Origin of the sequence: Haemophilus sp. HMSC061E01 (genome assembly GCF_001810345.1) — a bacterium.
In the GTDB taxonomy this organism is placed as follows: Bacteria; Pseudomonadota; Gammaproteobacteria; order Enterobacterales; family Pasteurellaceae; genus Haemophilus_D.
In genome coordinates, this window is record NZ_KV801016.1 from 1 (window position 1) to 54,529 (window position 54,529).

The following is a 54,529-nucleotide window of genomic DNA, read 5'->3' on the forward strand; positions in this document are numbered from 1 at the left end:
GCAAGATCTTTTTGTAAAAAAATGTAAATTTTTTATTGGTTGAAGATCTTTTCGCCTATTCGCACAAAAAATAGATCATTTTTGTTACTTAATTAATCGTTTTGCTATTCTTGGCAAATCTGCAATGGAGTCTAAAACATAATCTGCGAGATTCTCTCCCTCTTCTGTAATGGGTTTACCTGTTCGCACTAAAATATTTGTTTTCACTTTTGCGCCAATACCTGCTTTAAGATCTTCAATCTTATCGCCAACCATAATAGATTGTGCAGGATCGATTTTCAGCGCTTTAATCGCCTCTAATAACATACCTGATTTTGGTTTTCTACATGCACAGTCGTCTTTATATTCGCCTTTCCCTTCTGGATGATGAGGACAATAATAGATGCCATCTAAATCTACTCCACGATCAGCTAATGACCAATCCATCCATTCAGTAAGTTGCAAAAACTGATCTTCTGAAAAATACCCACGTGCGATACCCGATTGATTAGTCACTAAAACCAAAAGATATCCCATTTCTTTTAATGCTTTTAATGCATCAATACTGCCTTCTATAAATTGGAAATCATCAATTTTATGGACATAACCATGGTCGATATTTAAAGTGCCATCACGATCTAAAAAAACAGCTTTCTTCATATATTTTCTCATTTATCTTTTTCTTAAGACAAAATTATCCCTTTTATCCTTAATATAAGCAATAATAAGTCATAACCGATCTGTCTAAAAAAGATCCCCTAAGATATTGACACAGCATTCTAGACGTCTAGAATACAAATGAAATTCAAATATTAACTGAGAACAAGGGCTTATATGATTAAGCTAAATAACATTACGAAGATTTTTACACTTCCAGATAAAAAACTGACCGCACTTGATAATGTTTCATTACATGTGCCGAAGGGTCAGATTTGTGGTGTCATTGGTGCTTCTGGCGCTGGTAAAAGTACACTTATCCGTTGTGTAAACTTATTAGAAAGACCAACTCACGGTGCTGTAATCATCGATGATGTGGATCTGACTCAACTTTCTGACGCTGAATTAGTGAAAACACGCCGCCAAATCGGCATGATTTTCCAGCATTTTAATTTGTTGACCTCTCGAACCGTTTTCGAAAACGTAGCGTTACCACTTGAATTAGAAAATAAATCGAAAGCAGAAATTCAAGAGAAAACGACCGCACTTTTAGCGCTTGTTGGATTAAGTGATAAACATAATGTGTATCCTGCTAATCTCTCTGGCGGTCAAAAACAACGTGTAGCTATTGCGCGTGCACTTGCAAGCGATCCTAAAGTCTTACTTTGTGATGAAGCCACCAGCGCATTGGATCCCGCTACAACTCAATCCATTCTAAAATTATTAAAAGAAATCAACCGCACTTTAGGTATCACAATTCTTCTTATCACTCATGAAATGGAAGTGGTCAAACGCATCTGCGATCAAGTTGCGGTAATTGATAAAGGCCGCCTGATTGAACAAGGCACAGTTAGCGAAATTTTCTCTAATCCGAAAACAGAATTGGCTCAAGAGTTTATCAGCTCAACCTTCCACATTACCTTGCCGGAAGAATATTTAGAAAATTTATCTGATACGCCAAAACATGCCAAATCGTATCCAATCATCAAATTTGAATTTACTGGTCGCTCTGTCGATGCACCATTACTTTCTCAAGCATCGAAAAAATTTGGTGTAGAGCTCAGTATCTTAACCTCACAAATTGATTATGCCGGTGGCGTAAAATTTGGCTTTACCATTGCGGAGGTTGAAGGTGATGAAGATGCGATTACGCAAGCCAAAGTTTATTTAATGGAAAATAACGTTCGAGTAGAGGTGCTAGGCTATGTTCAATGATTTATGGGCAACATTTAGCCAACAATTCCCCGATAATTTTGCGAGTTTATTAACGGTATCGACCGTTGAAACAATTTATATGTCAGTATTATCGACATTAATTGCGGCTTTATTAGGCTTACCACTTGGTTTTTTAACTTTCTTAACCAATAAAGGGGCGATTTTAGAAAACAAAAAACTCAATGCGTTTTTAAACGTCATTATTAATATCGGGCGTTCAATTCCTTATATTATTTTATTACTCGCTTTAATTCCGCTAACGAGCTGGTTGCTTCCTGGCGGCAGTATTGGTTCTAATGCAGCGATTGTCTCATTAAGTGCAGCCGCAACGCCATTTTTTGCACGTCTTACGAGTAATGCGCTTTTTGAGATTCCAACCGGTTTGACTGAAACAGCAAAAGCCATGGGTGCAACCAATTGGCAAATTATTCGTAAATTCTATTTGCCTGAATCCCTACCTACGCTCATTAATGCTATTACGCTCACTTTCGTGACATTAATTGGCTATACCGCAATGGCGGGAACGCAAGGCGGTGGCGGCTTAGGAAGCCTCGCCATTAACTATGGCGTCTATCGTAATATGCCATCGGTAACTTGGGCTGCAACGATTGTTATCGTGATTATCGTGATGCTCAGTCAAAAATTGGGCGACACGCTCGCAAAACGAGTGGATCACCGTTAATTATTTTCTATACCATTTTATTCACAACAAGGAAAAAACATGAAATTAAAAAACTTATTTGCTATCACTGCTATCGCGTCAGCATTAGTATTAACAGGTTGTAAAGAAGAGAAAAAAGCAGATGCAGCATCAACTGCACCTGCAGCAACATCAATCAAAGTTGGTGTAATGGCGGGTCCTGAACACCAAGTAGCCGAAACCGCGGCAAAAGTAGCAAAAGACAAATACAACTTAAATGTTGAATTTGTTTTATTCAATGACTACGCATTACCAAATACTGCTGTATCTAAAGGCGATTTAGATGCTAACGCAATGCAACACAAACCTTACTTAGATGAAGATGTAAAAGCGAAGAACTTGAACAACTTAGTGATCGTTGGTAACACCTTTGTTTACCCGCTTGCTGGCTATTCTAAAACCATCAAAAATGTAAATGAATTAAAAGATGGCGCGAAAATTGTGGTGCCAAATGACCCATCAAACCGTGGTCGTGCATTAATCCTTCTTGAGAAACAAGGTTTAATCAAACTTAAAAATTCTAACGATCTTCTTTCAACTGTCGCAGATATCGTTGAAAATCCGAAAAACTTAAAAATTTCTGAAGTAGATACCTCTGTTGCAGCTCGTGCATTAGATGATGTTGATCTTGCTGTTGTAAATAACACTTATGCGGGTCAAGTTGGCTTAAATGCACAAGATAACGGCGTATTCGTAGAAGACAAAGATTCTCCATACGTAAACATCATCGTTGCACGTACTGATAACAAAGACAGCAAAGCGATCCAAGATTTCGTGAAAGCATACCAAACTGAAGAAGTTTACCAAGAAGCGAAAAAACACTTTAAAGATGGTGTTGTAAAAGGCTGGTAATCTTAGCTTAAACTCAATATTTTAAGGCCACCAACTAAGGTGGCCTTTTATTGATGAAAAGAAAGTGCGGTCAGTTTTTACAATACTTTTCCAAAAGAAAAATTCATTAAAAACTGACCGCACTTTCTTTATTGAGATAATAAAAAACCCGAGCCTAAACTCGGGTTTTATTTTATCGATTAGCGATTACTCTGCATCATCTGCCATATTAAGCATTTCTGCTAAGTTAGTTGTTGCATCATCTGCTGTCATCACGAATTCATCAGCAATTGCTGCTTCATCGTCTTCAGACAATTTAATCACAACATCGTCTACAATACGTTTTTTGTGACGACCTTGGTGATACGCAAAACCAGTACCAGCAGGGATTAAACGACCTACGATTACGTTCTCTTTCAGGCCTCGTAATTCATCACGTTTACCCGCCACTGCCGCCTCAGTAAGCACGCGAGTGGTTTCTTGGAACGATGCCGCAGAAATGAAGGATTCTGTCGCCAATGACGCTTTGGTAATACCAAGCAACTCACGTTCGAATTCAACTGGTGGTTTACCTTCCGCTTCACGTTTACGGTTCACAATTTTCACACGAGCTACTTCAACTTGTTCCCCTTCGAGGAATTCGCTGTCATAAGCTTTCGTAATAACTGCTTTACGTAACATTTGACGTACGATAACTTCGATGTGCTTATCGTTAATTTTTACCCCTTGTAAGCGGTAAACTTCTTGCACTTCGTTCACGATATATTCAGTTACAGCACGAACACCACGTAAACGTAAGATATCGTGTGGGGTCTCTGCACCATCAGAAATCACATCACCACGTTCAACCATCTCACCTTCAAATACGTTGAGTTGACGCCATTTTGGAATCATTTCTTCGTAGATTTCACCTTCAGTTGGGGTGATTAGCAAGCGACGTTTACCTTTGGTTTCTTTACCGAAGGACACGATACCTGAAATTTCTGCCAAGATTGCAGGCTCTTTCGGTTTACGTGCTTCGAATAAGTCAGCAACGCGTGGAAGACCACCAGTAATATCTTTAGTACCCACAGATTCTTGTGGAATACGTGCAAGTGGTTCACCCACTTTCACTTCCGCACCGTCATCTAAACTTACGATTGCTTTACCTGGTAAGAAGTATTGCGCAATAACGTCAGTTTCAGGTAAGAAGATATCGTTACCTTTTGCATCAACTAATTTGATGGTTGGACGTAAATCTTTACCTGCTGTTGCACGTTCACCCACATCTTGTACGACAATAGAAGAAAGACCAGTTAATTCATCCGTTTGACGAGTTACGGTTAAACCGTCCACGATATCAACGAATTTCACAAAACCAGATACCTCAGAAACAACTGGCATAGTATGTGGATCCCAGTTTGCCACTGTTTCACCAGCAGACACTTCTTGACCGTCAGCTTTGTTCAATACAGTACCGTAAGGCACTTTATAATGTTCTTTCGTACGACCAAATGCATCAGTTACGGTTAATTCAGTATTACGAGAAGTTAAAACTAATTTACCTTCGTCATTAACAACGAATTTTGCGTTAGCAAGGTGTAAAGTACCGTTGTTTTTGATTTGTACGCTAGACTCTTTGGCTGCTGCAGAAGCTGCACCACCGATGTGGAACGTACGCATGGTTAACTGTGTACCTGGCTCACCGATAGACTGAGCAGCGATAACACCGACTGCCTCACCTTGGTTGATGAGGTGACCACGCGCTAAGTCACGACCGTAACATTTCGCACATACGCCGAAGTCAGTATCACAAGTTACAACAGAGCGAACTTTTACGCTGTCCACTGAGTTTGCATCTAACACATCACAAAGTTTTTCATCTAATAAAGTGTTACGTGCAATTAAGACTTCTTCTGTACCTGGTTTATACACATCTTCAGCCAGAACACGACCTAACACTAATTCGCGAAGTGGAACTTTCTCATCGCCACCTTCGATTAATGGAGTCATGACTAAGCCTTCATGCGTACCACAGTCATCTTCAACGATCACTAAGTCTTGCGCTACGTCAACTAAACGACGGGTTAAGTAACCAGAGTTTGCTGTTTTTAATGCGGTATCCGCCAAACCTTTACGCGCACCGTGGGTTGAAATAAAGTACTGAAGTACGTTCAAACCTTCACGGAAGTTCGCTGTAATTGGGGTTTCGATGATCGAACCATCTGGACGCGCCATCAAACCACGCATACCTGCTAACTGACGAATCTGAGCTGCAGAACCACGCGCACCAGAGTCAGCCATCATAAAGATACTGTTGAAAGAAGCTTGTTTCTCAGGATTACCTTCACGGTTGATAACTTCTTCCTGAGATAAGTTTTCCATCATCGCTTTCGCTACACGCTCATTTGCTGCAGCCCAAATATCGATGACTTTGTTATAACGCTCACCTGCCGTTACAAGACCAGATTGGAACTGTTCTTGAATTTCAGCCACTTCAGCTTCCGCTGCAGAAATAATTTCGTATTTTTTCTCTGGGATAACCATATCGTCGATACCCACAGAAGAACCTGAACGAGCCGCATAAGCAAAACCGGTATACATAATATGGTCAGCAAACATTACCGCTTCTTTCAAACCTAAACGACGATAAGCTTCATTGATAAGTTTAGAAATTGCTTTTTTACCTAATGTTTGATTAAACAATGAATAAGGCATACCTTTTGGCGCGATCATCCATAAGATTGCACGACCGATAGTGGTATCGGTTAATGTGGTTTTCTCTTCGAATTCGCCAGCTTCATTTTTCACATATTCAGTAATACGTACTTTAACGCGAGAATGTAATTCTGCTTCACCTGTGCGATATGCTTTTTCAGCTTCACGCGGATCTTGCAATAACATGCCTTCACCTTTACCGTTCACTTTTTCACGGGTCATATAGTAAAGACCCAACACCACGTCTTGTGATGGAACGATAATAGGATCACCGTTTGCTGGTGAAAGTACGTTGTTGGTTGACATCATTAACGCACGCGCTTCTAACTGAGCTTCAAGTGTTAATGGTACGTGAACCGCCATTTGGTCACCATCGAAGTCCGCGTTGAACGCCGCACAAACAAGTGGGTGTAACTGGATTGCTTTACCTTCGATTAGAAGTGGTTCAAACGCTTGGATACCTAAACGGTGAAGTGTCGGTGCACGGTTCAATAGAATTGGGTGCTCACGAATAACTTCTGCCAAGATATCCCAAACGATCGCGTCTTCACGCTCAACCATTTTCTTAGCTGCTTTGATTGTAGTTGCATAACCACGGCTTTCTAATTTTGCGTAGATAAACGGACGGAATAATTCCAATGCCATTTTCTTCGGTAAACCACATTGGTGTAAGTGCAAGTATGGACCTACAGTGATTACAGAACGGCCTGAATAGTCAACACGTTTACCTAATAAGTTTTGACGGAAACGACCTTGTTTACCTTTGATCATATCCGCAAGTGATTTCAATGGACGACGGTTAGAACCCGTAATCGCACGACCACGACGACCATTATCTAATAACGCATCAACAGATTCTTGTAACATACGTTTTTCGTTACGCACGATAATATCTGGTGCGATTAAATCCAATAAACGTTTTAAACGGTTGTTACGGTTGATCACGCGACGATATAAATCGTTCAAGTCAGAAGTTGCAAAACGACCACCATCTAATGGTACTAACGGACGTAAATCTGGTGGAAGTACTGGTAATACAGTCATCACCATCCACTCTGGTTTGTTACCAGATTGTTGGAAAGCTTCTAATAATTTTAAGCGTTTAGTGATTTTCTTACGTTTTGTTTCAGAGTTAGTTTCTTGTAACTCTTCACGTAATTTTTCACATTCCACTTCAAGATCAATACCTTTAAGTAAATCTTGAATTGCTTCAGCACCCATTTTCGCTTCGAATTCATCTTGCCAACGGTCTTCTGCATCAAGGAATTGTTCTTCAGTTAATAACTGTCCACGTTCCAAATCGGTCATACCCGGTTCGGTTACGATATACATTTCAAAATAAAGCACACGCTCAATATCACGTAACGGCATATCAAGTAATAAACCGATACGGGACGGAAGTGATTTTAAGAACCAAATGTGCGCCACAGGACAAGCCAATTCAATGTGGCCCATACGTTCACGACGCACTTTAGTTTGTGTGACTTCAACACCACATTTTTCACAAATCACACCACGGTGTTTTAAGCGTTTATATTTACCGCATAAACATTCGTAATCTTTTACTGGCCCGAAAATACGTGCACAGAAAAGACCGTCACGCTCAGGTTTGAACGTACGATAGTTGATTGTTTCAGGTTTTTTAACTTCACCAAATGACCAAGAACGGATCATGTCTGGAGAAGCTAACCCAATTTTAATCACATCAAAATCTTCACTCGTTTTTGATTGTGCTTTTAAAAACTTAACTAAGTCTTTCACAAATAGTCTCCTGTCGGAGTTAAGGGTTTCAAAGTGCGGTCAAAAATATTTTGTTTTTTAACCGCACTTCGGCGATTTCTTCCTTTTGCTTCCCCTGCGAACAGAGGAAGACAGGTTTGTCGATTACTCTTCGTCTAACTCGATATTCAAACCAAGTGAACGGATTTCTTTCATAATTACGTTGAAAGATTCCGGTGTACCCGGATCCATTTGCTGGTTACCGCCAACGATGTTTTTATACATCTTCGTACGGCCGTTCACGTCATCGGATTTCACGGTTAACATTTCTTGTAAGGTGTAAGCCGCACCATATGCTTCAAGTGCCCATACCTCCATCTCACCGAAACGTTGACCACCGAATTGTGCTTTACCACCAAGTGGTTGTTGAGTAACAAGACTATAAGAACCAGTTGAACGAGCATGCATTTTGTCATCAACTAAGTGGTTCAATTTGAGCATGTACATATAACCTACGGTTACTGGACGCTCGAATTTCTCACCCGTACGGCCATCGTATAACGTAATCTGACCTGAAGTTGGTAAGCCACCGAGTTTCAACATTTCTTTGATTTCTTGCTCAGCAGCACCATCAAACACAGGTGTTGCTACCGGTAAACCTTTACGTAGGTTTTCCGCTAAACGCATGATTTCGTCATCGCTAAAGGTGCTTAAATCAACTTTTTGTGCGCCATGACCTAAATCGTATGCTTTTTGCATATAGCCACGAAGTTTCTCAACATCTTGTTTTTGTTTGATCATCGCATTGATTTGATCACCGATACCTTTCGCCGCTAAGCCTAAGTGGGTTTCTAAGATCTGACCGATGTTCATACGAGACGGTACGCCCAGTGGGTTCAATACGATTTCAACCGGTTGACCGTTTTCATCGTATGGCATATCTTCCACAGGGTTGATTTTTGAGATAACACCTTTGTTACCGTGACGACCCGCCATTTTATCACCCGGTTGGATGTGACGTTTCACCGCAAGGTAAACTTTAACCACTTTTAACACGCCTGGTGCAAGGTCATCGCCTTTAATGATTTTCTTACGTTGTACTTCAAGTTTGTGTTCAAACTCTTTACGTAATTCTTCATATTGCTCAGCAAGCTGTTCTAATTGGTTTTGTTTTTCTTCATCTGAAATGGTTTGTTCTAACCATTTAGTGCGATCCATTTTATCTAATTGAGCCGCATCAATACCGCCAGCAATAAGTACATTACGTACACGAGCAAACAAGCCAGCTTCTAAGATTTCTAATTCATCAGAAAGGTCTTTCTTAGCTTGTTTTAACTGCATTTCTTCAATTTCTAATGCACGTTTGTCTTTTTCTACGCCATCACGGGTGAAGACTTGAACGTCAATTACAGTACCGCTTACGCTGTTTGGTACACGTAATGAAGAGTCTTTCACATCAGATGCTTTTTCACCGAAGATTGCACGTAACAATTTTTCTTCTGGTGTTAATTGCGTTTCGCCTTTAGGGGTGACTTTACCGACTAAGATGTCTCCACCTTTCACTTCCGCACCTACATAAACGATACCTGATTCATCCAATTTACTTAATGCAGATTCACCTACGTTTGGAATATCCGCAGTAATTTCTTCAGAACCTAATTTAGTGTCACGCGCCACACAAGATAATTCTTGAATGTGGATTGTCGTAAAGCGGTCTTGTTGTACTACACGCTCAGAAACTAACATTGAGTCTTCGAAGTTATAACCGTTCCAAGGCATGAACGCCACACGGATATTTTGACCTAATGCTAATTCACCTAAGTCTGTTGAAGGACCATCAGCTAATACTTCACCACGGTTAATTGGATCGCCTAAATTCACACAAGGAATTTGGTTGATACAGGTATTTTGGTTAGAACGGGTGTATTTAATTAAGTTATAAATATCAATACCCGCTTCGCCAGCTACAGTTTCATCTTCATTTACTTTGATAACGATACGAGACGCATCAACGTATTGAACAGTACCACCACGTTTCGCGACAACCGCCACACCTGAGTCAAGTGCGATTGGTTTTTCCATACCTGTACCCACTAACGGCTTATCAGCACGTAAAGTAGGAACCGCTTGACGTTGCATGTTCGCACCCATTAAGGCACGGTTAGCATCGTCATGCTCTAAGAATGGAATTAACGCTGCAGCCACAGATACCACTTGTTGAGTTGAAACGTCCATATAGTGAATTTCTTCTGGTTTATAAAGACCAGATTCACCACGTTCACCACGTGCAGTAACGAATGCATCTGTAAAGCGATTATTCTCATCAAGGTTTGAGTTCGCCTGTGCAATGATGTAGTTTGCTTCATCAATTGCAGATAAGTATTCGATTTCTTCGGTTACTTGACCATTCACTACTTTACGATATGGGGTTTCTAAGAAACCGTAATCGTTCGTACGAGCAAACGCAGAAAGTGAGTTGATCAAACCGATGTTTGGACCTTCAGGGGTTTCGATTGGACATAAACGACCATAGTGAGTGTTATGTACGTCACGAACCTCAAAGCCTGCGCGTTCACGCGTTAAACCACCTGGACCTAATGCAGAAATACGACGTTTGTGTGTCACTTCTGATAATGGGTTATTTTGGTCCATGAATTGCGAAAGTTGTGAAGAACCAAAGAATTCTTTCACTGCCGCAGAAATTGGTTTTGGATTAATTAAGTCTTGTGGCGTGATCGCATCTAAATCGCCTAAAGATAAACGCTCTTTAACTGCTCTTTCTACACGAACTAAACCAATACGGAATTGGTTTTCAGCCATTTCACCCACTGAGCGAATACGACGGTTACCCAAGTGGTCGATATCATCCACTTCACCACGACCATTACGGATATCGATGAGTTTTTTCATCACGCGAATGATATCGTCGTTACTTAAAATACCCGTACCCTCGCCTTCAGGAATACCTAACGAGCGATTAAACTTCATACGACCTACCGCAGATAAATCATAACGTTCTGCAGAGAAGAATAAGTTATTGAATAATGTTTCTGAAGATTCTGGTGTAGGTGGTTCACCTGGACGCATCATACGATAGATTTCATATAATGCACTTACACGATCGTAAGTTGGATCAACACGTAATGTTTCAGAGATATATGGACCGTAATCTAAGTCATTGGTGAATAATGTTTCGATCACTTTATAGCCTGCTTGCGATAATTTCGCTAACACTTCTAAAGAAATCTCGCCATTTGCTGGGCAAATGATTTCACCAGATTCAAGATCTACATAATCTTTCGCTGCAACTTTACCTGCGATATATTCAGTTGGCACTTCAACTTGTGTCACATTATCTTTTTCTAATGCTTTGATGTGACGAGCTGTGATACGACGACCGCGTTCTACATAGACTTTGCCATTTGCTTCAATATCAAATGTCGCCGTTTCCCCACGTAGACGTTCTGGCACTAATGTCATGAGTAATTTATTGCCAGCGATTTCGAAAGTTACTTTATCAAAGAATAAGTTTAAGATTTCTTCAACCGTGTAACCTAACGCTCGTAAAATAATGGTTGCCGGTAATTTACGACGGCGGTCAATACGCGCATATAAGTTATCTTTTGGATCAAATTCGAAATCTAACCAAGAACCACGGTAAGGGATAATGCGTGCGTTATAAAGCACTTTACCTGAAGAGTGTGTTTTACCTTTGTCAGAATCAAAGAATACGCCCGGGCTACGGTGTAATTGTGAAACGATAACACGCTCAGTACCATTGATAACAAAAGTACCGTTGTCAGTCATTAATGGGATTTCACCCATATATACTTCGCTTTCTTTAATGTCTTTGACTGCGCGTGATGAAGATTCTTTATCGTAGCTAACCAAACGTAATTTTACGCGTAAACCTGCTGCATAAGTTGAACCACGAATTTGGCATTCACGCACATCAAATTCTGGCTCTTCTAAACGGTAATCAACATATTGTAATTCTGTATAACCGTTATTGCTTACGATTGGGAAAACAGAACGGAATGCAGCTTCTAAGCCTTGTTGACCTTCAGGATCTTTTTGAATGAATTTATCAAAAGAATCTAATTGGATGGTTAATAAATAAGGTACATTTAAAACTTGCGGACGTTTGCCGAAGTCTTTACGAATTCGTTTTTTCTCAGTATAGGAGTAACCCATTATTGGTTTTCCTCTGTAAATTTTAGTGAGACCGAGTTGATATAAAAAAGTGCGGTCAAATTGATTGACGCTTTTATTTATATCGGAGATTGACGCCGTTTCGGATACCGCACTCTGAACCTTACTTCTGTAGTGGGCTACTTAAATTAAAACGTCTGATTAATTTAAGTGGAAACAGATACCATTAAACGGAAAATGCCTATCTGTTTTTTGTGCTGTTTTTGATAGCACAAAATGGCTGATGGTAAACCACCAGCCATTAAGCCTGAGAAACAGGACATAAGTGAATCAAAAATTATTTGATTTCTACTTTTGCACCAGCTTCTTCTAATTCTTTCTTAAGTGCTTCAGCTTCTTCTTTAGAAATGCCTTCTTTTAAGTTAGCTGGAGCTGATTCAACTAAGTCTTTAGCTTCTTTTAAGCCTAAACCAGTTGCACCACGTACTGCTTTGATAACTGCTACTTTGTTAGCACCAGCTTCAGCAAGAACTACGTCGAATTCAGTTTTTTCTTCTGCCGCTGCTGCTGCGCCGCCAGCTGCTGGAGCTGCTGCTACTGCTGCTGCAGAAACACCGAATTTTTCTTCCATCGCTGCGATTAATTCAACGATTTCAGTTACAGATTTAGAAGCGATCGCTTCAATGATTTGTTCGTTAGTTAATGACATAACAATCAATTCCTAAAATTAATAAAGTTAAATGAAGTAAGAAACGCTTAATGATTAAGCTGCTTCTTGTAATTTGTCGCGTAATGCCGCAAAAGTGCGAACAAGTTTGCCTGCCGCAGCTTCTTTCATTGTGCCCATTAAACGTGCAATTGCTTCTTCGTAAGTTGGTAATGTTGCTAAGAATTCAACATCTTGGATCTTACCTTCAAAGGCTGCACCTTTAATTTCAAACTTATCGTTTGCTTTAGCAAAATCTTTGAACAAACGTGCTGCTGCACCTGGGTGTTCGTTAGAGAATGCGATAAGTGTTGGACCTACAAACGTATCTTGTAAGCATTCGAAATCAGTGCCTTCAACCGCACGACGTAATAAAGTATTACGAACAACGCGCATTGTTACACCAGCTTCACGAGCTGCTTTACGTAATTCAGTCATTTTATCAACAGTTACACCGCGAGAATCCGCGATTACTGCTGAAAGTGCACCTTTGGCTGCTTCATTTACTTCGGCAACAATTGCTTGTTTGTCTTGAAGATTTAATGCCATTGGCTTTTAGCTCCTGAATACACTCCGATTTCTCGGAATTAATTTACCTCATCGAAAGAGTTATCTTTCAGACTAGGACGACTTCGGTGCCCAGAAGCAAGAAATATTCTTATTCTGTTCACCATCTACGTAGGATTATTAAGACGATTATTGCTAACCATTCCCTACGGTCTTGGACGGGGCTTGAATAGGTCAAGCACCAACCAGAAATTTTACGCTAAGCGTAATTTAGGAGCGAGATTATAGTGATTAATCTCGCTCTTGTAAAGTCTATTGTAGAAAAAATCTGCAGATTTTAACCGCACTTTTCGATTATTTTCTTACCGCAATCGCTTCGATTTCTAAGCCAACATCTTTTGGCAAGCGAGCAACTTCTACGCAAGAACGAGCAGGGAAATTAGGGTGATGATTTTCTTTAAAGAATTTCTCATACTCTGCATTTACTGCTGCAAAATCATTAAGATCTTTCACAAACACCGTGGTTTTCACAATATCACCCACGGTCAAACCCGCTTGTTCAATAATCGCTTTCACATTCTCTAAAGATTGACGCGCTTGAGCCACAATATCTTTCGGCACTTCACCATTCGCCGGATTAACGGGAATTTGTCCAGATGTTAAAACTAAATTACCTAAATCTACCGCTTGAACATAAGGGCCGATTGCGGCAGGGGCTTTTTCTGTATGAATGATTTTAGTCATGATATTCTCCTTTAATCTTGACGTATAAACACGCTTACTATCCTAACATATAAGCGTCTTAATCACTTATATGAGTATTCTTAATCAATCTCTTTTAATACATCATCAGAGAGCTCTTTCTGTGAACCTTCTTTCACTTTACCATCATTTACTTTAAATTCTAAATTCTGATAATAAGCTTCGCGGAAGGTGACATAAGGATCTTGTGCTTGATTTAGCAACTCGGTTTGGTACAATGTTTTCGAGCGTTTATCTACCGCTTGCACACCGTATTTCACAAGTGACCACGGGCCACCTACCCAATTCCAGAACGGATAGGTATAAGCTGCATCAACTACTGCCCCCGTTAATTGACGAGGTGTCGTCGCATTATAGATAGGCAATACAATATAGGCTCCCGCATCTACACCGTAGGTGCCCAATGTTTCACCAAAGCTACGTTGATCATAAACCTGTAATTCTTTACTTGCACTTGCAAAGTCAAATAAGCCACCAATACCAAAGGTTGAGTTAATCCAAAAACGGTTGAAGTGAACAAAGGCTTTTTTCGGTTCACCTTCTAATAAACGGTTCACAAAACTCACTGGCTCATCTAAGTTATTTGCCACATTGGATAAACCTTTTGTGACTGGTGTCGGCACGTAATCACGCCAGCCTTTTGCTGCAGGTTCTAACACATATCGGTCCATGACTTTATAGTTAAAATCAAACATCGTACGGTTAAAACTTTCTAATTTATCATTGCGTTCACCATCTGCTTTTGTCGCACAACCAGTTAATACAGCTGTAGCCATTAAGCCGACCGCAAGTAAAGGTGTTTTTTTCATTCCACTTTCCTATCACAAAAAATTGTCTTTATTCTAACCAACTTGAAAGATAACTACAAAAAATTTATTAAAACCTAGAGATAACTTTTCTGTTAGCTATTTTTAATCATAGTGCTTTTTAGTTTTCCAAAAATGACTTTTGTTCCCGACATAAACAAAAATGCCACCTTTCGGTGGCATTCTTTGCAATATAGATTAATTATTCAGTTGCATTTTTTAATGGAATTTCTGCATCTGGCTCGCGAGTAATACGGTTACGTAAATCACGACGAATAATCTCAATTGTCCAGAACCAGAAAATGTGTCCCACTAATTCAGAAATATGTTCATATAACGGCCATTCTGCAACAGGTGGTGTTAAACCTAATGCTGGAAAAGTGATGTAGTGAACACAAATATCTGCGATTAAACCTGCACCAATACCTTGCCAGAATTTGATTTTAGGGAAACGTTCTGCCACTAAACAGTAAGCAATAGCAAATACTAATGAGAAAGTAATGTGAGTCACGCCAATCCAGTCAAAACCATGATCTGCAAAAGTGAATGCTGCTTGAGTTGGGTCAATACCTAAATAATCACGTAAGAATACGTGTGGTGGGTTTAAAAACGCACGTGAACAGACTTGAAGAATTTGATCTTGACTTAAACCTGTGATGTCTACTTTACATGCTGCTGCGAAGAAATCGATTGGACTACGCGGTGGGAATGGATGCTCAGCACCCCATTTTACGAATGCAGAAATTAAACCTGCAATAATACCAACAAAAATCGCTACGCCATAACGACGACGATTAGCAGGAGTTTGTTCAAAAATACCTGACATATATTTGCTCCGAAAAAAGAAAAAATGACCGCACTTTGTATCAAAAGTCGCGGTTCCCATTTTGCTTTAGCAAAACTTGTCTTGAATTCTCAATGACTTTGGTGAGTTAGTCAAGAACTAATTATTAAGAGTTAGAACATTTTATGGTAAGAATAAAAAATGCGGTTATTTCTAACCGCACTTTCATGTTTTTTTAAATTAAAGTTTTGCTGAAAGCATTGCTTCTAATTTCTCTTGGTCAACTGCAAATTTGCGAATCCCCTCTGCTAATTTCTCAACAGCCATCGCATCGCTGTTATGTTGCCAGTAGAATTCTGCTTCAGTTAATGGTTGATGTTTCGCTTTTACTTCACCTTTGTAATCTAGTTTACGTACAAGTGCGGTTGAATTTTCTTGTAATTCTTTAAGTAAAGCGGGAGCGATAGTTAAACGATCACAACCTGCTAATTCAATAATTTCACCGACATTACGGAAACTTGCACCCATTACCACGGTTTTATAACCGTATTCTTTGTAATAGTTATAAATTTTGGTTACAGAAATGACACCTGGGTCTTCTGCTGGTGCATATTCTTTTTTATCAGTATTTGCTTTGTACCAGTCTAAGATACGACCGACGAATGGCGAAATTAAGTAAACACCAGCTTCAGCACACGCACGTGCTTGGGCTTCGGAGAATAATAAGGTTAAGTTACAGTTAATACCTTCTTTTTCAAGAATTTCTGCTGCACGAATACCTTGCCATGTTGACGCAATTTTGATCAATATACGATCATTTGAAATGCCTGCAGCATTATAAAGTGCGATAAGTTTACGTGCTTTTTCAACAGTTGCTTGAGTATCGTAAGAGAGACGTGCATCTACTTCAGTTGAAATACGTCCAGGAACAATTTTTAAAATTTCTAAACCGATGTTTACCGCTAATTTATCTTCAGCATCAATTAATTGTTGCGCTTTATCCGCACTTTGTGCTTTGGCATAAGCAATCGCTTCATCAATTAATGGTGCATATTGTGGTAATGCTGAAGCACTTAAAATTAAAGATGGGTTTGTTGTTGCATCTTGCGGTTGGTATTTTTTAATGGCATCAATATCGCCAGTATCAGCCACAACGACGGTCATACTACGAAGTGAATCTAACTGAGTTGTCATTATATTCTCCTTGAATGGATTTGTTTGAATTCAACTGTCTTACGATAGCATAATTAGCTTTAAAAGGGTAATTCGTCCAGGAAAATATTTACGATAGGAAAAACCAATACATTCTAGATTTCCTCTCTCACATCATCACTTTTAGCAATTTTTTTAAAATTTATTGGATATAAATCACAAAACGTTATTTTTCTTTAAATAATTACCTTACAAATCTTTACAAAAATGAATTTTTGAGCTAATAAGTGGAAGACTCTTTATAAAAATATCGCCTAATGACAAGGAGGCTCAAATGCAACACAAACTACTCTTCTCAGCAATCGCTCTTGCTCTTTCCTATTCTGCTCAAGCGGTTATAGTACCTGAGGGAACGCAATTAGATGAAAAACAGCATATCGTCATCAATAACGGGGCAGAACCACAAAGTTTTGACCCACAAAAAACCGAAGGTGTGCCAGAATCTGCCGTTGCTTATCAATTACTTGAAGGTCTCGTCACCTCAGACTCTGAAGGTAAACTTCAACCAGGTGTGGCTGAAAGCTGGGAAAATACACCTGACTTCAAAACTTGGACATTCCATTTACGTAAAGATGCTAAATGGTCAAACGGCGATCCTGTTACCGCGCACGATTTCGTATTTGCGTGGCGTCGTTTAGTGGATCCTGCAACTGCAGCGCCTTATGCAAGTTACTTAAGTTACTTACAAGTAGAAAATGCGCAAGACATCATTGACGGTAAGAAAAAACCGGCTGAATTAGGTGTTGAAGCAAAAGATGATTACACCTTTGTGGTTCATGCAACCAATCCTGTGCCTTATGCAGTCAGTTTAACGACTCACCAATCCTTATTGCCATTACCACAAAAAGTGGTCGAAAAATTGGGTGATGCATGGGTGAAAAAAGAAAACTACGTAGGTAATGGTGCCTATAAACTGGCTAACCACATTATTAATGAAAAAATCGAATTTGAACGTAACCCACTTTATTGGAATGATAAAGAAACCGTAATCAATAGCGCGACATTCCTTGCTATTGAAAACCCAAGTACTGATGTGGCGCGTTATCGTGCCGGCGATTTAGATATGACTAGCTACGCCTTACCACCAGAACAATTTGCTAAATTACAAAAAGAGTTGCCCGGCGAAGTATTCACGACACGTACTCTCGCAACCTATTCTTACGAGCTAAACAATAAGAAAGCGCCTTTTGATAACGTGAATATTCGTAAAGCATTGAACTTATCCCTTGATCGTAATGTGATCACCGATAAAGTATTGGGCCAAGGTCAAACACCAACCTATGTGTTTACCCCAACTTACATCGAAGAAGGTCATCTCATTCAACAACCTGCTTATTCAAAAGAACCTATGGCACAACGTAATGAAGAAGCCATTAAACTCTTAGAAGAAGCTGGTTACAGCAAAGCGAATCCGTTGAAATTCACCATTCTTTACAATACCAATGAAAACCACAAAAAAGTGGCTATTGCTGCAGCATCTATGTGGAAAGCAAACACCAAAGGTTTGATTGATGTGAAATTAGAAAACCAAGAGTGGAAAACTTACATTGATAGCCGTCGTGCGGGTCGTTACGACGCGGCACGTGCCGGCTGGAATGCGGATTACAACCAAGCCACAACATTCGGCAACTATTTCTTATCTAATTCTAGTAACAATACCGCGAAATATGCGAATCCAGAATATGATAAAGCCATTGCTGAATCTTATGTCGCAACGGATGCTGAAGGTCGTGCAAAAGCTTATGCGAAAGCCGAAGAAATTCTTGCAAAAGATTACGGTATCGTACCAATCTTTAACTATGTGAATCCACGCTTAGTGAAACCTTATGTAAAAGGTTATTCAGGCAAAGATCCACAAGATCATATTTACTTACGCAACCTTTATATTATTAAACATTAATTCGTTGCTAGTATTTAAGTGCGGTTAAAAATCGTCGTATTTTTTGACCGCACTTTTCGCCCATTTTGGTTGGAGTTGTTATGCTCAAGTTTATTTTTAAACGGCTGTTGGAAGCCTTGCCGACGCTGTTTATTTTGATTACTTTTTCTTTCTTTTTGATGCGTCTCGCCCCAGGCAGCCCGTTCACTTCTGAACGCGCTTATCCGCCAGAAGTCATGGCTAATATCGAAGCGAAGTATCATTTAAATGAACCATTATATAAACAATATTTCCTTTATTTAGAAAATCTTTCCAAAGGAGATTTTGGTCCCTCTTTTAAATATAAAGACCAATCAGTCAATGATTTAATCGCGTCAGCTTTCCCTGTTTCCATAAAATTGGGAATGGTGGCCTTCGCCTTTGCAGTCGTGTTAGGGGTAACAGCAGGTACGCTCGCCGCTCTCAATCAAAATAGCCGTTGGGATTATATTTTGATGAGTTTCTCGATGCTTGGCGTAATAATGCCAAGCTTTGTCTTCGCACCAGTCTTGGTGCTGATTTTCGCCATTTATTTAGGGTGGCTGCCAGCTGGTGGTTGGAATGGCGGTTCAGCAATGTACATTATTTTACCCGTTGCCTCATTAACTATCGCTTATGTTGCAGGGATTGCACGTATCATGCGCGGATCCATGATTGAAGTACTGCATTCCAACTTTATTCGTACCGCTAAAGCAAAAGGACTTTCAACCTCAAGAATCATTTTAAAACATGCTTTACGTCCTGCTCTTTTACCCGTGATTACCTATTTAGGCCCGGCTTTCGTAGGGATTATTACTGGCTCAATGGTTATCGAAAGTGTATTTGGTTTGCCTGGCATGGGCTTATTATTTGTAAACGGTGCATTAAACCGCGATTATTCTTTAGTTTTAAGTCTTACTATTTTAGTGGGCACATTAACCATTTTATTTAATGCGATTGTGGATATTTTATACGCCATCATCGATCCAAAAATTCGTTATTAAGGATAAATTATGACAGATTATCGTACTCAGCCGATTAATCAGAAAAATGCGGATTTTGTGGAACAAGTAGCTGACCGTATTGAAGAAATGCAACTGGAAGGCCGCAGTCTCTGGCAAGATGCGAAACGCCGTTTTTTCCGCAACAAAGCTGCTGTTGCCAGTCTAATTATTTTGGCATTTATTATTATATTTATTACCGTAGCGCCTTGGTTCCTCCCCTTTACCTATGAAGATACCGATTGGAATATGATGAGCGCCGCACCAACAATGGAAGGCTATCACTTCTTTGGTACTGATGCTTCCGGGCGAGATTTATTGGTACGTACTGCTATCGGTGGACGTATTTCCTTATTGGTCGGTATTGCAGGTGCTTTCATTTCCGTGACTATCGGCACAATTTATGGGGCGATTTCTGGCTATGTAGGCGGTAAAACAGATATGTTAATGATGCGCTTTTTAGAGATTCTCAGCTCATTTCCATTTATGTTTTTCGTGATTTTGTTGGTGACGCTTTTTGGCCAAAACATTTTCTTAATTTTTATCGCTATCGGTGCTATTGCTTGGCTTGGTCTTGCACGTATTGTACGCGGACAAACCCTCAGCCTAAAAAATAAAGAATTCGTCGAAGCCGCCATCGTTTGTGGCGTACCTCGTCGCCAAATCATTTTGAAACACATTATTCCGAATGTATTAGGCTTAGTAGCAGTGTATGCCTCGCTTGAAGTACCAGGACTCATTCTATTTGAATCATTCTTAAGTTTCTTAGGCCTAGGGACTCAAGAGCCAATGAGTAGTTGGGGTGCACTCTTAAGTGATGGTGCTGCACAAATGGAAGTGTCGCCTTGGTTATTAATTTTCCCGGCATTTTTCCTTTGCCTTACCCTATTTTGTTTTAACTTTATCGGTGACGGGTTGCGCGATGCGCTCGATCCGAAAGATAGATAGGAGCGAATCATGAATCCTTTATTAGATGTAAAAAATCTCTACGTTCGCTTCAAAACACCAGATGGTGTCGTCACAGCGGTGAATGATTTAAACTTCACGCTGAATGCCGGAAGCACGCTCGGTATTGTAGGCGAAAGTGGTTCTGGTAAGTCACAAACAGCCTTTGCTTTAATGGGTTTATTGGCAGCCAACGGTGAAGTGGAAGGTTCAGCCATTTTTGAAGGGAAAGAATTAGTTAATTTACCGAATGCTGAATTGAATAAAATCCGTGCCGAGCAAATTTCCATGATTTTCCAAGATCCGATGACGTCGCTAAATCCTTACATGAAAATCGGTGAACAACTCATGGAAGTGCTGCAATTGCATAAGGGCTATGATAAACAAACTGCCTTTGCCGAATCCGTGAAAATGTTAGACGCAGTTAAAATGCCAGAAGCCAAAAAACGTATGGGTATGTATCCTCATGAATTTTCTGGCGGTATGCGTCAACGGGTGATGATTGCGATGGCCTTATTATGCCGTCCAAAACTACTCATTGCAGATGAACCAACAACCGCTTTGGATGTAACCGTTCAAGCACAAATCATGACCTTGTTAAATGAGTTAAAACGCGAATTTAATACTGCGATTATTATGATTACCCATGATCTTGGTGTAGTGGCAGGTATCTGCGATCAAGTCATGGTGATGTATGCCGGACGAACCATGGAATACGGCACAGCGGAACAAATTTTCTATCATCCGACGCATCCTTATTCCATTGGCTTAATGGATGCAATTCCTCGTTTAGACGGCAATGAAGAACACTTGGTCACCATTCCAGGCAATCCGCCGAATTTACTGCATTTGCCAAAAGGTTGTCCATTCTCACCTCGTTGCCAATTTGCTACCGAACAATGCCAAACTGCGCCAAAACTGACTACATTTAATCGTGGTCAATTACGCAATTGTTGGTTACCCGCGGAGAAATTTAACCTATGACAGTCTCAAACAACAAAGAATTACTCCTTGAAGTCAATCACTTAGGCGTCAGTTTTAAAATTAAAAATGATAAATCCCTTTTCTTCGCCAAACCGCAAACCTTAAAAGCGGTGAAGGATGTGTCTTTTAAACTTTACGCAGGTGAAACTCTCGGTGTAGTGGGTGAATCAGGTTGCGGTAAATCAACTCTTGCACGCGCTATTATCGGTTTAGTCGAAGCGAGTGAAGGGGAAATCTTGTGGCTTGGCAAAAATTTGCGAAAACAATCAGCGAAACAATGGAAAGAAACGCGTAAAGATATTCAAATGATTTTCCAAGACCCTCTCGCCTCTCTCAATCCACGAATGAATATTGGTGAAATCATTGCTGAACCATTAAAGATCTACCAACCGCACTTAAGCACCGCTGAAGTGAAAGAAAAAGTGCAAGCTATGATGTTGAAAGTTGGGCTTTTACCCAACTTGATTAACCGCTATCCGCATGAGTTTTCTGGTGGCCAATGTCAGCGTATCGGTATCGCTCGCGCGTTAATCATTGAGCCGAAAATGATCATTTGTGATGAGCCTGTTTCTGCTCTGGATGTGTCAATTCAGGCTCAAGTGGTGAATTTATTGAAATCCCTGCAAAAAGAAATGGGGCTTTCCTTAATTTTCATCGCTCATGATTTGGCGGTGGTAAAACACATTTCTGACCGCGTGTTAGTGATGTATTTAGGCAATGCCATGGAATTAGGCAGTGATGAGGAGGTATATAACAATACCAAACATCCTTATACCAAAGCCTTAATGTCTGCAGTTCCAATTCCCGATCCAAAATTGGAACGCAATAAGTCCATCGAATTACTTGAAGGTGAGCTGCCTTCGCCAATTAATCCACCGTCAGGTTGCGTGTTCCGAACTCGCTGCCTGAAAGCTGATGAAAATTGTGCGAAACAAAAACCACCTTTAACCAGCCAAAACAACAGCCATTTTGTGGCTTGTTTGAAAGTCTTATAAAACAAAAAGTGCGGTCAAAATTCACCGCACTTTTTACTTTTACAATCCTAACTTTTCTTCGATTACTTTGGCCAAATCATCTAGCATCGCATAACGCTTGCGATACATGGAACGTTTTTTACTCGGTACACCATCAAGATTTCTATCTATTTCTAAAGGTAATTCCCAATAGTCCTTCAACTGTCCACCTGATTCAGCAAAAATCGCATCATAATCTACGACATAATGTGAACTTTGAATAAAACGCGATTTATTTTGATATTTTTGTGGAATGCCCAATAACGTCTTAAAACCCAACGCTTTTGTCAATGCTTTCATCGTTTCCACCATCAAATAAGCAGGGCGCAAACCATGACAAGTTTTTGTGAGTTGCTTCACCATCTCTTTAGAACCCTCAAAATTGGGCCCCTGCACCACAGAAATAAGCAATGACTCGCCAAGTTTGGCAAAAGTAAGCAAATACACTAATTCATTACGTGGTTTATGCCATAACTCCAATACCCAATAGCCTTCCATTGGTTGGTGTGTGGTCATCGACAATATTATTTCAAAATCAGGAATCACTTCACCAAAACTTAATGACGTTTTATAAATAGGTGCTGAAAGTGCGCTCAATTTTTTAGGTAAAAAAAGTAGATTATCGCAGATAGCTTGGAAACGCTGTTTACTGTTAAAACGTTTATCTAAAAAACGATAAACTAACGGATAGCTATAATCTGCATGTTCATTTAATAACGTCACAAGAAAAGGATGCTGGTTAATAAATTGCTCAAATTGAGCAATTGATCCACGGTGTAAAAAAGCACGAAGACGATAACGTAGGCGCTTAAGCACATAAGAATGCCCAGGTCTATCGGGATAAACGGCTTCCGCTTTTGGCCAGCGATATTGCTTCTCTTGAGATTCCATAGTTGTTAATATAATTAAAGAGGCTTTAAATCACACAAAGCGCGCATTCTCTCATAATTTCAGCAATTTTTCTATTTGTGATATGCTAGGGGCAATTGATGAAAGGAACCATTATGTCTGAAATTAAACTGAATTATCATAAAACGCATTTTCTTACGAGCGCCCCAAATATTCGTGCCATCCCAGAAGATACTGGAATTGAAATTGCTTTTGCGGGACGCTCAAATGCAGGGAAATCAACCGCACTTAATGCGTTAACCAATCAAAAAAGCTTAGCCAGAACGTCTAAAACACCTGGTCGTACACAGCTCATCAATCTTTTTGAGGTAGAGCCGAATTGTAAATTGGTGGACTTACCCGGCTATGGCTATGCTGCGGTTCCTGAGAAAATGAAAATTGAATGGCAAAAATCCCTCGGGGAATATTTGCAAAAGCGTAAATGTTTAGGTGGACTTGTTGTTTTAATGGATATTCGCCATCCTTTAAAAGATCTCGACCAACAAATGATCGAATGGGCTGTTTCTGCTGACTTACCAGTTATGTTACTTTTAACTAAGGCAGATAAACTCAGTCAAAGTGCGCGTAGCAAACAAGTCAAAATGGTACGTGAAGCCATTTTACCCTTCCAAGGTGATATTCAAGTCGAAGCCTTTTCTGCACAAAATAAAATTGGCATTGATAAATTGGCTGCCAAGTTAGATAGTTGGTTTTCGCCACTTTTTTCGTAGTTTTTTATCAAGAAAAAGTCATTTCTGCGATCAAGATCGCAAAAAAAGTACAGGATGCATGATTTCATTCTGTGCTTTTTTTATAGTGCAAAAATCTGATTATTTTTGACCGCACTTTAAGGAATCTGAATGTCTCTTGCCATTGTTTATAGCCGTGCATCAATGGGGGTACAAGCCCCTCTTGTTACCATTGAGGTACACTTAAGTAACGGAAAGCCTGGATTTACCTTAGTTGGTCTACCCGAAAAAACCGTAAAAGAAGCGCAAGATCGTGTCAGAAGTGCATTAATGAATGCGCAGTTCAAATATCCTGCCAAACGCATCACCGTAAATCTTGCACCGGCTGATTTACCCAAAGAAGGAGGGAGATTTGATTTACCTATTGCAATCGGTATTTTAGCTGCATCAGATCAATTAGACGGTAGCCGTTTAAAACAATTTGAATTCGTTGGCGAGCTCGCCTTGACGGGGGAATTACGTGGCGTACACGGTGTCATTCCTGCCATTTTAGCGGCACAAAAAGCCAAACGTGCCCCCATTATCGCTTATCAAAATGCCAATGAGGCGTCGCTTGTCTCAGAGCAAGAGACTTATTTCGCTAAAAATCTGCTAGAAGTCGTGCAATTCTTAAATAATCAAGAAAAATTACCTTTGGCTTCATTACTTGCACAAGAAAGTGCGGTCGGATTTTCAGCTAAAAATCACTTGGATTTGACCGATATTATTGGTCAGCAACATGCTAAACGAGCTCTAACGATAGCGGCAGCTGGTCAGCACAACCTACTCTTTTTAGGGCCACCTGGGACGGGTAAAACCATGTTGGCAAGTCGCCTCACGGCATTGCTCCCTGAAATGACGGATTTAGAAGCCATTGAAACCGCTTCGGTTACGAGTTTAGTACAAAATGAATTAAATTTTCATAACTGGAAACAACGTCCGTTTCGAGCGCCACATCATAGTGCCTCATTACCTGCCTTAGTAGGAGGAGGAACCATTCCAAAACCAGGCGAAATATCGCTCGCACATAACGGCGTACTTTTTCTTGATGAATTGCCTGAGTTTGAGCGTAAAGTGCTTGATGCGCTTCGCCAGCCATTAGAAAGTGGAGAAATTATTATTTCGCGTGCCAATGCGAAAATCCAATTCCCTGCTCGCTTTCAACTCGTTGCCGCAATGAATCCAAGCCCAACGGGTCATTACACTGGAACACATAATCGCACCTCACCGCAGCAAGTGATGCGTTATTTAAACCGACTTTCAGGACCGTTTTTAGATCGCTTTGATTTATCTATTGAAGTCCCTCTTCTGCCACAAGGTAGCTTACAGAATACAGGGGATAGAGGCGAGACAAGCCAGCAAGTACGAGAAAAAGTGTTAAAAGTGAGGGAAATTCAACTTACTCGAGCCGGTAAAATCAATGCGTATCTTTCAAGCAAAGAAATTGAACGAGACTGTAAATTACAAGATAAAGATGCATTATTCCTTGAGAATGCACTCAATAAGCTAGGACTTTCAGTAAGAGCCTATCATCGGATTTTAAAAGTCTCACGCACGATTGCTGATTTAAATGGCGAAAAAGAAATACAACAATCTCATTTAGCAGAAGCGCTAGGATATCGGGCCATGGATCGGTTGTTACAGAAATTGTCTACTGCTTAAAAATAAAAGGGCGAATAATTCGCCCTTTTTTATCTTCTATGCTTAGTAATAAGAATGTTCACCACGCTGGTGTTCTGTGACGTCTCGTGCGCCTTTTAGTTCATTTGGGAAAAGTGCGACCAATTGTTTCTCTACACCATCTTTTAAGGTGACATCAACCATTGAACAACCGTTACAGCCACCACCAAATTGTAGAACTGCATAACCGTCATCGGTAATTTCAATTAACGTGATTTTACCGCCATGGCTGGCTAATTGTGGGTTAATTTGTGTTTGGATCACGTACTCTACGCGCTCAATTAAAGGCGCATCATCTGCAACTTTACGCATTTTTGCGTTAGGTGCTTTTAAAGTCAGTTGAGCACCGAGCTCTTCGGTTACGTAATCAATTTCCGCATCTTCTAAAAACGGTAAACTGATTTCATCTACAAACGCTGAAAAAGTATCGTATTTCATTTCGGTATCAGTCGCTTCAACTGAATTTGGCGGGCAATAAGAAACGCCACATTCTGCCCCAGGCGTACCAGGATTCACGACAAAAATACGAATATTTGTACCTTCTTCTTGTGTATCTAAAAGTTTCCGAAAATGTGCTTGTGCAGCATCTGAAATAAAAATTTGTTCCATAAATAAAGTCCTAATACTTGATGCAATATATCAAGAATGATACTCCTATACGGCAATTTTTTCTACATTTATTCCTATTTTTATAGATATAGGTAAATCCTATCCTTAACAGATTTTAGGCTCGAGCTAAGCCCCATACTTGAATTTCTTTTACACCTAATTTTCGAAGCTGTTTAGCTATTTCTGCTAATGTTGAACCGGTTGTAATCACATCATCCACCAACGCAACACGTTCATAAGGAAAAGGCTTTTGGGTATTCACTGTAAAAGCATTTTTAAGGTTTTGTCGTCGATCTTTCGCCGTTAAACCTCGCTGAGTATGGGTATGTTTAATCCGTTTCACCACATGATGACAGTTAGGCACATCACACCAGCGACTTAACCAATTAGCCAATAAATCAGCTTGGTTATAGCCCCGTTGCCATTGTCGAAAATGATATAACGGTACGGGAATAATCGCCTGTGGCAGCGAGAGCCCATGTGTTCGTCTCGCCTGTCGCACCGCAAGATAAAGCAAACGCGATAAACTGCGATCTAACCAAAACTGTTTTTGGAATTTAAAACGATGAATAAGTGAAGAAAGTGGTTCAAGGTAATGCCCAATGATCACAATGCGATCCCAAGCAGGTTCATTTTTCAAACAATGTCCACAGCCCATTGCATAATGCTGCAAGGGTGAACCACATCGACCACAATAAGGGAAAGTTTTAATTTGCTTCTGACATCGACTACACAACCCGTTTCGACCAAGATGAATAGATCGCTTGCAATACACACAGCTAAACTGAAAAAAATGGGAAAACATAAAAGAAATTGACCGCACTTTATTTTTTCGCTTTTTCAACTTGCTTAAAATGCTTTTCTTTCTTAGCCATTTCCATTCTTTCACCCTGTTTCAAAATATGAGGTGTCACAAAAATGACGAGTTCGCGTTTTTGATGACGTTCACTTTCCTTACTAAATAAGCGCTTAATACCTGGAATATCGCCCAATAATGGTACTTTATCGACACCTTTCGTGATCGTATCGTGAAATACACCACCTAATACAATTGTTTCGCCATCTTTGGCAAACACTTGCGTATTAATTTCTTGTTTATCAATGGATACCACTTCATTTTGCCCATAAGCCACTCGATTCCCTGGAGAATTTTGACTCACTAATAAATCCAATAAAATATTATTATCCTTCGAAATATGTGGTGTCACTTCTAATCCCAACACCGCTTCTCGAAATTCCACTGATTGAGTGTCATTTTTCCCATTTGTCACCACATAAGGAATTTCTGTCCCTTGTTTGATGCTTGCGCTTTTCTTGTTGGTCGTAAGTAAGCGAGGGCTTGCAATAATTTCTACGTTATTTTCACGTTCAAGTGCGGTCAATTCTAGGTCTAATAATCGACCATTAATTTTAGCTACTTGAAGAGCTAATGAGCCAGCTGGCGTGACCGTTGTCGCAAAATTCACATTTAAATTATTACTGATATTGCTAAACCCATTCGCATCTAGACTGCCACTCACTCGATGGGCTGCCTCAGTAGGATTAAAAATACCCCAACGCACACCTAATTCTTTTAGGCTTTCATCGGTAATCGTCACAATACGTGCTTCAATGACAATTTGTTCAATGGGTTTATCTAGCTCTGCAATCAATTTTTTAATATTTTTGAGTGAACGTGCATCATCCTGAATCAGTAATACATTGCTTCGGTCATCAAATGTAATTGTGCCGCTAGGTGAAAGCAAAGAACCACTACCAGTTGTTAAAGATTTCATCACATCAGAGGCCTTGGCAAAATGCAGTTTAACCGTTGTACTCACAAGTGGTGTTTCACTAGGCAAACTTTCTCCGCTAATTGCCATAGGTTCTGTCATTTTCTCTGCATATTGCTCATGTTGAGAAGGCTTACCCAAATAATAAATATCATTTTCTTGATAAAAAGAGAGCCCTTTGATTTTTGCTACAGAACGCAATAAACGATCAAAATCTACATTATCCAATTGCAATGAAAGCGTTCCCTCTAATTCATCATCAATCATTAAATTAGTATTTTGCTCAAGAGCAAGTTGTTGGAGTGTCGCCACCATGGGAGCTTGTTTTAAGCGAAGTGAAAATACGCGATTCTCTGCCGCTGAGTAAGTTGTCCATAGGATCAAAAAACACATTAAAAACTGACCGCACTTTGTTTTTATTTTCTGCTTTATCATTTTAAAATCTCATGATGATTGATGTCGTTTGTTCACATTGTCCTGCTTTATAACCTTGAAGCGTCAAGCTGTTTTTACTCACTTTTTCGATTAAATAGCCTTCCTTTCCAATTCTCTGCCCGACTTGAACCAACAAAATATGCCCATCATCATTAAATAACACTTCTGCCTGTTTACCGTATTGCAAGACACCTACAATATGTAGCTGAGCCAATGGGCGTTCCTCCGCCAGTCTCGGCTCCGAATATACGCAAGCCGACACTGGCGGTAGGGTGAGCCCCTCTTTTGGATATTCGGTTTGTTCTCTTTGTTTACGATCAAAAGGATCTTGCGAAAATGACGATACAGAAAAAAACGCTATCAAGATTAAGAAGAGCTTTTTCATTATTTATCCTTATTTAATTGGAAAATTAACTCACATGTAATAGAAGCATTTTCCTCTTCATCTAATTTTTCAATGTTTAATTGCGTTAACGAAAGTGTAGGAACATCGCTTAAAAGTGCGATCAAAAATTGCTGTAAATCGACAAAATAGCCTTGTAACGACAAATGGAACAAAGTATGTTGAGAAAAATCCCAACGCAAATCCAACGCTCGAAGTCGCCCATTTAACAACGCCTGCACATGCTGATTTATCGGCAACACAGAATTAGCCAATTCTGGAGAAAGTTGTCGGCTGTCTGACTTTTGTCTTAAGGTTTGTAAAATCTTTTCCTGTTTCTCCCACTCTTGTTGTTGCAAACTCAATTCTGCGTCAAGTCGATGTCGTTCATTACTGTTTTCAACGTAACGAAAAACAGGTAAAAAGATGACCGCACTTAATGCACTCAACCAAAAGGCAGCATGGACCATTTGAGGTAATCGAAGCCATCGCCCAAACCAACTTTGCGCACTTTTTTGAACGATCTCGTTGATAAGGTTTCTCATTGCACAAGCTCCGATAAATGAATATCAAATTGAAAGAACAACTGCTGTTGCACTGGTTGAAACTTAGTTAAGTTAACCTCTGTAAAATGGCGTTTGAGAAATTGATGTATCTCTTCAAACTCTTGTTGGCTTTCTGTCATGCCTGAAAGGACAACTTGCTTAGCATTGAGCGTAAATTCATCTAACTCACCTTGTTGTAATGGCAACTCAGTTAATAAATTAAGCATTCGATACACATATTCCGTCTCCATTTCTGTCAGCTCATTCAGTTCTTTTAAGTTACTTTGTAGTTGCTGAACTTGAATGCGTTTCTGATGGACTTGATGAGTAATTTGTGTCAGTTTTTCTTTTGTCTGGCTTAGGGCTTGCCCTTGTTGTTCATTGAGTTGGTTCAATCCAACAACAATCAAAACTAAACAAGCTAGCCAAATTAAACCTTGCCACATAAAACGACGAAAGGCCTTTTGATGTTGTTCTAAGCGCCAAGGCAATAGATTAAGGCTTAACATCACCACTCTCCCGATTACTTGGAGTCAAAAGTGCGGTCGTTTTTGAGGATAAATCCACGAGCTTTAAATCGGTTTGCCAGAGTGCATTGCCTAAAGCGATGAAAGGTAAATCTGTTTCGATTCGTGGCCAATCCTGAGGCAGTAATTCGATTGTGCGTGAATTTAATATATCGGGCGTTTGATACACATAAATCTGTTCTATTGTTTCAGGAAAACGCTGGATAAATTGTTGATAAAGCTCAGATAAATCACTTTGAGATTGTAAGACTTGTCGTTGTTGTAAGCGTTCACAAACGGCGAGACAACCTTGTTGATCTTGATATAAAAACAAGGCGTTCGTCGGCTCTTGCCCTAAAATGGCATAAAATGCACGCAAAATGCTGTGATTCAGTAAATCAAGTGCAGTCAATTTTAGTGGCAAATATTTTTCTAATTCTGCATTGGCGCTTTCTTGTCGAATCGCCGTGATATCCAAACGAAAACCTTGTTTTAATGGCGTGGTAAGATAATCAAACCATAATTCATCCAAAGGAATCGGTAATTCTTTTTGCAAAATAAAACGACATTGTTGTTCACATTCCTGGGCATTGAGTGTTTGTGGTAGAATAAGTGTTTTAGACCAAGTTAAGTGGGGCGAAATGGCGCCAACAAAACAGCATTGACTGTTTTTTTGTGGCAAATGAGGCAATAACTGAGAAAAAATATCTTTTTGTTGCGTATTTAAACAAATTGATTGAACTTTGTGTAATTCATCTAGCCAAACAAAATAGAGGTTATCTTGTTGTTTACTCACACCAATTTGTAGTTTTTGCTGCTTTCTATTGGCAATTCCCATATTCTTTCCTATTCTTTAAGGGATTAATCTTTTATACTTAGCAGCCAAAATCATAATTTTGATTTTTTGAATATTCATTAAACCAGAGAGAATTTTACGATGCGGATCGCAAAATTAATATTAAGTACCCTATTTACGATATGTATACTGGGGTTAGTTGCCGGTGGAGTGTTTTATTTTCACTTAAAATCCTCCTTACCGTCGGTAGAAAGCTTAAAAACCGTTGAGTTGCAACAACCAATGCAAATCTATACGGCTGATGGCAAATTAATCGGTGAAGTGGGTGAACAACGCCGTATTCCTGTGAAATTAGAAAATGTGCCTCAGCGTCTGCAAGATGCCTTCTTAGCAACTGAAGATAGCCGTTTTTATGAACATCACGGTTTAGACCCTGTTGGTATTGCTCGTGCGATTTTTGTTGCCGTCAACAATGGTGGAGCATCCCAAGGGGCTAGTACCATTACGCAACAGCTTGCACGTAACTTCTTCTTAACCCCAGAAAAAACCATTATTCGTAAAGCTCGCGAAGCAGTATTAGCGATCGAAATTGAAAATGCCTTAAGTAAACAAGAAATTTTAGAACTTTATTTGAATAAAATTTTCCTAGGGTATCGTTCTTACGGCGTCGCGGCTGCCGCACAAACCTACTTTGGTAAAAACTTAGATGAATTAACGCTTTCTGAAATGGCCGTCATCGCAGGCTTACCAAAAGCCCCTTCTACCATGAATCCCCTCTATTCGCCAAAACGTGCCGAAGAACGCCGTAATGTAGTATTAAGTCGAATGTTGGATGAAAACAAAATCACCAAAGCAGAATATGATGCGGCCATTAAAGAGCCAATCGTCGCAAGTTATCATGGGGCTAAATTCGAATTTCGTGCAGACTATGTAACTGAAATGGTTCGTCAAGAAATGGTGAAACGTTTTGGTGAAGAAGAGGCTTATACCAAAGGTTATAAAGTCTTCACAACTGTGCTTTCAAAAGATCAAGCGGAAGCACAAAAAGCCGTCCGTAATAACCTGATCGATTATGATATGCGTCATGGCTGGCGTGGTGGTGCACCACTTTGGAAAAAAGGTGAAGCACCATGGGATAATGAACGCATTGTCGCTTTCTTGAAAAAATTGCCAGATTCAGAGCCGTTTATTCCCGCAGCGGTAACAGCATTAGGTAAAAATGGCGCAGAATTGCTCTTAGCAAATAATGAAACGATGACGCTTTCTTCTAACGCAATGCGTTGGGCCGGTAAATCACCGGTTAAAGTGGGTGAACAGATTTGGATTCGCAAACGTGATAACGGCGAATGGATTTTAGGTCAAATTCCCGCGGCTAACTCTGCATTAGTTTCATTAAACTCTGATAATGGAGCCATTGAAGCGATGGTGGGTGGTTTTAGTTATGAACAAAGTAAATTTAATCGTGCAACGCAATCTTTAGTACAAGTCGGTTCTTCGATTAAACCATTTATCTATGCCGCTGCATTAGAAAAAGGTTTAACCCTTTCAAGCGTATTGCAAGATAGTCCTATCTCTATTCAAAAACCAGGACAACCTTTGTGGCAACCGAAAAACTCACCTGATCGTTATGACGGTCCAATGCGTTTACGTGTGGGGTTAGGTCAATCTAAAAACATGATTGCCATCCGAGCACTACAAACTGCAGGTGTTGGCTTTACCGCTGACTTCTTACAACGTTTTGGATTTAAACGCGACCAATATTTTGCCAGCGAAGCGCTTGCATTAGGTGCAGCATCCTTTACTCCGTTAGAAATGGCACGTGCTTACGCGGTATTTGATAACGGTGGTTTCTTAATTGATCCTTACCTTATCGAAAAAATTCAAGACAATACCGGTAAAGATTTATTTATTGCGAACCCGAAAATTGCTTGTATTACCTGTAACGACATTCCTGTGATTTATGGTGAAACCAAAGATAAAATTGATGGTTTTAAAGATGTCGCAGAAGTGGCTAACCCTGACAATCTAAAATCTGCTAAAGGTAATAGCAACACCGATACAGATGAAGGTGAGGGTGATCAGCAACCTGAGAATGTACCAGACTTGCCAGAGCTTCAAACATCAGCATTAAATGACGGTTCTGTTGATTTAATGGCGGATGCGAAAGACGGTGCGGCAAAACAAGAGTACGCACCTCGTGTGATTAGTGGTGAATTAGCCTTCTTAATTCGTAGTGCATTAAATACGGCGATTTATGGTGAGCAAGGACTTAGTTGGAAAGGTACCAGCTGGCGTATTGCTCAAAGCATTAAGCGTAGTGACATCGGCGGTAAAACCGGTACCACGAATAGTGCGAAAGTTGCTTGGTATGCGGGCTTTGGTGCTAACTTAGTGACAACGACCTATGTCGGTTTCGATGATAACAAACGCGTATTAGGTAAAGGTGAAGCGGGTGCGAAAACCGCAATGCCTGCCTGGGTTGCTTATATGAAAGCTGCACTTTCTGATGTACCAGAACGTCAACTCACACTTCCACCAAACATCATGGAAAAAACCATTGATAGTAACTCTGGTTTACTTTCTGAAGGTGGTGGTCGCAAAGAATACTTTATCGTCGGTACTGAGCCTAAACGTACTTACATTGCGGAAATGCAAGAGCGTGGTTATTATGTTCCACCAGAGTTACAACAACGTCTAAACGGTGGAACAGGTAAAACTAAAGATGCCATTCCAGCAACGCAACCAGAAGAATTATTCTAACCCTGATTTAAATACTAAAAGTGCGGTTAATTTTGACCGCACTTTTTTACGTCAAAAGGACAAACCATGTTAAGTTATCGTCACAGTTTCCATGCTGGCAACCATGCCGATGTGCTAAAACACATCGTGTTAATGCTGATTTTGGAAAATCTCTCTCTGAAAGAAAAAGGTTTCTACTATCTCGACACCCATTCAGGTGTCGGTCGTTATCGCTTAAGTTCTAACGAATCAGAAAAAACTGGCGAATATAAAGAGGGAATTGGGAGACTTTGGGAAAAAAAGGATTTACCCGAAGAAGTTGCACGCTACGTAGATCTTATTAAAAAGCTCAATTATGGTGGTAAAGAATTACGTTATTACTCAGGCTCTCCAATGATTGCCGCCCAACTATTACGTCCTCAAGATCGTGCATTACTGACAGAATTACATCCTAGCGATTTTCCATTATTACGCAATAACTTTAAAGAGTTTAAGAATATCACCACAAAATCAGAAAATGGTTTCCAACAACTCAAAGCGACACTTCCACCAAAAGAACGCCGCGGTTTAGTGCTTATTGATCCACCTTATGAATTAAAAGAGGATTATGATTTGGTGGTGAAAGCGATCGAAGAAGGTTATAAACGCTTTGCAACAGGCACTTATGCGATTTGGTATCCAGTGGTTCTACGCCAACAAACAAAACGCATTTTTAAAGGATTAGAGGCAACGGGAATTCGTAAAATTCTGAAAATTGAATTGGCTGTTCGCCCTGATAGCGATCAACGTGGTATGACCGCAAGTGGAATGGTAGTGATTAATCCACCTTGGCAATTAGAACAACAAATGAAGTCTATTTTGCCTTATTTGACCCAAACGCTCGTCCCTGAAGGTACGGGAAGTTGGACAGTGGAATGGATTATACCGGAATAATCCATTCCAAAACCGCGGTCAAAATGACCGCACTTTTAAATTTTAATTTTATTGGAATACAACACTAAACAAAGTGCAATAACCATAATTAAAATCGCGCCTGCGAATAAGATAGTATCAACTGAGCTCTCATGATTCACAATAATCAGGCGCAACATGGCGGTAATCCCCGCGTAAATAAAATAACGCAAAGGAAAGTGATAACCACTTTTAAAATATTGCACGATTAGGCCAATAAAACCGAAATATAAGAAAAACATCACGGCTTGTTCAGCAACATCATAAGGCACTACGCTTGATGTATTGAACACCATAATTGCTAAGGTATAGGTAATTTTAGCTAAAGCAATAATCAACACTAAAGCCAAAGCAATAAGTGAAAAACTTAATATCACTTTTAATACACTAGTTACTACTCTAGGCAGCTTTTCTAGTTCTTGAGATTCTTCCATAAAGTTCCTTGTTTTTTTAAATGATGAAAGCGCGTATTTTAAGGGAATGTGTTTTTTGGTAAATAGTAAAATGTAATCAAATAAAAAGGGCAGATATTTCTGCCCTTTATTTTTTACATGAATGAATAATTACTCATCTAAGAAACTTCTTAAGGTTTCTGAACGACTTGGATGACGTAATTTACGCAATGCTTTCGCTTCAATCTGACGAATACGCTCACGGGTTACATCAAATTGTTTACCCACTTCTTCAAGCGTGTGGTCGGTGTTCATATCAATACCAAAACGCATACGTAATACTTTTGCTTCACGAGGGGTTAATCCTTCTAGCACTTCATGAGTTGCCACTTTCAAGCTTTGCGCAGTTGCAGAATCTAATGGCAATTCAAGAGTTGAATCCTCGATGAAGTCACCTAAATGTGAATCATCGTCATCACCGATTGGGGTTTCCATTGAAATTGGCTCTTTCGCAATTTTAAGCACTTTACGAATTTTATCTTCTGGCATTCCCATACGCTCAGCAAGCTCTTCCGGCGTCGCTTCACGTCCCATTTCTTGTAACATTTGACGAGAAATACGATTTAATTTGTTAATCGTTTCAATCATATGAACCGGAATACGAATTGTACGTGCTTGGTCTGCAATGGAACGCGTAATTGCCTGACGAATCCACCAGGTTGCATAGGTTGAGAATTTATAACCACGACGGTATTCAAATTTATCTACCGCTTTCATCAAACCAATATTCCCTTCTTGAATTAAATCCAAGAATTGTAAACCTCGGTTTGTATATTTTTTCGCAATAGAAATGACCAAACGTAAGTTGGCTTCAACCATTTCTTTTTTCGCACGGCGAGCTTTTTGTTCACCACGAGATACCGCATCACAAATCTCACGCATTTGTTGAATGGTTAGATTGGTATTTTGCTCAATATTCGCTAAGTTATCTAAAGATAAACGGATACGTTCTTCATATTTTGGTAAACGTTTTGCCCAAGCTTTCGTTGATTTTAATGCTTTTGCTACCCATGCATCACTGCTGCCATTAGCAACAATGAGTGCCTCAAATTCATCTTTCGGCATACCCGCGATATCAACTAATACTTTTTGTAGTTGACGCTCTTCTGCACGTACACGTTTCATCATATTCTTCATTGATAAAACAAGTACATCAAATTGTTTTGGCACTAAACGGAATTGTTTAAAAATATCTGCGAGTAGAGCAATTTGATCTTTTGCGCGTTTACCACTACGTCCGTGTTTTGCAATAGTTGCTAATGTTTTAGTGTGTTGCTCTCTTAATGCCGCAAATCTTTCACGCGCTACTTCAGGATCGATGCTGTTATCAGAATCGCTCTCATCAGAACTTGAGCTGCTATTGCTTTCATCTTCCTCATCGCTCTCATCATCAACTTCTGCAGCTGCAGCGGCTTCAACACTTTCCTCTTCGTCAGCAAAATTCTCATCAATATTTGCTGCTTCCTCTGCGGCAATATTTGGATCCACAAAGCCGGTAATTAAATCAGCTAAACGATAATTACCCGCTTCAACTTGATCATAATTATTTAATAGCTCTGTTAACGCTTCTGGATATGCTGCAATGGCGGTTTGAACTTCATCAATCCCTTCTTCAATACGTTTTGCAATGCTGATCTCATCTTCACGGGTAAGAAGATCAACCGTTCCCATTTCACGCATATACATACGCACAGGATCGGTTGTACGACCGATTTCAGATTCCACATTGGATAAAATCTGCGTTGCTTCTTCCACAGCATCTTCATCCGGAATCGTGTCATTCAACATCATTTCATCACTTTCCGGTGCTTCATCAAGAACCGGAATACCCGCATCATGCTGTAAAGTTTGCAACAACTTATCGTAATATTCTGGATCGATCAAATCTTCTGGAAGCAAGTCATTGATCTCCGCATAAGTTAAATAACCTTGCGTACGACCTAATTCCATAAGCTGTTCAATTTGTTCTGAATATTGATCGGCGGTAGATTGTTGATTTTGTTCCATTTTTATTCCCGTTTTGCGTTATTTTTGGAAGATAAAAGCCCTTGTTTTGAACAGGAGATTTTACCATTGTTATGACGGATTAACTAACTGTTTTTTCTGCTCTTCTTTTCCCTTGAGCAAATTCACTAAAATTGCTCGTTCTTGATCAGTTAAGCCTTCCGCCCTTTCTTTGGCGATAAGCATCTCAATATCACGTTCAATCGCTTGAATATTCAATCGACGATAGTTTTGAGAGAATGCATTAATGATTTCTAAATCATCTAATAGATGATCCCAAGAGGCTAATATTTCAAGGGGCTTGCTGAATTCTGTATCACGAAAATACTCTAAGATTTGCCCTGTTGTAATGCCTTCTCGTTCTCGACAAAGTGCGGTCAATTTTTCGAGTAATTCGTAACCCGCCTCATGCTTTAAGGCTTGTAAACCCACATCAGAAATACGATTCACTAATTGTGAATTCTGTAATAACAGCGAAATCACCATGCGCATTGGTGTTTTCTTAATGGTTTTTTGTGGCGTTTTAGGTTTGGGTTCAGCCTTATCTATTTGATTTGGTATTAAGCTTTCAAGCTGTGATTGATCAAAGATCCCAAGCTTTTGCGCCAACATATTCCGCAATGAAAGACGCAGCATATCACCAGGGATTTGACGAATTAAAGGCGCCGCGAGTGCCACTAATTTGCCTCGTCCTTCTTGCGTCGAGAAATCTACTTGTGGACTTAAATGCGCGAATAAGAATTCTGTGAGAGACTGAGCTTGATCAATATATTCTTCAAACTTTTCTTTACCATATTGACGAATATAAGTATCCGGATCTTCTCCATCTGGCAGGAAAATAAACTTAATTTGTCGTCCATCCTCCAGATAAGGCAAGGCGTTTTCAAGTGCACGCCAAGCAGCATCACGCCCTGCTCTATCGCCATCGTAGCAGCAAATGACTTGCTCTGTTGAACGGAACAATAATTGAATTTGTTCCGAGGTCGTCGATGTACCAAGAGAAGCCACTGCATAATTCACACCAAATTGCGCTAATGCCACCACGTCCATGTAGCCTTCAACCACCAGTAATTTTTCTGGCTCATCATTGATTTGTAAGGCTTCATACAAGCCATAAAGTTCATTACCTTTATGGTATGTAATGGTTTCGGGGGAGTTCAAATACTTGGGTTTTTCATCCGTTAAAACACGTCCACCAAAGGCGACCGTACGACCACGTTTATCTCGAATCGGAAACATGATGCGATTACGGAATTTATCGTACACATTTCCACGATCGTTGCGAGAAAGCATACCTAAATCAAACAGCTTTTTCTGTTCTTCTCGATTTTTGCCGAATTGACGTAACACCGTATCCATCGCATTGGGTACATAACCAATTTGAAAACGAGCAATAATTTCTGGCGATAAACCACGTTGCTGAAGATAGCTTTGAGCCGGAATATTTAGTGGGAGTTGCGCTTGATAAAACGACGCAATCTCTTGCATCAAATCGTATAAATTACGTTTTGTCTGATAACTCACATCCGGTTTATTGCCGAATTGATTTGGGCGTTTTTCATAAGGCACTTCAATTCCTGCCGAAGCAGCAAGTTCTTCAACGGCTTCAACAAATTCTAATTTGTCATAATCCATTAAAAATGAAATCGCATTGCCTTTCGCACCACAACCAAAGCAATAATAGAATTGTTTTTTTTCACTTACTGTGAAGGAGGGTGTTTTTTCGTGATGAAACGGACAGCAAGCTTGATAATCTCGTCCCGCTTTTTTGAGTTTCACGCGTGCATTAATCACATCGACAATATTCGATTTTGTGAGCAGATCATCAATAAACTGGCGTGGAATTGAGCCTTTCATTGCCTTGCCTCCTTGAATACGATGCGAAAGTGCGGTTGATTTTGCGTGACTTTTTCCGATTAGTTTAAAGCAACAAAACCGTGATACCCAAAAGGTTTCACGGTTTGTCTTAACTCGAGTTAGAAAATACTACAAATTAGTATAAACGGGTATTGCGCGCGTTTTCGCGAGCGTTACGTTTAGCGTGACGTTTAGCAAGTGTTGCTTTTTCACGTTTACGGATTGTAGTTGGTTTTTCATAGAATTCACGAGCGCGAACTTCTGCTAAAATACCAGCTTTTTCGCAAGAGCGTTTGAAACGACGTAAAGCTACGTCGAATGATTCGTTTTCACGTACTTTAATTACAGGCATAAGCCAATCACCTCAATGAGTTTAATTTAATTGCAATTTTAAATTTTTATTACTGCCGAATGAACGGCAAATTCAATAAAGGACGCAATTCTAATCGATCTTCCCTGCAAAAGCAAAGGAAAGATCGCCTATTTGCTGAAAATTTGGCGTTTAAACTGGTTTAAACGGGCCAAACAAGGTAAAATCTTTGCCAATTTTTTTAATAAAATGAGAAGAAAATGCGTATTTTAGGAATCGAAACCTCCTGTGATGAAACAGGTGTCGCGATTTATGATGAAGACAAAGGCTTAATTGCTAATCAACTCTACACGCAAATTGCCTTGCATGCGGATTACGGCGGTGTGGTGCCAGAACTGGCTTCTCGCGATCACATTCGCAAAACAGCACCATTAATTAAAGCCGCATTAGAAGAAGCCAATTTAACCGCTGATCAAATTGATGGTATCGCCTATACAAGCGGTCCTGGTTTAGTGGGCGCATTATTAGTGGGCGCAACGATCGCGCGTTCACTGGCTTATGCCTGGAATGTGCCCGCTATTGGCGTACACCACATGGAAGGTCATCTACTTGCTCCAATGCTTGATGAAAACCGACCGCACTTTCCATTCATTGCCCTCTTAGTTTCTGGTGGGCACACACAATTAGTGCGCGTTGATGGCGTAGGAAAATATGAAGTCATTGGCGAATCCATTGATGATGCGGCAGGCGAAGCCTTTGATAAAACCGCGAAATTATTAGGGTTAGATTATCCTGGTGGTGCGGCACTTTCACGTTTAGCCGAAAAAGGATCAAAAGATCGCTTTGTGTTCCCTCGACCAATGACGGATCGCCCTGGACTTGATTTTAGCTTTTCAGGTTTAAAAACCTCAGCGGCTAACACTATTAATCAGGCGATCAAACAAGAAGGTGAATTAACCGAACAAACCAAAGCAGATATTGCCTTTGCCTTCCAAGATTCCGTCGTGGATACACTTGCAATTAAATGTAAACGTGCCTTAAAAGAAACCGGCTATAAGCGTTTAGTGATTGCTGGCGGGGTGAGTGCAAACAAAAAATTACGTGAAACCCTTGGCACAATGATGAAAAATCTTGGTGGTGAAGTATTTTATCCGCAACCTCAATTTTGTACCGATAATGGCGCCATGATTGCCTATACGGGCTTTTTACGCTTAAAACAAGGTCAGCATAGCGATCTCGCCATTGATGTTAAACCTCGTTGGGCAATGACTGAACTCCCTGCAATTTAAGGAAAAAATATGGAAAATATGATTAAAGTGAGAGCCATGCGTGCAGCCGGTATCGCTTGTTTTTTAGTGCTCGCGATTATTGGCGCATGGATTTTTACCACACCAAGTGGTGATATCGTTAGCGCGCTTTCAGCTGCCGGAAAAATGGTTGGCGGTGGTGCAACTTACGGTACCTTTATGCTCGCAGCCTGTCCACCTGTTGCAGGATTTATTGCCTATTATTTCTGGAAATGGGTGATTAAATAATGGCAAAACTCTATTTTTACTACTCTACAATGAATGCGGGCAAATCAACTACGTTGCTGCAGTCTTCCTATAACTACCGTGAACGCAATATGAACACCATGGTTTATACGGCAGCCATTGATGACCGCTTTGGAACAGGCAAAGTCACGTCGCGTATTGGTATTCATGAAGATGCGAATTTATTTACATCAACGAGTGACCTTTTTGCCGAAGTGAGCCAACGTTTACAAGAAGAAAAAATTCATTGTGTTTTAGTTGACGAAGCCCAGTTTTTAACGAAACAACAAGTGTATCAATTAAGCGATGTCGTAGATAAACTGAAAATTCCTGTGCTTTGTTATGGCTTGCGTACCGACTTCCAAGCAGAGCTATTTGAAGGCAGTAAGTATTTACTTGCTTGGGCAGATCAACTAGAAGAACTAAAAACTATCTGTTATTGTGGGCGCAAAGCCAATTTCGTTTTACGTTTAAATGAACAAGGTGAAGTCATTAAGGAAGGGGAACAAATCCAAATTGGTGGAAACGACTCTTATCTTTCGGTTTGCCGCTATCATTACAAAGAAAAGTGCGGTCAGCTTTAACCTCGTTTTTCAATTTTATACTCGGAGGACAATTTTATGCTAAAAAACAAAACATTCGGCAGTGCCTTAATCATTGCAGGCACGACCATCGGAGCGGGGATGCTCGCGATGCCATTAACCTCTGCCGGTATTGGTTTTGGTTACACCGTTTTCTTATTAGTCGGCTTATGGGCACTTTTGGTTTACAGCGGTTTGCTTTTTGTTGAAGTGTATCAAACTGCAGATCGCTTGAATGATGGTGTGGCGACTCTCGCTGAGAAATACTTCGGCATCACTGGGCGTGTCTTAGCCACCTTTAGTTTGCTCATTTTACTTTATGCCCTTTCTGCGGCCTATATCACCGGGGGCGGTTCATTATTATCAGGTTTACCAACCGCTTTTGGTTTTGAAAATCTTTCCTCCGAACTTTCAATCATTTTATTTACCGTCGTACTCGGTGCCTTTGTGGTTGTAGGTACAAGAGGCGTTGATGGTGCCACCCGTATTCTGTTCATCGGTAAATTAATTGCCTTTGCTTTTGTGTTGTTCATGATGTTACCCAAAGTGTCTGTCGATAACCTGATGGCCTTACCTTTAAATTATGCTTTCGTGATCTCTGCGGCGCCAATTTTCTTTACCTCCTTTGGCTTCCACATCATCATGGGTAGCGTAAACAGCTATTTAGATGGTAGTGTGACTCAATTCCGTAAAGCGATTTTAATTGGTACCGCAATTCCACTTGTAGCTTATTTAGTGTGGCAATTAGCGACTCACGGTGTATTAAGCCAAAATGAATTCATACAAGTATTACAAGCGGATCCAACCCTTAACGGTTTAGTCAATGCCACACGTCAAATCACCAACTCCCACATTATGGGTGAAATCGTACGTGTGTTCTCTGCACTTGCATTAATTACTTCTTTCCTAGGTGTGATGCTAGGGGTATTTGAAGGTTTAGGCGATTTATTTAAACGTTACAAATTGCCACACAACCGTTTAACACTGACTGTTGCAGCATTTACTCCACCACTTGCATTCGCCTTGTATTATCCTGAAGGTTTTATTGCCGCATTAAGCTATGCGGGTTTACTCTGTGCATTCTATTGCTTAATTTTACCTATTGGACTAGCATGGAAAACACGTCAAGCGAATCCAAATCTGCCTTATCGTGTAATCGGTGGAAACGTAACCTTAGTGATAGCCTTAGTAATTGGCGTAATAATTATGATCGTACCATTCTTAATTCAAGCAGGTTATTTACCTGCAGTAGCAGGCTAAAGAGCGGTAGATTTCCAGGGCATTTTTCTCATAAAAGTAGGGCTTAAACGCCCTATTTTTTTATTTTCAAAAAATTTTCATTTTTTTTACCTCTCTTAATCTTTCCTTAAGATTCTCTTGTTTAAATACACTCATCGAAAGGCAAACAATCCAATCGATAAATAAATCTGAAAAATGTTAATCACTTAAGAAAAGATTAAGATTTGAATGATTTAATACATCTGAAAGCAAAGCTTTCAACTTACTTTATGATTATCTTATTTAGGAGAACAAACTATGAAAAAATTACTTACTGTTGCAGCTATCGCATTATCTTCTGTTGCCGTATATAACACCGCAATAGCACAAGGATTTAATGATGGTCACAAGCACAACACCCAACAAGGTTTTGTCGATGAAAGTGTTATTGTAAAAACCGTTGATGATGCATTAAATGCCAATGATGACACTCCAGTTCGTTTAGACGGACAAATTGTAAAACAAATTGGTAAAAAGGATTTCTTATTTAAAGACGCAAGTGGAAAAGAAATTCAAATTGAAGTCAGCAAAAAAGCATGGAATGGTGAAACGATAGCACCTCAAGATAACATTCAAATTATCGGTAAAGTCGATAAAGAATGGAATAAAACAGAAGTGGATGTGAAACAAATCATCAAAAAATAAGTAACAAAATGACCGCACTTTTCTTAAGTGCGGTTAAAAATCCCAAAGGAGAAGAAAATGGAAAACGTACAAACAATGTCAGATCTTATGCAGCAAATTCAACAACGAATTGATTCAATAAAAGCCTCTGCCATGCAGCAACAAACAGAAATGAAACAGTCATTAAATGAATGTATTGAGCAAAGTGAAGCCATTCAAAATCAATTAGTTCAAAGCCAACAGCAATTAACATCACAATTGGAATACGGCACGGCAGTATTAATTGAACTGGAACAAGGGTTACAGCTAGATTTCAGTACAGAAATCGCCGAATTTGAACAGTTGTGTCAAAATGAAACCGCCGATACGACAGAATTAACGCAACGATTGGAACAGCATGTACAGGAAAAAATCACGTTCCAATTAAACGAATTAAAAGCCAAAACAGGTATAGCCTTACAAGAGATTGGTCAGGTGACACTCCATATTAAGCAGTTATTTGGGGCAGAAAAAAGTGCTAAAGTGAAAGGATTGGCAAAATTAAAACAACGTTTATATAAACGTTTTGGTAAACAGATTATTGCTTCAAAAGAATGCTTGGCAAAACAACTGGAACGCGGAGCCAGTAAATTAAGAGCTTAAAATGTCCGCTATCGTTTATTAAGAAGAAAAGTTAAACCGCACTTAATCTTGAGATGAGATGAAGTGCGGTCATTTTTTTAGTTTTTTTTCGATTGAAACGGTTAAATCTGAGCCAAAAATTCTTCTTCCGTTAGAACGGTAACACCTAATTCTTGTGCTTTTGTGAGCTTAGAACCCGCCGCATCACCGGCAATCACAAAATCTGTTTTTGCTGAAACCGAGCCGCTCACTTTCGCGCCCATGTCTTGTAATAGCGCTTTAGCTTCATTACGGCCCATTTGAGTTAAGGTTCCGGTTAACACAACCGTTTTGCCTTTAAAGCGGTTTTCTGTGATCTCTTTGGTTTCCACGGTTTCCCAATGTACGCCTTGAGCGATTAAATCATTCACTACCGCCACATTATGTGGTTCGTGCCAAAACGCCAAAATACGATTTGCCACTACTTCGCCCACATCAGGCACTTGCTGTAAGGCTTCTAAATCTGCATTTTGCAAAGCTTCCAAGGTTTTAAAATGATTCGCTAAATTCAATGCGGTTGCTTCACCCACTTCACGAATTCCTAAGGCGAAAATAAAGCGTGCTAGCGTCGTATTTTTTGCTTTTTCAAGGCTAGCCAATGCATTTTCGGCTGATTTTGCTCCCATTCTTTCCAAACGGGTTAGCGTGGTTAAATCTAACTTAAATAAATCGGCGGGTGTATGAACTAATTCACGATCCACCAACTGTTCGATTAATTTACCCCCTACGCCATCGATATCCATGGCCTTGCGAGAAACGAAATGTTTAAGCGCTTCTTTACGCTGTGCGGCACAGAACAAACCGCCCGTACAACGCGCTACCGCTTCACCTTCAATACGAACAATGGCCGAATCACATACTGGACAAGTTTTAGGGAAAATGATCGGTCTCGCATCCGCTGGACGACGGTCGTGCAATACGCCGATAATTTGAGGGATCACATCTCCCGCACGGCGAATCACTACCGTATCGCCAATAGCAATGTCCAAGCGTTCAATTTCATCACCATTATGCAATGTGGCGTTACTTACCGTTACCCCTGCCACAAATACCGGTTCTAATTTGGCAACAGGTGTAATTGCCCCCGTTCTGCCCACTTGGAATTCTACATCATTTAGGCGAGTTAATTCTTCTTGTGCAGGGAATTTATAAGCAATCGCCCAACGTGGCGCTTTGGAAATAAAACCTAATTTCTCTTGTAACGCAATATCATTGATTTTTAACACGGTACCATCAATATCGTAGCCAAGAGCACTACGTTTATTTTGAATATCACGATAAAAACCCAACACTTCATCTGTGCCGTTACATAAACGGATTTCTGGGTTTACCGGAATCCCAATAGACTTCAACCATTGCAAACGATCATAATGCGTATTCGGCAAATCTACTCCTTCAGCAATACCAATACCATAAGCATTCAATACCAATGGACGCTTACTCGTAATTTTTGGATCAAGCTGTCGCAACGAACCTGCTGCGGCATTACGTGGGTTAGCAAAGGTTTTCTCGCCTTTCTCTAAAGCCTGTTGATTTAAACGCTCAAAGCCTTCATGTGGCATAAACACTTCACCACGCACTTCTAAACGAGCGGGTGGATTATCCATTAAAAGTTGCAATGGAATATTTCGAATTGTACGGATATTCGCTGTAATATTCTCCCCTGTTGTCCCATCACCACGAGTTGCAGCTTGAGTCAGTACGCCATTCACATACAAAATACTCACCGCTAAACCATCTAATTTCGGCTCACAGCAGAAAGTGAGGGGGGCAGGCAAACGAATAAGACGATCTTCAATACGTTTTACGAATGCATAAAATTCCTCGTCTGAAAAGGCATTATCCAAAGACAGCATTGGAATTTCATGACGAATTTGTGCAAAACCAGAAAGCGGTTTGGCGCCTACACGTTGAGTAGGTGAATCTGCCGTAATGAGTTCCGGATGGGCGGCTTCTAAGGCTTTAAGTTGATGAAATAAACGGTCATATTCCGCGTCAGGAATCGTTGGGTTATCCAATACATGATATTCATATTCATAACGACGAAGATCCTGACGTAATGTATCAATTTGTTGCTGAAGGCTCATAATGTTCTCTAATGGTTTACTCATTGAATTAAAATGGGCGAACCATCGGCTCGCCCAAAGTGCGGTTATTTTTTCGTGCGTTTTATGCGATACGAGATAAGTAATCCTGCTCAGCCATATCATCAAAAATTTCTTGCTGATCAGTCAATACCACGCCACCTAAATCTTCCGCGATGGTTTTCGCTGCACGAATCATCATACGTAAGTTTGCCAAATTATTACCTGGTGATGGCAACTGCATAAAGAGCACCACCCCCATGGTTGAAAACTCGGCCATATTGTAATAATCAAACGTACCTGGTTGTTCAATGTTTGCCACGCTAAATAGCACTGGGCTTGCCACACTTAAATCAAAGTGGCGATGATACATTTGACGCTCACCAAAAATGAATCCCAAGTTTTCTAAAGATTGAGATAATTGTGGTCCATAAAATTCACGATTCTGATTCGAAATCACATAAAGTTGAACAAAGCCAGTAGTTTGTTTTGGTTTTTCAACCTCTACTGGTTCGTGATAGTTAAAATGCACGTTCTCATGAGCAGGTTCTTGAGTTGGATTTAATGACATCTCGGCTAACTGCTCACGCAATTCAGGCGAAGAAGAATTCACACCATCAAAATCATTGCTTTGAGCTTCTAATTCTTCGATTGTCATCTCTGCCACACGTGGTTTCGGTTGTACATTCGTTTCAGGATAAACCACAGGTTCAGGCTGTGGCGCAGGAGCAGGTTGCGCCGTATTCATCTCATAAACTGGCTGATTTGGTAAGGAGATTTTAATATCATCCACACTTTTTTCTATTTGACGCGCATCAACTTGAGCATGTTGCTCATCAAAATTTAATTGTTGTTGGCTTGCCGCCTGAGGTGTCACTTTAGGTTGAACATTTTGTTGTACAGGCTGTGCCGCTTGAGCACGATGTGTTAAACGAATATCCGCATTAGGATCAGCGGCTTGCGAAAAAGAATTGACCTCCCCACTTTTAGAAGTGCGGTTAAATGTATTCGCACTTTTAAAATATTTTGATTTCTCACGACGATTTGACCATAATCCGTGTACCACTAAGGCAATTAAAGCAATCACCCCTAGAATGATCAAAATGGTATTTAAGTCCATGCTTGTTGCTCCTTAACGCAATGATTTTTGCTGATCCTATCACATTTCGACAGGTGAAAAAATAGAAAAGCAAACAAGATATTAAAAGGGATGAGATGGAATTTTCCTCAAAAAATATTGTCTTTCTGTGACGTTTTGTATTTTTACTTTTCAATTTAAAGGAACAATGATGATCGATCAAAATGAAATAAAATCTGCTTTCAATCATTTCGTGATGGGTTGGCATTTCATTACGCAAAAAGGTCTCCGACGTTTTGTGATTATGCCAATTCTACTGAATATCGTCCTGCTTACAGGCTTATTTTGGTTATTTGTTTCTCAAATCTCCACAATGATCGACTGGGTAATGAGCTTTATTCCTGATTGGTTAAGCTTTTTAAGTGTGATTTTGCTCGTGCTGTCTATTGGCTCAATTCTCTTATTTTTCTATTTTGCTTTTACGACACTTTCAGGCTTTATTGCCGCACCGTTTAATGGATTATTAGCAGAAAAAGTCGAAAAAATGCTGACTGGCGAAGCCGTTAATGATGATGGTTTTGCCGAAATCATGAAAGATGTGCCACGAATGCTAAATCGTGAATGGCAAAAACTATGGTACAGCTTACCGAAATTTGTGGGCTTGTTCTTATTAAGTTTTATCCCTGTTATCGGACAAACCATTATTCCCGTGCTGACGTTCTTATTTACTTGTTGGATGATGGCGATTCAATATTGCGACTACCCGTTTGATAACCATAAAATTTCTTTTGGCATTATGAAAAATGCATTAGGGGAAAGACGCTCTCAAAGCCTGACATTCGGGGCTTTAATTACCCTTTGTACCGCATTACCGATCGTGAACTTAGTCATTATTCCTGTGGCGGTCTGTGGTGCAACCGTGATGTGGGTGGAAAATTATCGCTCACAATTAAAATTTGATATGAATGTTGACCGCACCTCAGGTTCAACACAAATTGTGACACGTTCTAAGAGTACTGAAATTAAGCCTTCAGGAAATGGCATCGTGAATAAATAGCATTTAGTTATAAAATATAGCTATTAACTATTTTTTTTATATAAAAACCGGTGTTATAACTACTGCATCAACTCATTCCAAATATAAAAGGACAGTAAAATGACAATTTATGCAGATAACTCATACTCAATTGGTAATACGCCATTAGTTCGTTTAAAACACTTCGGACACAATGGTAACGTTGTTGTAAAAATTGAAGGTCGTAACCCAAGCTTCAGCGTGAAATGCCGTATTGGTGCCAATATGGTTTGGCAAGCAGAAAAAGACGGCATTTTAACAGCGGGTAAAGAAATTGTAGATGCAACTAGTGGTAACACCGGTATTGCTTTAGCTTATGTAGCAGCAGCACGCGGTTACAAAATCACCTTAACCATGCCTGAAACCATGAGCCTTGAACGTAAACGTTTATTACGTGGTTTAGGCGTGAATCTCGTGCTTACTGAAGGCTCAAAAGGGATGAAAGGTGCGATCGCTAAAGCAGAAGAAATTGTGGCGTCTAACCCAAATCATTATGTGATGCTAAAACAATTTGAAAACCCGGCTAACCCTGACATTCACCGTCAAACTACTGGTGAAGAAATCTGGAAAGATACTGAAGGTAAAGTTGATGTCGTAGTTGCCGGTGTAGGTACCGGCGGTACAATTACTGGTATTTCTCGTTCGATCAAATTAGATCACGGTAAAAAAATTACCTCTGTGGCGGTTGAACCAACAGAATCACCTGTTATTAGCCAAACCCTTGCTGGTCAAGAAGTGAAACCGGGTCCACACAAAATTCAAGGTATCGGTGCGGGCTTCATTCCGAAAAACTTAGATTTATCATTAATTGATCGCGTGGAAACTGTAGATAGCGATACGGCAATTGCGACCGCTCGTCGCTTAATGGCTGAGGAGGGTATTCTTGCGGGTATTTCTTCAGGTGCGGCTGTGGCAGCGGCTGACCGATTAGCAAAACTACCAGAATTCCAAGATAAATTAATCGTTGCAATCCTACCTTCTGCATCAGAACGTTATTTAAGTACAGCGTTATTCGAAGGTATTGAAGCTTAATCTATTGATTGAATTCATTTTATCTAAGGTCTGTTTTTACAGACCTTTTTTGTTTATTAATTAAACAAATTTTATTTGATATAACTAAAGGAAATAATTCATAAATAAATAATACTTTTCTTTTCTTTTTCGCTTCTTATAATTTATTTCACTTTCGTTATTTATCTAAAAAAGGAACACTTATGAAAAAATCATTTTTTAGCACCGCACTTTTAGCGGCAGGATTAGCCCTTTCTACTTTTGCTAACGCTGGTGAAATTGCTGATCGCGTTGAACAAACTAAAACCTTATTAGTTGGTACTGAGGGTACTTACGCACCATTTACTTTCCACGACAAAGATGGCAAGTTAACCGGTTTCGATGTGGAAATTATCGAAAAAGTAGCGCAAAAATTAGGTTGGAAAGTCGAATTTAAAGAAACCGCTTGGGACGGTATGTATGCAGGTTTAAATGCAAAACGCTTTGATGTTATTGCTAACCAAACCAATCCAAGCCCAGAACGTTTAAAAAAATATGATTACAGTGCACCTTATAACTACTCTGCTGGCGTAATCGTGACGAAAGCCGATAACGATAGCATTAAATCATTCCCTGATTTAAAAGGTAAAAAATCTGCACAATCTGCAACCAGTAACTGGAGCAAAGATGCACGTGATAATGGAGCAATTATTGTGACCGTTGATAGCTTGGCACAAAACCTTGAAGCGGTAAAACAAGGTCGTGTTGATGCAACAGTAAACGATAAGCTTGCAGTATTAGATTACTTCAAAAAACAACCTAACTCAGGCTTAAAAATTGCTGTAGAAAGTGATAAAAAAATCCCAACCGGTTTTGCTTTCTTGAAAGGTGAAGAACCGCTTATTGCAAAAGTGAACCAAGCACTTGAAGAACTACGCAAAGACGGAACGTTAAAACAACTTTCAATCAAATGGTTTGGCGATGACATTACTCAATAATTGGTTAGCCAGCCTTCCATTTATGACCGCAGAACGAGCTGATTATGTAATCAGCTCGTTTTGGCCTATGATGGAAGGGGCAATTTTATATACGATCCCCCTTGCGGTCATTTCCTTCTTTTGCGGTTTATTCATTGCGGTTATCGTAGCTGTGATTTGCACATTGCCACATCCCAATTTAATGACCAAAATTCTGCAGGGTATTTGTCGCACTTATATTTCAATTATTCGCGGCACGCCAATGTTGGTGCAGATCTTCATTATTTTCTATGGTTTACCTGAAGTTGGCATCAAACTTGAGCCTTTCCCAACCGCAATTATTGCGTTCTCCATTAACATTGGTGCTTATGCAGCAGAAACGGTGAGGGCCTCTATTCTTGCGATTCCTAAAGGTCAATGGGAAGCCTCTTATGCGATAGGCATGAATTACACTCAAGCTTTCGTGCGTACCATTATGCCGCAAGCTTTACGTATTTCCGTCCCTTCGCTATCAAATACCTTCATTAGCACAGTGAAAGATACGTCTCTGGCATCACTCGTTTGGATTGCGGAATTATTTCGTGTGGCGCAAAACATCACTGCTGAAAACTACGAATTTATTTTAATTTATAGTGAAGCGGCTCTCATTTATTGGGTATTCTGTTTTGTGCTGTCAATGGGACAAACCCGTTTAGAAAAACGCCTTTCTCGCCATTTATAAGGACTGTTTATGTTAAAAGTCACGAATATTCAGAAAAGTTTTAATGGCCACCATGTATTAAAAGGCATTGATTTTGAAATTAATAAAGGTGAAGTGGTTGCCATTCTAGGCCCATCAGGTTCAGGCAAAACCACTTTTTTACGCTGTTTAAATTTGCTCGAACGCCCAGAAAAAGGTGTATTAGCATTTACTGATGGAAGCTTAACCATTGATTTCAGTAAAAAAATCAGCAAAGCCGATGAACTAAAATTGCGTCGTCGTTCTTCAATGGTATTCCAACAATACAATCTATTTCCCCATCGCACAGCACTCGAAAATGTGATGGAAGGCATGGTCGTTGTGCAAAAACAAGCGAAAGAGATTGCGCGTGAAAAAGCCTTAGCATTATTGGAAAAAGTTGGTTTAAAAGCGAAAGCAGATTTATATCCCTCTCAACTTTCTGGTGGTCAACAACAACGTGTCGGGATCGCCCGTGCTTTAGCAGTTAAACCCGATATTATCTTGTTAGATGAGCCTACTTCCGCTCTTGACCCTGAACTCGTCGGTGAAGTGTTACAAGCACTCAAAATGCTCGCACAAGAAGGTTGGACAATGATTATCGTCACCCATGAATTGAATTTTGCCAAAGATGTGGCAGATCGCGTGATTCTCATGGAAAATGGTCAAGTTGTTGAACAAAATACCGCGTCTGAATTCTTCAGTCATCCACAGCAAGAGCGCACCAAACAATTCCTATTGCAAGCTAAAATGCCAATGGAATTCGAAGATTATTGTATTTAATCAAACCTCTAAATATAAAAAGAGCGGTCAAAAAACATCATGAATTTTGACCGCTCTTTCTATTTGAATAAATTACATAATGGCATTATAGAATACTGCTGCTAAAGCCGCCCCGATAAATGGCCCTATAACCGGAACCCAACTGTATCCCCAGTCAGCTTTAGTTTTTAATGTCCCACCCAGGAAAAGACCTAAGGTTAAACGCGGACCAAGATCTCGAGCTGGATTGATCGCATAACCGGTTGTTCCACCTAAGCTCAAACCAATTGCCCAAACTAAAATCGCTACTGGTAATGCCCCGATAGAACCTAAACCAATTGGCGTGCTTTCTGCCGTGCCTGGTAAAGTGATGTTTGCTCCCGCAAGATAGAAAATCACGAAAACAAGCACGAAGGTACCAACGATTTCGTTTACTAAGTTGATTGGATAGTTACGAATTGCTGGTTCAGTACAGAAACAAGCGCGTTTTAAGCCCTCTTCTTCGGTCGCTGCAAAGTGATCTTTATACATAATGTAAACCAACAACGCTCCTACCATGCCCCCCACCACTTGTGCCGCGATGTAGCCAGGGACCAATTCCCAAGCAAATGCACCTTTCATTGCCACACCAAGCGTTACCGCTGGATTTAAGTGCGCCCCACTGTAAGGACCTGTTACAACGACGGCCACATACACTGCAAATGCCCACGCGGTAGTAATCACAATCCAACCAGAACTTTGCCCTTTCGTTTTATTTAAACATACGTTGGCCACCACACCGTTACCTAACAGGATTAAAAGTGCTGTGCCAAAAAATTCTGCAAAATAGGCATTCATAAGAGAATCTCCAAATAATGATTAACTTAATGATTTCATTAAAGAAATCTTGTTTTGCAATTCGTTTCGTTGTTTGATCAAATATTGAGATACTCAAAGTGAGTGGCTTCATTATCTAGTTTTAACCAATTAATTCAATAGATAAAACCGATCTATTTTCTAGAAATGAGAGAAGGATCACATTATTTTGTACGTTAACGCAATCGATTGCATATCTTCAGAGAAAAATCTGTGATGCTAATCACAAAACCCAACATTGCTTGTTCCAATTAGATTCGAATTCAATTAAGTTAGGTTCGCAATTTGTTCGTTTAAGCTCAAAATTTCTTCATTCATTTAATGAGAGTGCCGAGCACTCTAAGGAATAGAACCATGACAGACAAAAAATACATCATCGCTTTGGACCAAGGTACCACAAGCTCTCGTGCAGTATTATTAGATCACAATGCGAATGTTGTCGAAATCGCCCAACGTGAATTTACACAAATTTATCCACGTGCAGGCTGGGTGGAACATAATCCAATGGAAATTTGGGCAACACAAAGTTCAACATTAAACGAAGTGGTTGCAAAAGCAGGCATTACCTCAGATGAAATTGCGGCAATTGGTATTACCAACCAACGTGAAACTACCATTGTGTGGGAAAAAGCAACCGGCACACCGGTTTATAATGCGATTGTGTGGCAATGTCGTCGTACTGCAGATATTACGGACAAACTTAAAGCGGATGGTCACGAAGAATATATCCGCAATACCACAGGTTTAGTGGTGGATCCATACTTCTCCGGTACAAAAGTGAAATGGATCTTGGACAATGTAGAAGGTGCTCGTGAAAAAGCTGAACGTGGCGAGCTTCTATTTGGTACCGTAGATACCTGGCTTGTATGGAAATTAACCCAAGGCCGTGTTCACGTAACGGATTACACCAACGCATCCCGTACCATGTTATTTAACATCCATACGAAAAAATGGGATGACAAAATGCTGGAATTATTAAATATTCCACGTTCTATGTTGCCTGAAGTGCGTAATTCTTCCGAAGTGTATGGCAAAACCAACATCGGGGGTAAAGGCGGTGTGCGTATTCCAGTTTCGGGTATCGCGGGTGACCAACAAGCTGCACTTTACGGCCATCTATGTACACGCGCAGGCCAAGCAAAAAATACCTATGGTACAGGCTGCTTTATGTTGCTTCACACCGGTGATAAAGCCATTACCTCTAAAAATGGCCTATTAACCACCATCGCGTGTAACGCCAAAGGTGAACCTGAATACGCACTTGAAGGTTCGGTATTTATCGCAGGCGCGTCAATCCAATGGTTACGTGATGAACTCAAAATCGTACATGACAGCCACGACTCCGAATACTTCGCACAAAAAGTCCCAGATAGCAATGGCGTGTACGTTGTTCCAGCCTTCACCGGTTTAGGTGCACCTTATTGGGATCCGTATGCACGTGGTGCAATTTTCGGTCTTTCTCGTGGCTCTAATCGCAACCATATTGTACGCGCAACCCTTGAATCTATCGCTTACCAAACCCGTGATGTATTAGAAGCAATGCAATCTGACTCAGGCCAACGCTTACAATATTTACGTGTCGATGGCGGCGCAACTAACAATAACTTCTTAATGCAATTTCAAGCGGATATTTTAGATGTGAACGTAGAACGTCCAGTGGTGAAAGAAGTGACTGCACTTGGTGCAGCTTATCTTGCTGGTCTTGCGGTTGGTTTCTGGAAAGATTTAGACGAGCTTCACGACAAAGCGCGTGTAGAACGTACCTTCACCCCAGATAACGATGAAGAAAAACGTGAACGTCGTTATAAAGGTTGGAAAAAAGCCGTTAAACGCTCATTAGAATGGGCAAAAGAAGACGCAGAATAATCCTTTCTAATCCATAATAAAGTGCGGTCAAAATTTCTCGTATTTTTGACCGCACTTTATATTTTGAGGAAATATATTACCGATAAATACTCGTACAATACGTCAGGGCTTGTCTTATGGCTTTTCCTAATTCTTCATCCAAAATACTCTTATCATATTTAAATTCTAATGCTGAATTGTCAGGAAGTGAAATCCCTGTACTTCCATCTAAAGAATCTTGATGAAGAG

Annotated in this window: 47 protein-coding genes and 2 pseudogenes; 25 read left to right on the forward strand and 24 right to left on the reverse strand. The window is 40.0% G+C overall.

The window, feature by feature from the left end; genetic code table 11:
- Positions 1-84 precede the first annotated feature (84 nt).
- The gene (gmhB, locus tag HMPREF2732_RS08450) at positions 85-639 is read right to left on the reverse strand and encodes a D-glycero-beta-D-manno-heptose 1,7-bisphosphate 7-phosphatase (RefSeq protein ID WP_070592493.1); all 555 of its coding nucleotides are present in this window, start codon (positions 637-639) and stop codon (positions 85-87) included.
- Positions 640-813: 174 nt separating this feature from the next.
- Between gmhB and metN the strand changes: the two genes are divergently transcribed.
- From metN to HMPREF2732_RS08465, 3 genes are read left to right on the forward strand one after another with little or no spacing between them, the layout of a single operon-like run.
- On the forward strand, positions 814-1,851 hold the full coding sequence (gene metN / locus HMPREF2732_RS08455) for a methionine ABC transporter ATP-binding protein MetN (RefSeq protein ID WP_005694681.1): 1,038 nt from the start codon (positions 814-816) through the stop codon (positions 1,849-1,851).
- A complete protein-coding gene (locus HMPREF2732_RS08460) occupies positions 1,841-2,533 on the forward strand; it encodes a methionine ABC transporter permease (protein ID WP_049371343.1) in 693 nt (230 codons plus the stop codon). Before metN ends, HMPREF2732_RS08460 begins: the two co-directional genes overlap by 11 nt.
- Positions 2,534-2,572: 39 nt before the next feature.
- A complete protein-coding gene (locus HMPREF2732_RS08465; protein ID WP_049367552.1) occupies positions 2,573-3,403 on the forward strand; it encodes a MetQ/NlpA family lipoprotein in 831 nt (276 codons plus the stop codon).
- A 186-nt stretch (positions 3,404-3,589) separates the two neighbouring features.
- Here HMPREF2732_RS08465 and rpoC read toward each other — a convergent pair whose 3' ends face one another.
- From rpoC to tal, 8 genes are all read right to left on the reverse strand, one after another.
- Positions 3,590-7,840, reverse strand: coding sequence for a DNA-directed RNA polymerase subunit beta' (gene rpoC, locus HMPREF2732_RS08470; protein WP_070592494.1), 4,251 nt, complete (start codon positions 7,838-7,840; stop codon positions 3,590-3,592).
- 123 nt (positions 7,841-7,963) lie between these two features.
- Positions 7,964-11,992, reverse strand: coding sequence for a DNA-directed RNA polymerase subunit beta (gene rpoB / locus HMPREF2732_RS08475; protein WP_070592495.1), 4,029 nt, complete (start codon positions 11,990-11,992; stop codon positions 7,964-7,966).
- Between the two features lie 295 nt (positions 11,993-12,287).
- On the reverse strand, positions 12,288-12,659 hold the full coding sequence (gene rplL, locus HMPREF2732_RS08480) for a 50S ribosomal protein L7/L12 (RefSeq protein ID WP_049357197.1): 372 nt from the start codon (positions 12,657-12,659) through the stop codon (positions 12,288-12,290).
- A gap of 54 nt (positions 12,660-12,713) precedes the next feature.
- A complete protein-coding gene (gene rplJ / locus HMPREF2732_RS08485) occupies positions 12,714-13,205 on the reverse strand; it encodes a 50S ribosomal protein L10 (RefSeq protein ID WP_005694693.1) in 492 nt (163 codons plus the stop codon).
- 312 nt (positions 13,206-13,517) lie between these two features.
- Complete coding sequence (locus HMPREF2732_RS08490; RefSeq protein ID WP_070592496.1) at positions 13,518-13,907, reverse strand: RidA family protein; 390 nt, start codon at positions 13,905-13,907, stop codon at positions 13,518-13,520.
- 80 nt (positions 13,908-13,987) lie between these two features.
- Positions 13,988-14,734 carry an MlaA family lipoprotein gene (locus HMPREF2732_RS08495; RefSeq protein ID WP_070592500.1) on the reverse strand — a complete coding sequence of 249 codons (747 nt, stop codon included), beginning with the start codon at positions 14,732-14,734 and terminating at the stop codon, positions 13,988-13,990.
- A gap of 199 nt (positions 14,735-14,933) precedes the next feature.
- On the reverse strand, positions 14,934-15,557 hold the full coding sequence (locus HMPREF2732_RS08500) for a YagU family protein (RefSeq protein WP_005700166.1): 624 nt from the start codon (positions 15,555-15,557) through the stop codon (positions 14,934-14,936).
- 198 nt (positions 15,558-15,755) lie between these two features.
- Complete coding sequence (gene tal, locus HMPREF2732_RS08505; protein WP_049385060.1) at positions 15,756-16,709, reverse strand: transaldolase; 954 nt, start codon at positions 16,707-16,709, stop codon at positions 15,756-15,758.
- A gap of 292 nt (positions 16,710-17,001) precedes the next feature.
- Here tal and HMPREF2732_RS08510 point away from each other — a divergent pair, with 292 nt between their 5' ends.
- From HMPREF2732_RS08510 to oppF, 5 genes are all read left to right on the forward strand, one after another.
- The gene (locus tag HMPREF2732_RS08510) at positions 17,002-18,627 is read left to right on the forward strand and encodes an ABC transporter substrate-binding protein (protein ID WP_070592503.1); all 1,626 of its coding nucleotides are present in this window, start codon (positions 17,002-17,004) and stop codon (positions 18,625-18,627) included.
- 80 nt (positions 18,628-18,707) lie between these two features.
- On the forward strand, positions 18,708-19,628 hold the full coding sequence (gene oppB, locus HMPREF2732_RS08515) for an oligopeptide ABC transporter permease OppB (protein WP_014064666.1): 921 nt from the start codon (positions 18,708-18,710) through the stop codon (positions 19,626-19,628).
- Between the two features lie 9 nt (positions 19,629-19,637).
- Positions 19,638-20,573, forward strand: a complete 936-nt coding sequence (gene oppC, locus HMPREF2732_RS08520; protein ID WP_070592505.1) for an oligopeptide ABC transporter permease OppC — start codon at positions 19,638-19,640, stop codon at positions 20,571-20,573.
- 9 nt (positions 20,574-20,582) lie between these two features.
- Positions 20,583-21,554: an ABC transporter ATP-binding protein gene (locus HMPREF2732_RS08525; protein ID WP_070592506.1), complete on the forward strand. Its 972-nt coding sequence runs from the start codon at positions 20,583-20,585 to the stop codon at positions 21,552-21,554.
- Positions 21,551-22,549 (forward strand): murein tripeptide/oligopeptide ABC transporter ATP binding protein OppF, encoded by a 999-nt coding sequence (gene oppF, locus HMPREF2732_RS08530; protein WP_070592507.1) that lies wholly within the window; start codon positions 21,551-21,553, stop codon positions 22,547-22,549. Before HMPREF2732_RS08525 ends, oppF begins: the two co-directional genes overlap by 4 nt.
- A 39-nt stretch (positions 22,550-22,588) precedes the next feature.
- Here the strand turns inward: oppF and HMPREF2732_RS08535 are convergent, their stop codons facing one another.
- Positions 22,589-23,458: a VirK/YbjX family protein gene (locus HMPREF2732_RS08535; protein WP_070592510.1), complete on the reverse strand. Its 870-nt coding sequence runs from the start codon at positions 23,456-23,458 to the stop codon at positions 22,589-22,591.
- Between the two features lie 113 nt (positions 23,459-23,571).
- On the opposite strand from HMPREF2732_RS08535, the gene yihA reads away from it, so the two are divergent.
- Complete coding sequence (gene yihA, locus HMPREF2732_RS08540; protein ID WP_070592514.1) at positions 23,572-24,186, forward strand: ribosome biogenesis GTP-binding protein YihA/YsxC; 615 nt, start codon at positions 23,572-23,574, stop codon at positions 24,184-24,186.
- A gap of 129 nt (positions 24,187-24,315) precedes the next feature.
- Positions 24,316-25,845 carry a YifB family Mg chelatase-like AAA ATPase gene (locus HMPREF2732_RS08545; RefSeq protein WP_070592517.1) on the forward strand — a complete coding sequence of 510 codons (1,530 nt, stop codon included), beginning with the start codon at positions 24,316-24,318 and terminating at the stop codon, positions 25,843-25,845.
- 42 nt (positions 25,846-25,887) lie between these two features.
- On the opposite strand, the gene nfuA is transcribed toward HMPREF2732_RS08545, so the two are convergent.
- The 7 genes from nfuA to HMPREF2732_RS08580 form a co-directional block, all read right to left on the reverse strand.
- Positions 25,888-26,472, reverse strand: coding sequence for a Fe-S biogenesis protein NfuA (gene nfuA / locus HMPREF2732_RS08550; protein WP_014064659.1), 585 nt, complete (start codon positions 26,470-26,472; stop codon positions 25,888-25,890).
- Between the two features lie 115 nt (positions 26,473-26,587).
- A complete protein-coding gene (locus HMPREF2732_RS08555) occupies positions 26,588-27,277 on the reverse strand; it encodes a ComF family protein (protein WP_070592520.1) in 690 nt (229 codons plus the stop codon).
- Between the two features lie 19 nt (positions 27,278-27,296).
- Complete coding sequence (locus HMPREF2732_RS08560; RefSeq protein ID WP_070592523.1) at positions 27,297-28,679, reverse strand: type IV pilus secretin PilQ; 1,383 nt, start codon at positions 28,677-28,679, stop codon at positions 27,297-27,299.
- Position 28,680: 1 nt separating this feature from the next.
- Positions 28,681-29,064, reverse strand: a complete 384-nt coding sequence (locus tag HMPREF2732_RS08565; RefSeq protein WP_049385075.1) for a pilus assembly protein PilP — start codon at positions 29,062-29,064, stop codon at positions 28,681-28,683.
- Positions 29,064-29,606, reverse strand: coding sequence for a competence protein ComC (locus HMPREF2732_RS08570; RefSeq protein WP_070592526.1), 543 nt, complete (start codon positions 29,604-29,606; stop codon positions 29,064-29,066). Before HMPREF2732_RS08570 ends, HMPREF2732_RS08565 begins: the two co-directional genes overlap by 1 nt.
- Entirely contained in the window at positions 29,603-30,115 is a 513-nt protein-coding gene (locus HMPREF2732_RS08575) for a PilN domain-containing protein (protein ID WP_070592528.1), read from the reverse strand. The genes HMPREF2732_RS08570 and HMPREF2732_RS08575 overlap by 4 nt, the downstream gene beginning before the upstream one ends.
- Positions 30,102-30,950: a competence protein ComA gene (locus HMPREF2732_RS08580; RefSeq protein ID WP_070592531.1), complete on the reverse strand. Its 849-nt coding sequence runs from the start codon at positions 30,948-30,950 to the stop codon at positions 30,102-30,104. The genes HMPREF2732_RS08575 and HMPREF2732_RS08580 overlap by 14 nt, the downstream gene beginning before the upstream one ends.
- A 99-nt stretch (positions 30,951-31,049) precedes the next feature.
- Between HMPREF2732_RS08580 and HMPREF2732_RS08585 the strand changes: the two are divergent.
- The 3 genes and pseudogenes from HMPREF2732_RS08585 to HMPREF2732_RS08590 form a co-directional block, all read left to right on the forward strand.
- A pseudogene (locus HMPREF2732_RS08585) lies at positions 31,050-32,900 on the forward strand (penicillin-binding protein 1A); the annotation flags it as partial.
- Between the two features lie 75 nt (positions 32,901-32,975).
- A pseudogene (locus HMPREF2732_RS10015) lies at positions 32,976-33,668 on the forward strand (penicillin-binding protein 1A); the annotation flags it as partial.
- A 66-nt stretch (positions 33,669-33,734) separates the two neighbouring features.
- Positions 33,735-34,580, forward strand: coding sequence for a 23S rRNA (adenine(2030)-N(6))-methyltransferase RlmJ (locus HMPREF2732_RS08590; protein ID WP_049385083.1), 846 nt, complete (start codon positions 33,735-33,737; stop codon positions 34,578-34,580).
- 35 nt (positions 34,581-34,615) lie between these two features.
- Here the strand turns inward: HMPREF2732_RS08590 and psiE are convergent, their stop codons facing one another.
- The 4 genes from psiE to rpsU all read right to left on the reverse strand — a co-directional run bounded on the left by psiE (position 34,616) and on the right by rpsU (position 39,263).
- On the reverse strand, positions 34,616-35,032 hold the full coding sequence (gene psiE, locus HMPREF2732_RS08595) for a phosphate-starvation-inducible protein PsiE (protein WP_049365746.1): 417 nt from the start codon (positions 35,030-35,032) through the stop codon (positions 34,616-34,618).
- 129 nt (positions 35,033-35,161) lie between these two features.
- Positions 35,162-37,057, reverse strand: coding sequence for an RNA polymerase sigma factor RpoD (rpoD, locus tag HMPREF2732_RS08600; protein ID WP_049385084.1), 1,896 nt, complete (start codon positions 37,055-37,057; stop codon positions 35,162-35,164).
- A 69-nt stretch (positions 37,058-37,126) separates the two neighbouring features.
- A complete protein-coding gene (gene dnaG, locus HMPREF2732_RS08605; RefSeq protein ID WP_049385085.1) occupies positions 37,127-38,911 on the reverse strand; it encodes a DNA primase in 1,785 nt (594 codons plus the stop codon).
- Positions 38,912-39,047: 136 nt separating this feature from the next.
- Positions 39,048-39,263, reverse strand: a complete 216-nt coding sequence (gene rpsU / locus HMPREF2732_RS08610) for a 30S ribosomal protein S21 (protein ID WP_005694732.1) — start codon at positions 39,261-39,263, stop codon at positions 39,048-39,050.
- Between the two features lie 218 nt (positions 39,264-39,481).
- Between rpsU and tsaD the strand changes: the two genes are divergently transcribed.
- The 6 genes from tsaD (at position 39,482) to HMPREF2732_RS08640 (ending at position 43,878) form a co-directional block, all read left to right on the forward strand.
- Positions 39,482-40,510, forward strand: coding sequence for a tRNA (adenosine(37)-N6)-threonylcarbamoyltransferase complex transferase subunit TsaD (gene tsaD, locus HMPREF2732_RS08615; protein ID WP_070592535.1), 1,029 nt, complete (start codon positions 39,482-39,484; stop codon positions 40,508-40,510).
- 9 nt (positions 40,511-40,519) lie between these two features.
- On the forward strand, positions 40,520-40,756 hold the full coding sequence (locus tag HMPREF2732_RS08620) for a hypothetical protein (protein ID WP_049357145.1): 237 nt from the start codon (positions 40,520-40,522) through the stop codon (positions 40,754-40,756).
- Positions 40,756-41,337 (forward strand): thymidine kinase, encoded by a 582-nt coding sequence (locus HMPREF2732_RS08625; RefSeq protein WP_070592536.1) that lies wholly within the window; start codon positions 40,756-40,758, stop codon positions 41,335-41,337. The genes HMPREF2732_RS08620 and HMPREF2732_RS08625 overlap by 1 nt, the downstream gene beginning before the upstream one ends.
- 36 nt (positions 41,338-41,373) lie before the next feature.
- Complete coding sequence (locus HMPREF2732_RS08630; protein ID WP_070592537.1) at positions 41,374-42,594, forward strand: aromatic amino acid transporter; 1,221 nt, start codon at positions 41,374-41,376, stop codon at positions 42,592-42,594.
- 276 nt (positions 42,595-42,870) lie between these two features.
- On the forward strand, positions 42,871-43,257 hold the full coding sequence (locus HMPREF2732_RS08635; RefSeq protein WP_005694737.1) for a YgiW/YdeI family stress tolerance OB fold protein: 387 nt from the start codon (positions 42,871-42,873) through the stop codon (positions 43,255-43,257).
- Between the two features lie 57 nt (positions 43,258-43,314).
- The gene (locus HMPREF2732_RS08640; protein WP_032822367.1) at positions 43,315-43,878 is read left to right on the forward strand and encodes a hypothetical protein; all 564 of its coding nucleotides are present in this window, start codon (positions 43,315-43,317) and stop codon (positions 43,876-43,878) included.
- A 101-nt stretch (positions 43,879-43,979) separates the two neighbouring features.
- Here the strand turns inward: HMPREF2732_RS08640 and ligA are convergent, their stop codons facing one another.
- Together ligA and zipA are read right to left on the reverse strand one after the other, a co-directional pair.
- The gene (gene ligA / locus HMPREF2732_RS08645; protein WP_410002389.1) at positions 43,980-45,983 is read right to left on the reverse strand and encodes an NAD-dependent DNA ligase LigA; all 2,004 of its coding nucleotides are present in this window, start codon (positions 45,981-45,983) and stop codon (positions 43,980-43,982) included.
- Between the two features lie 82 nt (positions 45,984-46,065).
- The gene (gene zipA / locus HMPREF2732_RS08650; protein ID WP_070592538.1) at positions 46,066-47,100 is read right to left on the reverse strand and encodes a cell division protein ZipA; all 1,035 of its coding nucleotides are present in this window, start codon (positions 47,098-47,100) and stop codon (positions 46,066-46,068) included.
- A 169-nt stretch (positions 47,101-47,269) separates the two neighbouring features.
- Here zipA and cysZ point away from each other — a divergent pair, with 169 nt between their 5' ends.
- From cysZ to HMPREF2732_RS08675, 5 genes are all read left to right on the forward strand, one after another.
- Positions 47,270-48,115: a sulfate transporter CysZ gene (cysZ, locus tag HMPREF2732_RS08655; RefSeq protein WP_070592543.1), complete on the forward strand. Its 846-nt coding sequence runs from the start codon at positions 47,270-47,272 to the stop codon at positions 48,113-48,115.
- A 99-nt stretch (positions 48,116-48,214) separates the two neighbouring features.
- Positions 48,215-49,165: a cysteine synthase A gene (gene cysK / locus HMPREF2732_RS08660; protein ID WP_070592544.1), complete on the forward strand. Its 951-nt coding sequence runs from the start codon at positions 48,215-48,217 to the stop codon at positions 49,163-49,165.
- 182 nt (positions 49,166-49,347) lie between these two features.
- On the forward strand, positions 49,348-50,121 hold the full coding sequence (locus tag HMPREF2732_RS08665; RefSeq protein ID WP_005697382.1) for an amino acid ABC transporter substrate-binding protein: 774 nt from the start codon (positions 49,348-49,350) through the stop codon (positions 50,119-50,121).
- Entirely contained in the window at positions 50,105-50,821 is a 717-nt protein-coding gene (locus tag HMPREF2732_RS08670; protein ID WP_005697396.1) for an amino acid ABC transporter permease, read from the forward strand. Before HMPREF2732_RS08665 ends, HMPREF2732_RS08670 begins: the two co-directional genes overlap by 17 nt.
- A gap of 9 nt (positions 50,822-50,830) precedes the next feature.
- The gene (locus HMPREF2732_RS08675) at positions 50,831-51,601 is read left to right on the forward strand and encodes an amino acid ABC transporter ATP-binding protein (RefSeq protein ID WP_070592545.1); all 771 of its coding nucleotides are present in this window, start codon (positions 50,831-50,833) and stop codon (positions 51,599-51,601) included.
- 72 nt (positions 51,602-51,673) lie between these two features.
- On the opposite strand, the gene HMPREF2732_RS08680 is transcribed toward HMPREF2732_RS08675, so the two are convergent.
- Entirely contained in the window at positions 51,674-52,417 is a 744-nt protein-coding gene (locus HMPREF2732_RS08680) for an MIP/aquaporin family protein (protein WP_070582934.1), read from the reverse strand.
- 372 nt (positions 52,418-52,789) lie between these two features.
- On the opposite strand from HMPREF2732_RS08680, the gene glpK reads away from it, so the two are divergent.
- Positions 52,790-54,301, forward strand: a complete 1,512-nt coding sequence (glpK, locus tag HMPREF2732_RS08685; protein ID WP_070592549.1) for a glycerol kinase GlpK — start codon at positions 52,790-52,792, stop codon at positions 54,299-54,301.
- Positions 54,302-54,529: the final 228 nt, after the last annotated feature.

Excerpts from the sequence above, each read along its gene's own strand:
- rpoB (WP_070592495.1), bottom strand. The coding sequence starts at position 11,992 with ATGGGTTACTCCTATACTGAGAAAAAACGAATTCGTAAAGACTTCGGC.
- HMPREF2732_RS08640 (WP_032822367.1), top strand. The coding sequence starts at position 43,315 with ATGGAAAACGTACAAACAATGTCAGATCTTATGCAGCAAATTCAACAA.
- cysZ (WP_070592543.1), top strand. The coding sequence starts at position 47,270 with ATGATCGATCAAAATGAAATAAAATCTGCTTTCAATCATTTCGTGATG.
- HMPREF2732_RS08675 (WP_070592545.1), top strand. The coding sequence starts at position 50,831 with ATGTTAAAAGTCACGAATATTCAGAAAAGTTTTAATGGCCACCATGTA.
- HMPREF2732_RS08635 (WP_005694737.1), top strand. The coding sequence starts at position 42,871 with ATGAAAAAATTACTTACTGTTGCAGCTATCGCATTATCTTCTGTTGCC.
- psiE (WP_049365746.1), bottom strand. The coding sequence starts at position 35,032 with ATGGAAGAATCTCAAGAACTAGAAAAGCTGCCTAGAGTAGTAACTAGT.
- dnaG (WP_049385085.1), bottom strand. The coding sequence starts at position 38,911 with ATGAAAGGCTCAATTCCACGCCAGTTTATTGATGATCTGCTCACAAAA.
- HMPREF2732_RS08465 (WP_049367552.1), top strand. The coding sequence starts at position 2,573 with ATGAAATTAAAAAACTTATTTGCTATCACTGCTATCGCGTCAGCATTA.
- metN (WP_005694681.1), top strand. The coding sequence starts at position 814 with ATGATTAAGCTAAATAACATTACGAAGATTTTTACACTTCCAGATAAA.
- oppC (WP_070592505.1), top strand. The coding sequence starts at position 19,638 with ATGACAGATTATCGTACTCAGCCGATTAATCAGAAAAATGCGGATTTT.
- HMPREF2732_RS08525 (WP_070592506.1), top strand. The coding sequence starts at position 20,583 with ATGAATCCTTTATTAGATGTAAAAAATCTCTACGTTCGCTTCAAAACA.
- HMPREF2732_RS08590 (WP_049385083.1), top strand. The coding sequence starts at position 33,735 with ATGTTAAGTTATCGTCACAGTTTCCATGCTGGCAACCATGCCGATGTG.
- oppF (WP_070592507.1), top strand. The coding sequence starts at position 21,551 with ATGACAGTCTCAAACAACAAAGAATTACTCCTTGAAGTCAATCACTTA.
- yihA (WP_070592514.1), top strand. The coding sequence starts at position 23,572 with ATGTCTGAAATTAAACTGAATTATCATAAAACGCATTTTCTTACGAGC.
- HMPREF2732_RS08620 (WP_049357145.1), top strand. The coding sequence starts at position 40,520 with ATGGAAAATATGATTAAAGTGAGAGCCATGCGTGCAGCCGGTATCGCT.
- tsaD (WP_070592535.1), top strand. The coding sequence starts at position 39,482 with ATGCGTATTTTAGGAATCGAAACCTCCTGTGATGAAACAGGTGTCGCG.
- glpK (WP_070592549.1), top strand. The coding sequence starts at position 52,790 with ATGACAGACAAAAAATACATCATCGCTTTGGACCAAGGTACCACAAGC.
- rpsU (WP_005694732.1), bottom strand. The coding sequence starts at position 39,263 with ATGCCTGTAATTAAAGTACGTGAAAACGAATCATTCGACGTAGCTTTA.
- HMPREF2732_RS08565 (WP_049385075.1), bottom strand. The coding sequence starts at position 29,064 with ATGAAAAAGCTCTTCTTAATCTTGATAGCGTTTTTTTCTGTATCGTCA.
- HMPREF2732_RS08665 (WP_005697382.1), top strand. The coding sequence starts at position 49,348 with ATGAAAAAATCATTTTTTAGCACCGCACTTTTAGCGGCAGGATTAGCC.
- HMPREF2732_RS08575 (WP_070592528.1), bottom strand. The coding sequence starts at position 30,115 with ATGTTAAGCCTTAATCTATTGCCTTGGCGCTTAGAACAACATCAAAAG.
- nfuA (WP_014064659.1), bottom strand. The coding sequence starts at position 26,472 with ATGGAACAAATTTTTATTTCAGATGCTGCACAAGCACATTTTCGGAAA.
- rpoD (WP_049385084.1), bottom strand. The coding sequence starts at position 37,057 with ATGGAACAAAATCAACAATCTACCGCCGATCAATATTCAGAACAAATT.
- HMPREF2732_RS08460 (WP_049371343.1), top strand. The coding sequence starts at position 1,841 with ATGTTCAATGATTTATGGGCAACATTTAGCCAACAATTCCCCGATAAT.
- HMPREF2732_RS08680 (WP_070582934.1), bottom strand. The coding sequence starts at position 52,417 with ATGAATGCCTATTTTGCAGAATTTTTTGGCACAGCACTTTTAATCCTG.
- rplJ (WP_005694693.1), bottom strand. The coding sequence starts at position 13,205 with ATGGCATTAAATCTTCAAGACAAACAAGCAATTGTTGCCGAAGTAAAT.
- HMPREF2732_RS08490 (WP_070592496.1), bottom strand. The coding sequence starts at position 13,907 with ATGACTAAAATCATTCATACAGAAAAAGCCCCTGCCGCAATCGGCCCT.
- rplL (WP_049357197.1), bottom strand. The coding sequence starts at position 12,659 with ATGTCATTAACTAACGAACAAATCATTGAAGCGATCGCTTCTAAATCT.
- ligA (WP_410002389.1), bottom strand. The coding sequence starts at position 45,983 with ATGAGCCTTCAGCAACAAATTGATACATTACGTCAGGATCTTCGTCGT.
- zipA (WP_070592538.1), bottom strand. The coding sequence starts at position 47,100 with ATGGACTTAAATACCATTTTGATCATTCTAGGGGTGATTGCTTTAATT.
- HMPREF2732_RS08625 (WP_070592536.1), top strand. The coding sequence starts at position 40,756 with ATGGCAAAACTCTATTTTTACTACTCTACAATGAATGCGGGCAAATCA.
- HMPREF2732_RS08535 (WP_070592510.1), bottom strand. The coding sequence starts at position 23,458 with ATGGAATCTCAAGAGAAGCAATATCGCTGGCCAAAAGCGGAAGCCGTT.
- HMPREF2732_RS08560 (WP_070592523.1), bottom strand. The coding sequence starts at position 28,679 with ATGATAAAGCAGAAAATAAAAACAAAGTGCGGTCAGTTTTTAATGTGT.
- HMPREF2732_RS08555 (WP_070592520.1), bottom strand. The coding sequence starts at position 27,277 with ATGTTTTCCCATTTTTTTCAGTTTAGCTGTGTGTATTGCAAGCGATCT.
- tal (WP_049385060.1), bottom strand. The coding sequence starts at position 16,709 with ATGACAACTCAGTTAGATTCACTTCGTAGTATGACCGTCGTTGTGGCT.
- HMPREF2732_RS08570 (WP_070592526.1), bottom strand. The coding sequence starts at position 29,606 with ATGAGAAACCTTATCAACGAGATCGTTCAAAAAAGTGCGCAAAGTTGG.
- gmhB (WP_070592493.1), bottom strand. The coding sequence starts at position 639 with ATGAAGAAAGCTGTTTTTTTAGATCGTGATGGCACTTTAAATATCGAC.
- HMPREF2732_RS08495 (WP_070592500.1), bottom strand. The coding sequence starts at position 14,734 with ATGAAAAAAACACCTTTACTTGCGGTCGGCTTAATGGCTACAGCTGTA.
- HMPREF2732_RS08510 (WP_070592503.1), top strand. The coding sequence starts at position 17,002 with ATGCAACACAAACTACTCTTCTCAGCAATCGCTCTTGCTCTTTCCTAT.
- oppB (WP_014064666.1), top strand. The coding sequence starts at position 18,708 with ATGCTCAAGTTTATTTTTAAACGGCTGTTGGAAGCCTTGCCGACGCTG.
- HMPREF2732_RS08580 (WP_070592531.1), bottom strand. The coding sequence starts at position 30,950 with ATGGGAATTGCCAATAGAAAGCAGCAAAAACTACAAATTGGTGTGAGT.
- cysK (WP_070592544.1), top strand. The coding sequence starts at position 48,215 with ATGACAATTTATGCAGATAACTCATACTCAATTGGTAATACGCCATTA.
- HMPREF2732_RS08630 (WP_070592537.1), top strand. The coding sequence starts at position 41,374 with ATGCTAAAAAACAAAACATTCGGCAGTGCCTTAATCATTGCAGGCACG.
- HMPREF2732_RS08545 (WP_070592517.1), top strand. The coding sequence starts at position 24,316 with ATGTCTCTTGCCATTGTTTATAGCCGTGCATCAATGGGGGTACAAGCC.
- HMPREF2732_RS08670 (WP_005697396.1), top strand. The coding sequence starts at position 50,105 with ATGACATTACTCAATAATTGGTTAGCCAGCCTTCCATTTATGACCGCA.
- HMPREF2732_RS08500 (WP_005700166.1), bottom strand. The coding sequence starts at position 15,557 with ATGTCAGGTATTTTTGAACAAACTCCTGCTAATCGTCGTCGTTATGGC.